This window comes from Bradyrhizobium sp. USDA 4516 (assembly GCF_054055915.1).
Genome location: NZ_JBSRXT010000001.1, coordinates 1,357,220 through 1,414,890, shown reverse-complemented (window position 1 = coordinate 1,414,890; position 57,671 = coordinate 1,357,220). Strand labels below are relative to the sequence as shown.

The following is a 57,671-nucleotide window of genomic DNA, read 5'->3' as shown; positions in this document are numbered from 1 at the left end:
TGACGGAGGTCGTCTGCGACGTGCTGGTGATCGGCGGCGGCACGGCTGGCCCGATGGCGGCCTACAAGGCCAAGCGCTGCAGTCCGGGCGCGCGTGTCGTGCTGCTGGAGAAGGCGAACGTCAAACGCTCCGGCGCGATCGCGATGGGCATGGACGGGCTGAACAACGCCGTCGTTCCGGGCTACGCCACGCCAGAGCAGTACACCAAGGAAATCACGATCGCCAATGACGGCATCTGCGATCAGGCGCCGGTGTACAAATATGCCTCGCGCTGCTTCGACGTCATTCAGGAGCTCGACCGCTTCGGCATCAAGTTCCAGAAGAACGAAAACGGCGACTTCGACGTCAAGAAGGTGCACCACCTCGGCTCTTACGTGCTGCCGATGCCGAACGGCGATACCGTCAAGAAGGCGCTTTACCGTCAGCTTCGCCGCGAGAAGGTGTTGATCTCCAACCGCTATATGGTGACGCGCCTGCTGACCGGACGTGACGGGCAGATCGCCGGCGCGATCGCGGTCAATACGCGCAGCGCCGAGTTCCTGGTGCTGCGCGCGAAGACCGTCATCCTCTGTGCCGGCGCGGCGGGCCGGCTTGGCCTGCCGCAGTCGGGCTATCTCTGGGGCACCTACGAGAACGCCACAAACTCGGGCGACGGCTATGCGATGGCCTTTCACGCCGGCGCCGCGCTCGCGAATCTCGAATGCTACCAGATCAATCCGCTGATCAAGGATTACAACGGCCCGGCCTGCGCCTATGTGGCCGGTCCGTTCGGAGCCTACACCGCCAACAGCGAAGGCAACCGCTTCATCGAATGCGACTACTGGTCCGGACAGATGATGCAGGAGTTCTACAACGAGCTGCAATCGGGCAAGGGGCCGGTGTTCCTGAAGCTCAATCATCTGCACAGCGACACGATCGGGAAGATCGAAGCGATCCTGCATCAGGTCGAGCGGCCGTCGCGGGGGCGCTTCCACGACAATCGCGGCACCAACTACCGCGAGCGCATGATCGAGATGCATATTTCCGAGATCGGATTTTGCTCGGGTCACAGTGCATCCGGCGTCTATGTCGATGAATTCGCGCGTACCACGGTACCGGGTCTCTATGCGGCAGGCGACATGGCCAGCGTGCCGCACAACTACATGCTCGGCGCCTTCACCAACGGAGCGGTGGCGGGCGAGCATGCAGCGGAAGTGGCTGACAATATCGATCTCGCACAATACGACGCAGCTGACGTCGTGCGCGAGCAGCAGCGGGTGCTGGCGCCGACGCGGCGCGACGACGGCATCCCGCCGAACCAGCTCGAATACAAGACCCGGCGCTTCGTGAATGACTATCTTCAGCCGCCGAAAGTGACAGCGAAGATGAAGCTTGGTCAGGCGCGTTTCGCGGAGATCCGCGACGATATGGAAAGCGCAATGGTCGTGCGCGACGCGCACGAGTTGATGCGTTCACTGGAAGTCGCGTCGATCGTCGACTGCGCCGAGATGGCGGCGTTCGCCTCGCTGTTCCGTACCGAAAGCCGCTGGGGCCTCTACCATCATCGGGTGGAATACCCTGACAAGAACGATGACGACTGGTTCTGTCACAGTATCCTGCGCAAGCGGGATGGTCGGATGACGGCGGAGAAGCGGCCGGTCGCGCCCTACGTCGTTCCGATCGATGAATCCGAGCGCTCGGCCTATGACCGCCAGCGCATCCGACAGCATGCCTGAACAGGTGGATGTCTCATGCCGATTGCCCACACGCCGACCGCCGTTCCAGTCATCGTGGATGACGCCAAATGCATCGCCGACAAGGGATGCACGGTCTGCATCGACGTCTGCCCGCTCGACGTGCTCCGGATCAGCGATCTCACGGGAAAAGCCTATATGAAGTATGACGAGTGCTGGTATTGCATGCCCTGCGAGACCGATTGCCCGACCGGCGCGGTGACCGTCAACATCCCCTATCTGCTGCGCTGACATGACCGTGTTCGAGCCATTCGAGGCGTTCGGAGACCTTGGCGAGATCGCTGAGCGGTTGGCGAGCGAGGATCCGTCCGTACGCCGGCTTGCCGTGCTCGATCTCGTGGAGACCTCAAGTGAGGAGGCGGTTCCGTTGTTGGTGCGGGCTGTCCAAGATGCTGCGCGGGAGGTCAGACAACAGGCGGCGCGGGCGCTCGGTGAGTTCGACGGTATCGATGTGGCCAGGGCGCTGACCGGGGCCATCCTCGATCCGGACGCAGACGTTGCCCGAGCGGCGGCTGATAGTCTGGCTGAACTCCGTGACCCGGCGGCCGGCGATGTACTTCAGCCGCTGGCAACACATTCCTCGGCCTTTGTGCGCGCCGCGATCTTTCGTGCGCTCAAGGCGCTCCAAGTCGATGCATCGCTCGGTCCTGCGATCACGGCGCTCGGCGACAATGATTCCGCCGTACGCGTGCAGGCGGTCGGCGTGATCGGCTATCTCAAGAAGACCGAGACCCTGCCGTCGCTGATCCGTGCGACCCGGGATGAATCTCGCGAAGTAAGGCTTGCGGCGGTCAATGCGCTGTCGTTTGCGCGGAGCGACGTGGCGGCCCAGGCCGCGGCCGCCGCGCTTTCCGATCGGGAATGGCAGGTCAGGGCCGCTGCGGCGGATGCGATCGGGCGGATCGGCCAAGTGTCGGCGGCAACGGCGCTGGCCGGCTCGCTCACTGACAGCTATTGGCAGGTCCGCCAGAAGGCGATTCAGAACCTCGGCAGGCTCCGTGTCCGGGACGCCGTCGGTGCCATCGTCACCTTCCTCGACGACCAGTTGCCTTCGTTGCGCAAGGATGCCGCTGCGGCGCTCGGCGATATCGCCGATCCTCGCGCCCGCGGCGCGCTCACAGCGCATGCCGGCGATGAGGATCCCGATGTCCGAAAGACCGTGGTTTGGGCGCTGGGCCAGATCGGGGAAGACTGATCATTCCCGGAACAGGATCTTCTCGAGCAGATCGACCCGTTTGATCCGGATGACCCCATCCTCAATCGCGATGATGTGCTTGGTCTGGAAGCGCTTTAGCATCATCGTGACCCACTGCCGGGTCGAACCTACCATGGCGGCGATCTGATCGTGCGTCACCTTCCGATTGACGATCACGATGTCGCCGTCGGCTACTCCGTAGAGCTCGGCGAGGTTTAACAGATACTGTGCAAGCCGCTCGATCACCGAACGGGTTCCGAGCATCTGCGCCATCGACGAATAGCACTTGCCCTTGGCGATCAGCCCGTCGATCAGCGCCAGCGCAAAGGCCGGCATCTGCACCAGCAGTCGTTGCAGGGCGGCGCTTGGTAACGCCGTAATCTCGCAATCCTCCATCGCGACTCCGGACCACATGTGCGGCCCGCCACCGGAAATCTCAGGGCCGCCGATGAAATGGCCAGGCGTCCAGTAGGCGAGGGTGATCTCCCGGCCCGACGGCGCGGTGTAATAGACCCGGACCTGTCCCCGCCTGATAACGAAGATGCCGCAGTGGTGTTCGCCCTGGCTGAATACCATGTCGCCTTGCGGAACCAGGATGGTGCGCCCGGCCGCCTGGACTTCTGCCTTCTGTTCGGCCGACAGCCGATCGAGAAAGTGCGCGCCGACGTCGAGCCCGTCGACGCTTTCGCTCATGAACAGCGCGGAATCGCTGCGGGTCGCCGGCGGGGCGGGGATGACTGCAAACGCCTGACGTGTCCGATAGCTCCTGTCCACGGCAGTACCCGCTCGTGCCAACAGGCCGCGTGAATCGGGTTCGGATGCTTCCTTCAGTATCGTCATTCCCGCCGGATTGCTTCGAGCTGTGAAGCCGATAGCTAAGGGTGACGGGAAGGCAAAGTCTACTTCTTTGATAACTCTTCGATGCACTTAGGAAAGGTGATGCGTGAACGGCATCGCATCGAAAGGATTCGTCTGTCGATTGGGTCGCCGCGAGAAAATCATTCAATGCGGCCGCCACTCATCATGATGGGATCACGACGGCAAGCGATCAGTGCGGCGCAATGCAAGTAATTGCTTCAGCCTGCGCAGCATCAGCCCGATAGTGCCCCAGAATTTGCGGGACGGCTGCGCGCCGTCGATCGATAGCCAAGGACAGGCCCGATGATCTCGCGTCATTTTCTGAAGACGACTGCCGCGGCTGCAATTGTTGCCATTGGACTGGCGAGCGTGGTGCACGCTGAAACGATCCGCGTCGCGGTCGGAACGCAGGACACGACCATCAATTGTGCGACGGGCGGCCTTCTGATCCGTGAGCTGAAGCTGCTGGAGAAATTCCTGCCGCATGATGGCAAGTACACGGATGTCACCTACGACATTCAGTGGAAGAATTTCACCAGCGGCGCGCCACTGACCAACGAGATGGTCGCGGGCAAGCTCGATTTTGGTGCGATGGCGGATTTCCCCGGCTCGCTCAACGGTGTGGCGTTCCAAAAGGCCGGTCGTCGCAGCCTCTTTATCAGCGTTTTGTCAGGCAGCACCAAGGGCAGCGGCAACGGCATCGTCGTACCTTCGAATTCCCCGGTGCAGTCGATCGACGACCTCAAGGGCAAGACGATCTCGGTCCCGTTTGCGTCGACGTCGCACGGCATGCTCCTGCGGGCGATCGAGGGCAACGGTTGGAATCCGGAAACGGACGTCAATATCATCACGCAGGCGCCCGAGGTCGCCGGTCCTGCGCTGCAGGCGGACAAGATCGAGGCTCATGCAGATTTCGTTCCATTTGCCGAGCTGTTCCCCTGGCGCGGCTTTGCCCGCAAGATCTTCGACGGCTCGCAGGCGAATACGCCGACCTTCCACGGCGCGCTGGTGAATGCCGAATACGCCGAGAGATACCCGGAGATCGTCATTGCCTATCTGCGTGCTGCGCTCGAGGCCGATCGCCTGATAGCGGCCGATCCTGAGAAGTATAGCGAGCTGATCGCCAAGGTGACGGGCATCGAGGCCGAAGTCGTCTATCTGTTCCATGGGCCACTCGGTCTGCAAACCCGGGATGTGACATGGAAGCCGGAATATCGTCAGGCGGTCGCCACCTCGATCAAGACGCTGAGGTTCCTGAAGCGCACCGACAGCGACCTCGATATCAATCAGTTCGTGACCGACAAATACATCCTAGTCGCAACAGCCCAAAGCGGGCGCGACTATGATGCGCAGTTGAGGAACTACAATCAGCTTGCCCTGAAGGCAAAGGATGCGACGACTGGGGCAGAGATCACGGATTTCAGCCGGACCGCGCAGATTTGGGTCAAAGATGAGCCGCTCGTTCGTCACTACGGCTCGCCTGAGAATGCCTTGAAGGCGCTCGCTGCACTGGAGAAGGAAGGCAGGGCGGTTCGTGTCGTCTATGCCCAGGATCGTGAAACGGGCATCAAGCTGTTCGCGAACCAGGCATGGTTCGTGCGTTCGCCGAAGGGTGATCTCAGTGCGTTCTTGCTCAAGGATGGCGCGGAAAAGTGGTCGAAGGAACACGGCGGCACCGTGGTCGACTATGCCGGTGCCCGCGAATCCCTTGTGGCGAGCCGATGAGCAAGGCAATCGGACGCACCGTCGACTGGTTGCCGGGATCGCGCTGGTTCATTCGCGCGCTGTCGATCGTCACATGTATTGCGCTGTGGCAACTGGCCTCGTCGCAGCATCTGAACCTGGGCGTTGTCACATTCCGTAACGTACCGCCGCCGACGGAGGTCCTGCAGTCCGCCATCGTACTGCTGAAGTCTCCAAAGCTGGTGGCGCATGTCGGCAGCAGTCTGTGGCGGGTGTTTGCGGGATATGGCGCTGCGGTGGTGTTCGGGATCGCATTCGGCTTTGCGATCGGCCGCTCACGTGCTGCGAGCGATCTCTTGTTGCCGCCGCTCGAGCTGCTCCGACCGATCCCGGCGGTCGCCTGGATACCCCTATCGATCCTGATCTTTTCGTCATCGGAAATGTCGATGATCTTCATCACATTCATCGGCGCGTTGTTCCCGATCCTCCTCAATACCGTGCACGGTGTCGCGAATATCGACCGGCGGCTGATCGCGTCCGCGCGCAGTCTCGGTGGCACACCCGCCGCTATCCTCCGGGAGATCGTGCTGCCGGGGGCTGCTCCCAGCATTGTCACCGGGCTTGCCATCGGGATGGGGACATCGTGGTTCTGCCTGGTCACGGCGGAGATGATCTCCGGACAGTTCGGCATTGGCTATTACACCTGGGAGGCCTACACGCTGCAGAACTATGCGGACATCATCGTCGGTATGTTGGTCATTGGCCTCCTCGGAATGGGCAGCAGCTGGCTGTTGACGACGTTGGGCCGTTACCTGATGCCGTGGCAACGTCCTGCGGTCACGCGATGAACATCCGGGTGTCGGATGTTTCGACCAAGGCTGTCGGACGGATCGAGATCGCGCGAATCGCGATTTCCCTCGGAGACGGGGGGGATGCCTTCGAGGCCGTCCGCGATCTCGACTTTGCGATCTCGCCGGGCGAACTCGTTTGTGTGCTTGGCCCATCCGGATGCGGGAAATCGACCTTGCTCGGCGCCCTGGCGGGACATCTGCCAGTGACGCGGGGGCGGTTGACGGTCGACGATCAGCCGGTCGTGGGGCCGAGCCCGGATCGGGGCATCGTGTTCCAGCAGCATACGCTGTTTCCCTGGAAGCGCGTCCGTGAAAATGTTGCGTTCGGCCCGAAAATGCGCGGCGTCGGCAGGAGTGAACGGCATCGCGCCGCAGACGACATTCTGCGGCTGGTCGGCCTCGCCGGCTTCGAGCGATTCTATCCTTCGCAGCTTTCCGGCGGCATGCAGCAGCGGGTCGAGATCGCGCGTGTCCTCATCAACCGGCCGTGTGTCCTGCTCATGGACGAACCGTTCGGTGCTCTGGACGCACAGACGCGCAGCATGATGCAGCAAGTCCTGCTCGATATCTGGACCAGGATTCCGACCACCACGCTGTTCGTGACGCACGATATCGAGGAGGCGCTGTTCCTGGCCGATCGCGTCATCGTCATGAGCGCCCGGCCGGGCTATGTCATCGACGATATCCGCCTTCCGTTCGGCCGGCCTCGTCAGGCCGAGCTGGTGACTGAGTCCGAGTTCGTGCGACTGAAGCGTCACATCCTCAGCCTCCTCAAGCAACGCGGCGGCTCGCCGCCGCTGGCGCGGTTGAGCCCTCTCGGATAACCGTCACGTCGGCCGGTTGCAGCTGCTGGAGCTTAGGTCTCAGCCTCTTCGGTTAAGCGCCCATCATTGCGCCGATCGCCTGCAATCGCGAGCGAACGGCGCCATCGTCGCAGTGGGCAGAGTGCCCTCGGCACGAAGCTGCTGCGGCGGTCCCGGTGGAAGGCGATGAAGAGCATGCCAGAGCAGGTGGTCCTCGGGAGGCGTCACTGGCGTCCAAGCTACTCCGGAGAGTTGGCCACTCGCTGCCAGCTGTTATGCGTGAGCGGAATCGATGGAACGCGAACGGACTCTTGGGAAGTACGCGGTGTCTATTTCACCACCGCGATATAGGTGCGCCTTCGGCGGATTTTGCGGGGCGGTCAGTTGCGGCCCGCTATGCCCCGACTGCCCCACGCTCTAGCGAACGCCGATAGTTCCCTTTTGATCCTGCCATGAACGAGCCCGTCGCCTCGATTTCGTGATGAGCACCAACTACAGCATCAGCAAATCGTTGCTTCCAAGCCTAGATCAAATGCAGTTTCGGAATGAACTCTTTGGTCAAGGCGTAATTGTCTGGCATGTCGCACGTTTGGATGCGAATGAGTTTGCATAGAACGGCTTTGTCGCGAACCTATCCTGCTCGACGGGCGCGCTTTCCTGGAATTTTGTCTCTTTGTTTTTCCAGTGCTTGACATGCTTCTTGCGAAATCTACACAGGCGATAAGATCAGAGCGTCCCCGTGTAGAGGATCAAGTATGGATTTCATGAATTTATCCCGCCGCGCTCTCTTGGCTTTTGGTGGTACGGTTGTGCTTTCGCGCTCTGTTGCCTTCGCGCAAGGGACGCGGACAGCAAGGATTGGATTGGTGCAATCAACGACGGGCGGATCGGCGGCGCTTTACGGCACCGAGCAGAAGCAGGCAATCGAGCTGGCATTCTCCGAGATCAACGCTGCGAAAACGCTCAAGGATATCAAGCTCGAGACGATTTACGCGGATGACGGTGCGGATCGCGGGCAAACCGTCAATGTCTTTCAGCGTCTCATTCGCCAGGACAAGGTTGTCGCAATCCTGGGGCCGACCTTGTCGAACTCGGCGTTCGCGGCCGATCCGATCGCTCAGCAGGCGGGAGTTCCAGTTATCGCAAGTTCGAACACCGCTCCCAATCTGACCAGGATCGGTGATTTCATCTTCCGCACCAGCGTCCCGGAAGATCAGGTGTTTCCGACCGTGCTGCGCTTCGCAGTCAGAAAGCACGGGATCAAGCGCGTCGCGCTGATCTACGGGCTCGACGATGCGCTCACGCGTGGTGCGCACGATGTCCAGAAGAAGGCGGTTGCCGATCTCGGACTCGAGTTGGTCGGTATCGAGAGCTATCAGCGCGGGGACGTCGATTTTTCGGCGCAGCTGACCAAGATCCGCGCGCAGAATCCCGACGCCATCATTCTCGGCACGCTAGCGGAGGAGGCCGCGGCCATTTTGCGGCAAGCGCGTCAGCTCGGCGTCGACAGCAAGGTCGCTTTTATCGGCTGCAACGCCAATATCTCGGCGAAGCTGTTCGAGCTGGCGGGGCCGGCGGCGAACGGCATCATTGTCGGCGCCGCGTGGTACGCAGGTTACGACAGCCCGCGCAGCAAGGCCTTCGTGGAGGCTTACCGGAAGCGCTACGGTACCACCCCTGATATCTACGCTGCCCAAGGCTATGACGCGGCGTATCTCCTTGCCGAGGCGATCCGTCGCGCCGACGACGTTACGAACGGTCGAGCGATCCGTGACAAGCTCGCATCGATCAACGATTTCGAAGGCGTACTTGGGCGCTTCGGCTGGTCCACCGAACGCGACGCGACGGTCCAGCCGAAGGTGCTGATCGGCGACGGCGACGCCAAGGTGTTTGTCGCCGCGGCGGCGACCTGATCGTGCCATGCTTTTGCAACAACTCGTAAACGGCCTTTCGCTGGGGACCGTCTACGCCGTATTTGCCATCGGTTTTACGCTCGTCTTCGGCGTCTTGAATGTGCTCAACCTGTCCCAGGGAGCCGTTTTCATGTGGGGCGCTTATATCGGGCTCGAGGTGGTGCGTACTCTTGCACTGCCTTTGCCGGTTGCCATCCTCGCGGCGGCGGTAACGGCTGGCCTCTTTGGCGTGCTGACTGAGCTGCTGGTCTTCCGGGTGTTGCAGCGGCGTGGAGCGCATCGTTGGATGGGGATGGTGGGGAGCCTCGCGCTCGCCCGTATTCTCATTGGTCTGGCCCAGGAGGTGTTTGGCACACAGGTCGTGCGTTACCCCGACAATGCGCTGGCGGGATCCGCGATCGAGTTTCTCGGGGCTCGGCTGCAGCTTCTGCAACTTGTCGCGATTGTCGCCGCATTTGCGATGGTGGTCGCTCTCGCGGCGCTGCTGCGTCTCACCAATCTCGGGCGGGCGATCCGGACCGTTGCCTTCAGCGAGGTCGTGGCCAGGATCGTAGGCATACCGGTGGATCGCATCCGCATGGCGACCTTTTTCGTTTCCGGCGCGCTCGCCGGCGGCGCGGGCGTGCTGTGGTCGTTGCTGTTCCAGTCGGTGTCGCCGTTCATGGGCGACGGCATTCTGTTGAAGGGGCTCACAGTGTTGATCCTCGGGGGCCTCGGGAATGTCATGGGCGCGCTGGTGGGCGGAATATTGTTGGGGCTTGTCGAGGTTTCGAGCGTCGTGGCCGTCGGTTCGGGCTACCGGGACGCGGTCGGCTTCGGCCTCGTGCTGATCATTCTTTTGACAAGGCCGACCGGCTTATTCGCAACGCGCGAGACCAAACGGGCATGATCGAGTTCTTCAGCGCCTATCATAACGTCATCGATCTTTGCCTGTTGAATTCGATGCTCGCTTTCGGCTGCTTTCTTTTGCTGGGAGTTAACCTGTTCTCGCTGGCCACGGGGGGCCTGATGGCGATCGGTGCTTACCTGTCGATCTGGCTGACGATGCAGCAGGGCTGGTCCTTTGCGCCCGCGCTGACTGCGGCCCTGGTGGCAGGGGCCGTTGCGGCACTCGGCTTGGGTGCCCTCGTGCTACGGCTGCGCGGCGACTATTTCACGATGGCCACGCTAGCGTTCACTGAAGTGGTCCGTATCATTGCCTTGAACTGGGATTCCGTCACCGGCGGCGCGCTCGGCGTGTTCGGCATTCCAAAGCTCACCGAGACCTGGCAGCTCGCACTCCTGTTGACTCTGGTGATCTACCTGGTCTGGGCCGTGCGCAATTCCAGCGTCGGCGAGCGGATGCGCGCGGTGGCTGCGGACGAACTGGCGGTGTCGACCGCGGGACACGATGTGGCGCGCTTCAAGCTCACAATCTTTACGGCGTCGGGGGCGATCGCCGGGCTCGGCGGCGGGCTGGCCGCGCACCTCAACATGTTCGTGGCGCCGGGCGATTTCGGCTTTCTGCGCAGCGTCGATACCGTGATCGCTTCGGTGCTGGGCGGAGCCTGGAGCCCGTTCGGTCCCGTGATCGGGGCGAGCATCCTCACCGTCCTGCCGGAGGCGCTGCGTTTTTCCGCTCAGATGCGGGAAATCCTGATCGGCGCTGCCATGCTTGCGGCAGTACTGTTTCTCCCGACCGGGATCGGTTCCCTGCCGACCTTGCTGCGTCGGAGGATGACATGACGGCGCTGCTGCAGCTGCAAGGTGTTTCGCGTCGCTTCGGCGGCGTAGCGGCGCTGTCCAATGTTTCACTGTCGCTCAGCGCCGGTGTCGTGATCGGGCTGATCGGGCCCAACGGATCGGGTAAGACAACGCTCATGAACATCATCAGCGGTGTCGATGCGCCAACCGACGGAGTCGTGCTGCTCGAGGGGGCGCCTGTTCACGGCTTGCCCGCGAATGTCCTGGCGCGACGCGGGATCTCCCGCACGTTTCAGCATATTCGCCTGATATCCGAGCTGACTGCAATCCAGAACGTGATGCTCGCCCTGCATGCTCCTGAAAGCCGTGCCGTCGACATCCTGTTACGCCTGCCGGGATTGAAGCGAACCGAAGGCCGTCGTCGTGCGCGTGCGACGGAATTGTTGCGGCAAGTCGGAGCAGGCCGCCTCGTGGAAACCGCTGCGGGCGATCTGTCCTATGGGGACCGTCGGCGGGTCGAAATTGCCCGGGCGCTGGCGTCCGGGCCGCGGCTCCTGCTGCTCGACGAACCTGCCGCCGGCATGACCCACAGCGAGCGCGCTGCATTGCGCGATCTGATCGCAGGGCTCCCGGCCCAGGGCGTCACCGTGCTTCTGGTTGAGCACGACATGGACCTGATGATGGGGGTCTGTCACGAAATTCACGTATTGAACCAAGGGCGTCCCATCGCCTCCGGTACGCCCGATCGGATTCGGAATGATCCGAAGGTGATTGAAGCCTATCTGGGGACCGAGGATGCTTGACATTGAGGGGCTTTCCTCGAGCTATGGTGGACCTGCCGTCCTGAAGGACGTATCGCTGCGCGTGGGCGCCGGCGAGATCGTCACTGTGGTTGGTGCGAACGGTGCCGGCAAGACCACTCTGCTCAATACGGCGGCGGGACTGCTGCGCCCGATGGGCGGGAAGGTGCTGCTGGACGGGGCGGCGATCGGCGGGCGTTCGGCGGAAAGGATCGTGCGCGCGGGGCTGTCCCTCGTGCCCGAAGGACGGCAGGTGGTGGCACCGTTGAGCGTCGAGGAAAACCTTCTGGTGGGCGCGTTTGGTCGCACCCGCGGCGGTGCCGCCGATACACTTGCAGCGATCTATCAGCGCTTTCCGCGGCTGAAGGAGCGTCGGCGGCAACCGGCGGGTCTGCTGTCGGGTGGCGAGCAGCAGATGCTGGCCATCGGGCGGGCGCTGATGGCCGGACCGCGCGTGCTGCTGCTGGATGAGCCGTCGATGGGATTGGCGCCCCTCGTCGTGTCGGAGATATTCACGCTGCTGGGCGAGCTGAACCAGCAGGGCATCGCCGTGCTTCTCGTCGAGCAAAATGCACGAAAGGCGCTGGCGCTGGCGGAGCGAGGCTATGTACTCGAAGGCGGCCGGATCGTGCTGCACGGGCCGGCCGGCGAACTCATGAAATCGCCGGCGATCGTCGATGCATATCTGGGCGCTTCGGTTGCCGCGGAGCCTGCGGCATGACGGTCGCAGAATCGGTGGGACCTGAGGGCGTCGGCGCCTCCGTGGCGGCCGCTGCTGCAGCCTCGAACTGGCCGCGATGGCGATCGATTTTCCTGTCATCTGCGCGCGGCGGCTGCGGTGGAGAAGCGATCATTTTGCCGACGCCGAACGGGTGGTCGCTCCGGCGCATCGGGAGACCGTCATGCAACTTGAGGCCGACGTTCTGGTGATCGGCGCCGGCGGCGCCGGCATGTATGCCGCGCTCGAGGCGGCGCGTGCGGGGGCATCCGTCATTCTCGCCGATCGCAGCCTGATCGGTCGCGGCGGGGCGACCGTGATGGCGCAGATGACGGTCGCAGCCGCGCTCGGCGAGCAGACGCCCGACCATTGGGAACATCACCTTGCCGATACTCTCGCGGCAGGACGCGACCTGTGCGACGAGCGGCTTGCTGCTCTCGTCTGCGAGGACGGGCCGCGGCGCATCCGCGAGATGGATGGCTGGAAAGTCGGCTGGGCACGCGAGAACGATCACATCAAGCAAGCGCAGGCGCCCGGGCATGACCGGCCGCGCTGCGTTTATGTCGACTTCCTGTCGACGGGGCCCGCCGTTTCCCGGACGCTTCGAACGCAGTTGAATTGCGCAAGCGACATCCGCCGCATTGGTGATCTCGTAGTCGTCGATATTGCCGTCCAGGACGGTGAGGCCTGCGGCGCAACGGCCTTGCACCTGTCGACCGGACGCACGGTCACGCTCGCCGCCAAGGCGATTGTGATCGCCACGGGAGGGTTGACGCGGCTCTACCGACGCAGCAGCGCGTCATCCAACATGGGCGGCGACGGCTATGCGCTAGCGTTACGGGCAGGTGCCGAATTGATCGACATGGAGTTCGTGCAGTTTTTCCCGATCGGTCATCTGGCACCGCGCCTGGTCGGTATGGATCCGATCATGTGGGATCCATTTCGATACAAGCTCGGCGGCAAGTTGCTGAACGTCGAGATGCGTGAATTCGAGGAAGACTATGCAACGCGCGACGCTCGAAATGACGGGCGCTACGTACTGACGCGGGACCTCGCCACCTACGCCATTTCGAAAGAAGTCGAAGCGGGCCGCGGCAGTTCGGCCGGCGGGGCTTATCTCAGTTTTCAGCATGTCCCCGCGGCGGAGATCCGCCGCGCGTTCGGGCCCGTGGTCGATCGGCTGGCCGCGAACGGTATTGATCTTGGCCGGCAGCCCGTGGAGGTCGCACCAATCGCGCACTACCACATGGGTGGCATTCGGGTCGACGACACGCTGCAGACCCGGGTTCCCGGGCTCTATGCCTGCGGGGAAGCCGTTGGCGGAGCCAACGGTGCGAACCGGCTTTCGGGCAATGCGATCACTGAGGCCTTCGTGTTTGGTGCGCGGGCCGGGCGCAATGCGGCGCAGCGGGCGCTGGGCTCGCCCGCGGCCGGGCTTACGGATGCGTTCCGCCCGGCGATCGATCTTCTCCGCAGTGCGACGCGGCGGGATGGACAGAATACGGCAGCCGCCGTCGCGGAGCTGCAGACGCTGATGGCAGAAAAGGTCGGGCCGTTTCGCACGCGCGATCGGCTCGAGGCGGCCGTCGATGGCCTCATGCAGTTGAAGCGGGATCTCGGCGAGGTACCCCTCTCGTCCACAGGCGGTTTCGATCCGGTTCTTATCGACTGGCTCGATCTGCGGAACATGCTGCTGGTCGCGCAAACGGTTGCGGCGGCCGCGATCGGCCGCACTGAGAGCCGCGGCGCGCATCAGCGGGAGGATTATCCGGGCCTCGATGATAGCTGGCGGGTCAATCAGGTCATCGCTCTTCACGGAGAGACGCTTGACATCGTCCGAAGTGCGCCGTTGGCGGGAAGGGTCGCAGCATGAAGGCCACGCTCGTCATCCAGCGCGGTTCTGCAGGTGACGCGCCGCGCGTCGAAACTTTCGAGCTCGCATTCGAAGCTGGTCAATCTGTGCTTGACGGATTGCGCGCGCTCCGCCGTGACGCCGATCCGTCTCTTGCGGTTCGTTTCGCCTGTATCAATGCCAATGCCTGCAAGGAGTGCATGATGCTGATCGACGGCAAGGTCGACTACGCCTGCACGGTTCGCCTCACGGAGGGCGTCACGTCTCTCGCGCCGCTTCCGAAGAAAGCCGTTATTCGCGATCTCGTCACGGAGATTGCGCCACCGGATGAGCGGCTGCTGCCGTCGCCATAGGTCTCATTCATTCACCTGCGAGGAACTGCTTTATGACACTTGTCGTCGGCGCTCACCCACAGAACCTGTCGCTATCGATCCTGGCGCGTCGGCCCGATGTCGTCGCGACGCTGCGCGAGCAGGGGCTCGCCTTCTTCGTCTACGGCGCAGGATCGCAAACCATTTCACTGCTAAAGGCAGGCGTCTTGCAGTTGGCTGGTACGGGGGCGACGCCGCCGATTCTCGCCAAGGCGGAAGGGCTCGCGACTGCGGTATTCGGCATGTCAGGACCCCGGCCGGAATGCGGCGGTCTGGTGGTGCGCGAGGCGTCCGGCATCCGCGATCTCGCCGGTCTCAGGGGAAAGGGCATCGGCCTGATGCCGATATCCTGGCACACGCAGTTTCTCGCGGCGGAACTCGACGCTGCGGGATTGCGCTGGGACGAAGTCAGGGCCGCCGAAATCATTCCGGCAACCGCCAAGGACGCTTTTGTTGAAGGGCTGCTCGATGCCATCGTCGCGACGGACCCACTTTACAGCCAGATCGTAAAGCGCATCCCGACGCGTATTCTCGCGTCGCCTGGGGCGACATTCTCCAACCGCTCCGTTTACTGGGGCTTGAGCGCTGTGCTGCGCGATCGGCCGGATCTCGTCAAGCTCCTGCTTGACGCTCTCATCGATTCAGATCGCGCGACCGCCGAGAATCCCGGGGAAGCGGCCGCGCTGCTTGCAGGGCTGAACGGCACTTCCGCGGCGGAATGGCTGTCCGCACTCACGTCACGTCCGTGGGGCGTCGAAGCACCGTCTCAGGACTTTCTGGCCGAGCAGCAGGCTCACGCGGATATCTTCGCGAAGTTCGGTCTGATTCCGCGGGCGATCGATGTGACGGACACGATTGATCCGACCCATTTCTCCGCCGCCGCCTGACACCGATTTGAACGACAAGGGGGTTTGCTATGGAAGTTCTCTGGTATCTCACGGGCCCGGATGGCCGTTATCCCTGGCGTGCCGATGGCGCGCGCAAGCTCAGCTATGCATATTTCCAGCAGCTCGCCCGGGCTGTCGATCACCTCGGCTATACCGGCGCACTGCTCGCAACCGGGTCACACGACGCCTGGATTCAGGGCGCGGCACTGATCCCCTATACCGACAATTTTCAGCACTTGGTAGCGGCTCATCCGCCGCTGTTGTCGCCGACGCTGCTGGCCAAGATGATCACGACCTTCGACCAGTTTTCGAAAGGGCGGCTTCGGGTCAATATCGTCAATGGTGACGCCAAGCTGATGGCGCAATACGGCGTTCACCTGAGCCACGACGAGCGCTACGCCTACACCGATGAATACCTGACCGTATTGACGGCGCTTCTGCGCGGCGAGACCGTCAATTTCAAAGGACGGCACATCCACGTCGTCGACGCGGGCGTTCCATTGCCACCGGTCCAGCGTCCGCATGTTCCCTTGTGGTTCGGTGGCTCGTCGCCGGCGGCGCACGAGGTGGCAGCCAAGCATATCGACACTTATCTTTCATGGGGCGAGACACCTGAACAGGCCGAAGCCAAGATCCGGGAAGTGAAGGCTCTTGCCGCCCGGCACGGCCGTGCCGGCAAGATCAAATTTGGGATCCGGCTTTATGCTATCGTTCGCGAGACTGAGCAGGCCGCATGGGCAGCGGCGCAGGATCTCTACAATCACATGGACGAAAGGGCGATCGCTGGTGCCCAGGCCTATGTTGCCGGGATCGACTCCGTCGGCCAGCAACGCATGTCGGCCCTGCATGGCGGACGAAAGCCGGAAGACATTCGTGAACTCGAGATCGCCCCAAATCTATGGGCTGGCATCGGCCTGGTCCGGCACGGGCCGGGCACGGCGCTCGTCGGCAGCCCCGCGCAGGTCCTCGCTCGTATTCAGGACTACCGGGATGTGGGCATTGAAGTTCTGATCGTCTCGGGAATGCCGCTGCTGGAGGAAGCCTACCGCTTCGCCGAGCTGGTGTTGCCGCATCTGCCGGTGGATCGCGCCGTTGAGGCTGGTGTCACCTCTGCCTTCACCAAGGATCGCGACGCGGCGTGGCAGAAAACAGCATAAGCGCTTGGAACACAGGTCGACGAGATACGGCTTCGCAATGCAGTCCGGATTGTGCATCTCACGCCGAACGTTTGCTCGCCGACTTCCGAGCGTATGGTGCTGGCTGAACAGCCCGCGTTCGCTTTAAGAACAGTAACCAAGTTAATCTTGCGACAAATGCCCGCTTTTCGGCCGTCAGCGTCGTACCAAGATACGGCCCAGCAATGCCGTGCTGTACTCGCCGGTGGCCCTCGCCAGATTTCTTGCGCTCGAACTCGGCTGCCCGGCCGGAAAGTTGAAGGGCAGGCTGAGCGTCCAAGGCGCGATGAACCGGAATCCCCAAGAGTCGTCCTTTTGCGGTGGCTTTGAGATCGGTGCGAGTTCGATCTCCTCTGCCTTATGGGCGAAAGGCGAGGATAGCGCGATCTTGCCCTTGATGGGTTGAACGACCGCACCGCCAAGACCGTATTTCAGCATCGAGTAGATGAAATTGCCATCCGGCTGGACGCCGACCAGAGGCTGATCCAGTTTGTCGCGGAGTTGCTTGATGACGAGATAGCTGTCGATGCCACCGGGCACGCCGTCGCGCTCGAACCAGGTTCTTATGGTGCCGGATGAGCTTCGCATGGAGAAGGAGTCATTATCATCCTGGATTCGTGCGACCTGTTTGTTGAAGCCGTAAAAATTCTGACCGATCAACGTGGCTGCCAGCGAGCTCACGAACAAATGCGGCATGTAGCTGAACAGGACGTTCTGCAATGAAGGTGCGTTCTTATGGACAACGTCGGGAATCAGCTGGGCGATTTCGAGGTAGTGCGCGCCGCCGAAGGGTAGTGGTCCCGGACGCACGTTGCGTTGCCGGGCAAAGATCAGGACGACATGATGCGGTGGCTCGGGAATAATCTCCGGTGTCCTTTCCGTCTTGCCCTCTGCATCGGACGACGTGCCGTGATGCGCTGTCTTGATCGTGCTGTGGGGCGCTGGAGGTTCGAGGAGTGTCAGCCCATCGGGTAGCATCTTCTCGAGTTCGCAGCGCGGCCGTTGTTGGACGACGCAAAACGCCTCGATTTCGCCGGTACCGGCGACGGCGTTAGTGGCAAGCTTGCGCAACAGGTCCAATGCCGGCAACAAGGCGGTTGGCAGCGAAACGTCGTTGAAGTCGTTGGCGTTTGGCATGGCAATATCTACTCCTGCAATTGCGGCTGCCGCGGCGCGGCCCGCCATGACCGATGCTTCAATACAACCCGCATTAATACCGGTACGAACCCAGTCGCCGGCGAGAAAGAGATTGTCGACCCCCGACTTGCCGGCCTCCATGCGTTTGAACACGCTGCCGGGAACCGATAGCACATATCGGTCCGAGGGATTGATGTTCACCCTCGGATATTGCGCGAAGAACCGCCTTCGAGTCGGGGGGGAATAAGCACGATAGTCGAAGAATCGCTCCCAACGAATGGCATGGCCGGGGCCTTCAATTCCGGGCCATAGGAAGTGAAGGTTGCTCTCGACCCAGTGCAGCATCCTTCGCCTTTGCCGCGCGAGCATCCTGGCCGGATAACTGTGTTTGCAGAACGGGGGCGGCGGATGCAGGGGATCGTCGACCAGGGAGCCAACGAAATATGCCAACCCCTTGGGAGGCGATTGAGGCCATTTTTCCAGTGGCAACATCAGGCTGAGGTCGGCCCAGGTATCGAGCGGCAATACGAATCCCGAAAGAGCCGTCCGATCCTGCTTGCAACCGAGCTCTCGCATGCCGACGCTTGTCCATGCCTGAAAGGCTACCGTCGCCGTCGTCTTGATGGCATCGACCATCTCTCGCCAGCCGGGCGTGTGGCAGATCAGGTCGCTGCATATCGTGCAAAATGCGCCGATGCCGATGCCGAGCACGACATCGTCGAAATCCCTCCCTCGCAGCAGCTTTCGGGGAGGGGCGACGCCGGGCCACTTCGTCCACGCCGATTCCAGGTCTATTCTTTGGTCCCGCAGATCCTGTCCTTGGACCAGCTGACAGTAGTCTGGATGGGAGGGCCAGCTCGGGATTGTGCCGTCTGCGCCGATCCAGATCAGCGGATCGTAAGAATTGCCGGAGTGGGTGGTCGCCTGCACGGTGGTGTCGATGAACTCGATCGAAGCTTTGTCTTGAGACAGTCCGATGTGCTCGACCTTGGTAAAGAATTCGAATTTGACATGGCGTTTCGTGAGGACCTGGTAGAGCGGAGCGAACAGCAGCTCGCCCATGGTCGCCTTGAGAAGGTAGAAGAACGACCCGCGATATGTGAAGAGCAGCTTCAACAGGATGCGGGTGCCGGTGCCTGCCGCCACGTTCCTGCAGGGAATGACATTCCCGTATTCATCCGTGTGGCGGCTACCGAAGAACCCGAACACATAATCATAGCAGCCACGGATAATGGCGGAATCCAGCGTCGAATCCGAGCAACCGTTCGACCTCATCCAATCGGTCCACTCCTGATGGTCGATGCAGTCGAAGCCCTGCCACAGCACGCCGTCGCTCAACATGCCGATCGCGATCGTCAGCGCGACCTCCGCCACGATCTCGCGCGGGTCGCGAGACATCGCAGCTGATGGCGGCTTGTCGCAGAGCTGAGTCCGCGCATGCCCTAGTATCGTCTGTAGTTCGGCGGCGTCACTCGGGCTGACCGCCCTGGGATCCTGCGGCAGGATATCGATCTTCGCCCGCGCCGTTCTGAACGGACCGTCGGTTGTTCCGGCCGCCACGGCGGAGTGCTGGGTCCCCGCCGGCCATTGGTCGGTGAAACCAGCGATCGACTGGCTCTGCTGCACCGAGCATTCGAGCAGGGAGCGCAGAAAATCGACGAGCGAGACTGCGGGACGCGGTGTGCCGGGAATACCTTCATGGGGTGGAATGTCGATAGTCCATGAAGTCCAACCGGAATTGAACGGCTCCATGAGCACGGATCGATCGAGGCCCTCGAAGGCGTTCTCGCGTGATCCGAACGGCGGGCTGAGATCGAGATCGTTCATCGCGGCATAAAGCCGGTCGACCAGTTCGAATGCGTTATCGTAGAAACCGGTCCAGACATGAAGTCCGTGTTCTTCGGCGCGATATCCTTTTTCCTTGTCGCGGCCGACCGCTCCCTTGCCGCCAAGCCGCCAGCCGATCGTGTAGACGGTGATGTCGAACAGTTGATGCTGCGGATCTTGCTCCGTCAGCTCGAACGCCGCGCTGAGCGCCGCGACACCGCCTCCCAGGATTGCAATCTTTCTGAGCGCCATGCGGCCGATCCTCATTCAGCGGGAGCGGGCGCGCAGCTGCGCATAACATCACAGAGAGACACAAATTGTCGGGTAGCGTGAAGGAAACGCTCGCCGGGAATTTCGAGCTCTGCGCCGGTGATCGCGCGCGCCGCCTGCATTCCCGAGATCACGGCTGTTTCAACGCATTCGGTGTTGAAGCCAGTGTCGATCCAGGTTCCGGCGAGGTACAGGTGCTTGAAGCCGGACTCGTCGGTCTTCAGGCGCCAGGCGCTGGTGCCGGCCGCGGTCGCGACACAGCAGTCCCAGGGACTGATATTGGCTTTGACGTGCTGCGCCCTGATCCGGCGATAGCCGTGGCGATCCTGATCGTCGTAAAGCACGGTCCAGTCAAACGCACCGTTCGTCATCACCTTCGGCCAGATGAATTTAGCCTTGTGCTCGAGCCAATCCAGCGTCTTGAGATAGGCGAGCAGATTTGCCATCTCCTGGGCATGCCGGCTTGTCTGCGGCGCTGCGTACAATTTCGAAGGGAAGACGTCACAGAGGTAGTGAAGCGAGTAGGGAGGAGGGGCGCGGCGCTCATACCGCAGGAGCTGGAACATGTCCGCCCAGATGTCGAGAGGATTGGGGCCTGACACCAGCGCGGGCTTTTGTCCGGACCAGCCGAGGTCGGCAAGCGAGCGCGTGCTCCAGAGCTGAACTGCGATGCTGGGCACCAGGCGAAGCTTTGCCGCCATATTCCAGAAGCCGGTGCTGTAGTTGTAAAGGTCGTCGAACGGCTCGTGCATTGCTTCAATAGCAGACAGGCCTGGTCCGGGCGGTCGCTCGACACTTTTGTTGCCCGTGAACCTCTTGAAAGCGCCGAGCGGTATCGCCAGGACGACATCGTCGAAATCGTCGACGCGTGTCTTTACGTCGGTGCCGACCCGCTCGTTGCACCAGAACGATTCAAAATCAACGCAGCCGTTCGGGGGCACGTCGAGGTGAAGCCAGTCGGGTTGGCTGCTCCAGCCGAACAGTCCATCGCCAATCGGCACGGTCCATTCATAGCCGGACTTCGGTATCGCCTGCACGTCAAAGTGCAGTGAATCGACAGATCGCCCATCCGACGAGACCCTGATGTCGGTCAGTTTGTGAAAGAACCGAAACTCGACGTCTCGCTGCTTGAGTATCTCGAACAGGGGAGCGACGATCACTTCGCCTGCACCGGCCTGCAGCTCCCACGCCACGGCTCCTTGATAGGTTCCGAGTGCTCGAAGCAGGACCTGGACCGCGGTTCCTGCGCCGTAGCTCGCGTTGGCGATGTCTCCGTCCGGATACTGAAACATCGTGTCGTAGAGCGCTCTCACCATTGGCGACTGCTTGACCAGTGAGGGCTCGGCGCCATGACGAACCAACCAGCGGCGAAAGTCCTCGCCGTCCATCTGCTGGATGGATCGTTGCTCAATCACGATGTCGTCGAAAATGCCGTCCACCAGCGGCCACGCTAGTCGCAAGGCCTGGTCGAACAAGTGACCGGCTGCGGTATTCGCAAAGGTCATATGACAACTGGCGCCGGCAGCGCCCTGAAGCACCCGGCGGACTAATTCCATGTCCGCGGGGCCAAACGAGATCATGTCTTCGTCGAGATGCAACAGCCATGCCGAGGCAATCTCCAGACATGTTCTTGCCGTCACCACACCGAGTAGTCTTGAGGGGGGAAACCGCGGGTCGTCGCGCATTTTTATCGTTTCGATCGAAACTTCGTCGAGCTTGACGATCGGCGAGTCTGACCCGAGCGCATAGTCGTGGAAGTTGATCAACAGCCCTATCGCGTGCGACAGACAATTGGCGATGCTGAGGTCAGCCGGTTCTCTGCCGGGTATACCGACTTTCTTCGATGTCGGGAAGTTGACGTCATACACGGTCGGCTTGGCCCCATCGGGATCGCCGATCGGCGTGTAACCCTGTGGGAGAATCAAAGTGTTCAAATCGACTTTCGCTCCCTTCCGCGGCAAGTCTCGGTAAACTTCGGCCAACATCTGGAAAGCGTTCAGGTAGTGGCCGAACCAGATATGCAGGCCATGCTCGATGTTGCGGCCCTGCGCATCGCGCCCGCTGGCGCACTTGCCTCCGAGCCGCCATCCCAGCTGATAGACCGTGACGTGATATTGCTTGCGCAATTCCGATGTAAGGCTGAGCTGATAGGCGGCGGAAAGTCCCGCCATTCCGCCGCCCACGATGATGATGCGGCGCTGGCTCAAGCCTGTCTCCATTGCGACGACGGCGATGGATGGACACGTTTCAGTTCGGCGAGCTCCTTGGCGGCGCCGAGGCGTTCAAAGATGTCGGCCGCCTGCCGCAGGCGAGACTCACGCTCAGGATCGCTCGCGCTGGTCGCAAGGCCGATTCGATAGATCGCCTGCGCCTGCTCGCGGGGGGTTTGCAGCAGCTCGGCCACTTCGGCGGCGCGCTTCCAATTCTCGAGCGCCCGCGCCGGTTGACTGGTCAGGAACCACAATCGGCCGTTCATTAACAGACTGTAGAGACGGCAGATCGGCGATGTTCGAGCCAGCCGCGAAAGCTCCCGGCACGCCAGCTTCGCCTGGCTTTGAATGTTCGAAGAGACCGCGCCGGAAGCTTGCTCCCAATGGCTCAGTAAGACATCGGCGATTCCTGCCGGCCCGAAGGCATATCCGCCCCACACAACGCCGCATTCGCGCAGGATTGGAAGTCCCCGTTCCGCAAGCTCAAGGGCGACCGCGGCCTCGCCGCGCTCGAGATAGCCGGCCGCGGCCACGCCCGTGCAAAGCAATTGTTCGGTGCGGATCAACCGCTGGCCCGCCAGCGCTTTCAGTTTGTCGAGGCATCCGGTATCGGCCCCGCCCCGGGTGATGTCGATCAATGCCCGTAAGGAAAGACTCCAAGCGCGGATCTGCGGCGGGGAATCGTCGGAGAGTTCCGCGAACAGCTTGGCAAGCCGCTCGTCGGCGAGCGAAATATATCCCCGCAACAGCGCGATGAAGATCAACATCGTCTCGCTGTTCTGCGCACGCTTTCGGTCTCCCAGGCGCTCGTAACAACGTCTTGCATGCTCGCCATGCGCCTCGGCATTATCCCATTCGGCGAGGCCATAAGAGAGAACGCCGAGCACGAGTCGGACCCGCGCGATCTCGGGCAGCGAGCCGTAACCTTCCGCAAGTTGGATCGCGCGCGCCGCGTAGCTGCGGCCGATCCCCACCATGCCGGACATCCCCATTCCGAGCGCCAGCGCGCTGTATCCTCGAATCGTCTCCGGGGTCGCGCCGCATTTTTCGGCCAGGTTCAACGACGCCAGCGTTCCGTTGAGCACGGCCAGCGAGTCATTCTGGTAGAAATACTGCTCCGACAGAAATTCGTGCATATGAGCGACGCGCTGCATGTCGGACCTGTCCTGCTCAGCCAGGGCCACTTGTTTCGACGAAGTATACCGTAACCTCAACTGGGTTGCGGCGTTGCGAACAAGCGCGCCGATTCGTTCGGTCTTGCTCGCCGGAAGACGATGACCAAGCAACTCCATCGCGCGGTGGTAGTGGTTGGCGGAGCTCTCGTAGTCCGACAATTCGTGACAAGCGTCACCGAGGATGACCTCCCAAGCCGCCTTGCGGCTGCGTCCGATCTGGATTGCTTCGCGCTGCGTGAGATCGAATAGCTTCTCCACGTAACGGATCGCCTCGCGATTTGCCGAGTTGTTGCGCGACTGTTGCGCCGCAAGCTCGAGGTAAGTGATCGCCCGCAACGGCTCGCCGCCAAGCTCGAGATGCCTTGCCAGGCGCGCATAATTCGGTTGCAGCTCCTCGGCGTGATGCTGCTCGATGAAGCCGGCAATCCGCCGATGGAGGGTTTTTCGCTGCGCAAAAGACAAGACATGATAGGCAACCTCCATCGTTATGGAATGCCTGAACACAAAGGAAAGTGGCCGCGTCTCGCGATCGAGTTGCAGGAAGTCGAAGTCGATCAATCGGCGGATGCATTCCGCCTTGGTGGCAGCGGACAACTCCGGGACGATTTGATCCAGCAACTCGGAGGAGAAGGCGTCGCCGACTGCGCTGGCGGCCTTGAGCACCAGCTGGTCGTCGAGCGATAGCAGGTCGATCCGGCTGACGATTGCGCGTTCAACGCTGGTCGAGAGCGAGATACTGGAATCGGCGAGGCTCTGTTCATCGAACGAACATATCCCCCGCGTAACCTGAATCTTTCCGGTGTCCCTGAGCGCGAGCGCGAGTTCCTCGCTGAAGAACGGATTTCCACTGGCATGACCGTAGACATATCGCACCAGTTCCGGCGGAACCTCGGACGATCTCAGGCGCCGCTTCACCAGCAGCCGCACGTCGTCGCGCGACAGCCGGTCGAGCCGCAGCTGCAGCGATGAGGCGAGTTCGACGGCAAGACGCTGCTCTGCGATCGCTGTCGTCTGGGTCCGCTGAGTAACCACGATCAGGAAGTCCGAAAGCCGGCGCGCGACGGCGCCTAGCAGTTCGATCGAGGGGCCGTCGAACCAGTGGACGTCCTCCATCAGGAGGATGCGAACGCTCGATCGGCGTAGGATGAAGATCACGAGTTCTTCGATCGCGCTCGCGCGAGCCGAGCCGACGATCTGTTCGGTGAAGGCGAATTCGGAAAATCCCAGTGGAATGACTTCTTCGAGCAGCGGAAGCCAATTCAGCAGCGACTCGTTTTCGAGCAGCGCTTCCGACAATTCGCGTCGAACCCGCGGTCCGTCGCCCGGTCCTTCAAACTGCAAGATCTGCCGCAATACGGCGCGCCACACGAAATAGGGCGTCGATCTTTCGATCGCCGTGGCATTTGCAACCAGGACGGCGTGATTGTCGGCCTGCGCCGATCCGATGAAGTCTTCGAGTAGGCGCGATTTTCCGATGCCGGCTTCGCCTGCAATGAGGACGAGCTTACCGGTTCCTGTCTTCAGACCGTCGAGACAGCTCCTGAGCATCGCGGTTTCGCTGACGCGGTCGATGATGGTGCGCCGGGGTGGAGCATGGAAATCGTCGGTCACTGCCGCCGGACTGAACGCCAACATCGATGCGCCCGTCCCCTTGACCTGGAGATGTGGCAGCAGATTGAACACGATCCTGCGCCCGACGGCCTGGGCCGTCGTGGCGTCGCAGACGATGTCGCCCTGTGCGGCCTCGGCGAAATGCGCGGCCACATTGATCGCCTGCCCAAAAATCCCGAACGTCCTTTGATGGAGGCCGCCATAATTGCTGCAGAACAGGCGGCCGGTCGCCAGGCCGACAGAAATCGGAATGGCCTTCGCTTCCAGTTGGCGACGGAGGCGCAGACACGCCTCGACTGCCCTGAAGGGATCGTCTTCGTGGGCAAGCGGAGCCAATCCGAAGACGAGCGTAAGAGTCAGGCCCTTGTCGTCCATCAGGACCTGATGAACGGTTCCCTCGAGCCGTTCGGCGATTTGCTGGACGTCAACGACGAAGGCCTGCAGTCTCGTCAGGAAATCATCATCGAAATTGAAATCGGGGAGGCCGACCCGCGCCACTGTGAGCGTGCGAAACTCGCCGACCCAGTCGCTGGCATCGGCCTTGCCCGTGTGGCTTCCGAAGATGGTGCGGTCTATCGGTGCGACGGCATCAGGCGAGTTCATTCCAAGGAGCCGTGCTCCATAGGGCATGGGCTCGAGTTCGCACGAGCCCGTCAACAGCCGCGCGGCGTTTGCACACAACGCGATGTCGCCGATCGCGGCCTTCTGATAGGCGAGGCCGATGCTGTAAAAGGGTTCTCCGGCTGCAACATAGTGCCATTTGTCCTGCCAGCCGCCGAGCCTGCAGAAGAACACTTCGCCGGTTTCCACCGCCGTACGCGCACTGATCGCTTCTCGGCCCGGCTCGGCGGTCATGGCTTGTCGCAGCGCAAGGCCGCAGCGCACGGCCTGCGCGGTAGCGACGGCAGCGTCCGGATCGACCCAAATCGCGAGAATGGCGTCACCGGCGAAAGCGACGATGTCGCCTCCCTCGGAATCAATCACGTCGGCCAGTATCGCAAAGCAATCGTTGATGAAGTAGGTAAGGCTTTCAGCGCCGTCGCCGGCAGCGCGGTCGGTCTTCGCTGTGAAGCCGGCAATGTCGATAAGCAGCACCGCCGCGGTCCGAGCGTCCGCGCGGGGGTTGTTTGACCACTCTTGAGACCGGAGGCGTGCATTCACCCATTTTGGCGTGTGGGCGGCTTGCTCCCTCGCGACAGCTCCGGCAGGCATTGCAGGACCTCGGCTCAATGGAGCCGGAATGGAACCCTGTCTTGGAGAGAAAATCAACAAACCTGCGGTTCTCGGACCGCCGGAGACCGTCAGCGGTCTTGTCCAATGTCTAAAATGCCTTTTATCACCTCGGCGGCATGCGGGCTGTGGGGTGGTTCACAATGATCGTCAAACTTCGGGTCCGTTCGTGATCCGGAAAGAACGCGACCACAGGCGATGACCTTGTCACTCACACGCATGTCGACGTGCACATGACGGGCCGGCCGAGCCGTGCGCATGAGGCGGCGCGAACGCGCGCCAAAGGACCGTCACTGGCTCTCTTGGCTTTCGACACCTTCCTTTCGTTCCAGTCTTCATGAGGCTGCGCCTTCTGAACAAGCTCGACTTCCAAATTGAGGCTCAACCTATTGAAAACACTGGGCCGGGAAATGACGGGGCGATCCCGGCAGGAGGGATATCCCAAGCAAATTCAATGGCATGGAATTGATAACCCCGCCAATGCCGCCATTGCCTAGCGTTTTCGTTGCGGTGGCTACCGTGTTCGTCGCTGAAAGGGGGTATCAGCGCGAACAAAACGGACTAGCCGTTCTGCCCGTCGCGGGGGGCTGCCCGACTGCAGGGATTGGGTGGTTTTCAGTGCTGTGGGTTGACCAGGATCGGCTTACTGGTCGGGACGGCTAGCCCGTGTCCGTGGGCCGTTCGAACGTCTCGATACTTGCCGAGATTTGCGGAAATCTCCCCTGCGACGGGCGACCGTGAAGGTCACCGACGCTCCCCGACCTCTCCCGACTGGCGGGTCGCAGGCGATACATTCTCGAACCGGTGCGCTTGCCAGCCTATGCTCAAGCCGAGCTGTGCTGCCGCCATCACCGCAGCCCGGGCCAAGATCCCACCGTAGGTGGGGTAGGCTCAACCGCGACGTTCAGCCGCTTCGTGTCTGCGACCCAACCCACTGCCAAAACCGCAAGCGAGGCTTCAGCATCCAACCGGGCTCCATTCTTCGTAAAGACCATGCGCACGCCATCAGGTGTCTTCGCGAACGCCTCGATGGTGCCGAAACTCTCGCATCCTGAGCGTTATGGTGTCATTTGTCGCTGCCTCGCAGCTCATGCCGATGCTTGCGATTTTGTTGAATCGAGAGAAGCGATGCCGTCACTCGCAACGTCGACAATCGAGCGTCTGCGTTGTGGAATTCAACCTGAGGTTAGTTGGCCCTCCGGACATGGCCGAAGACTCCTTCGCCATTGTTTTGACGGACAGGCGTGTGACGAATGCTGCCAAGAGAGTAGCGAAGCTCCGGCCGGCAATCCCGGTATGCATCGAGGTGAGCAATGAGTTCATTCGAGGCTTTCCCGTCAGCTCTGCACGACCGCCACTTGGGGGAGGTGTCGTGTGAGATGGCTGCCCACAGCGCCAGGCGGGGAGATCCAATCTTGCAACGCAAGCGGACGTCGATTCGACCGGTCTGGTTGTGCATCCTGGCGCTGGCGGTGGCCGCGTTCGGCTGCGGCGCCCTTCACGCCCAAGCTGCCGCGGCCCCTGACAGGGAATTAGTCGTGGCGACTAAGCAGGCCCCTCCATTTGCCATCAAGCAGCCGGATGGGAGTTGGAGCGGTATGAGCATCGCGCTCTGGAAAAGGATCGCCGATCAGGCACACCTACGTTTTCGCCTGGTCGAAACCCAGAGCGTGCCGGATTTGCTGGACGGCGTCGCAAACGGCAGATTCGATGTTGGCGTCGCGGCGGTTACAGTGACTGCCGAGCGTGCGCGCAAAGTCGATTTTACGCAGCCGTTCTACAACACCGGGCTCGGCGTTGCGGTGCCGGTCAACGAAAACCCCTGGGTCGCGATCGGGCGGGCGCTTCTCTCTTTCGGATTCTTCCAGGCCGTCGCGGTGCTGCTTGGTTTCGCAATGGCGGTCGGATTCCTGATCTGGATGCTGGAACGGCGCAAAACGGAGCACTTCGGTGGCGGCGCCAAGGGACTCGGCTCCAGCTTCTGGTGGTCGACCATCGCCATGACGCAAGCCGGGGCCGCTCAGAATGCGCCGACAACACTCCCCGGCAGGATCGTGGCAATGGGATGGATGATCGCTTCCGTGATCGCGATTGCGGTGTTCACCGCCGGTATCACCTCCACCCTTACGCGCAGAGGGCTCGAGGGCGCCGTTCACGGCTTCAACGACCTGCGTTCCGTGCGCGTCGGCGCTGTCGCGAACTCCGCGACGACCGACTACCTCGCTCGTCAGCGGCTTTCGTTTCGAACGTTTCCGGACATCCAAGGCGGCCTCTCCGCGCTGGGGCGTGGGACAATCGATGCCTTTGTTCATGACAAGCCGTTGCTAACCTGGATGGTTCGCAGCGACTTCTCGGCCTCGGCTCGCGTCGTCGATACCAGCTTTAGCAGCGAGAGCTATGCGATCGTACTGCCCAAAGACAGCGCCTTGCGGCCGATGCTCGATCTCGCCGTACTCGATCAAATCGAAGGTGATTGGTGGCAGCAGACGGTGTTCGAGACGCTTGGAAACGCTCAATCTCGCTGACGATACTGTGCGAGGAGCCCGGTCCGTTCAGTGCTGTCAGGGCCTCATCGTTGCAGCGGAACCGACAAAGTTCCGAACATCGGCCTCGCGAGCGATGCAAACCGTCAATAGCCCTGTGCGTATGCGCGAGTTGCTGTTCCACCAAATCAGCTTCAAGCTTGGTTCATCCTCGGCGTGGCGGCTTGGCGCATTTTCTAACATGGCCCCCAAACCACGTGCGTGAGTTGCCGTTGCCGAGGAACTGCTCCAGCGCGCCTTGTCCGTAGACCGAGTTCGATCCATCGGCCAACTACGCGGGCCAATCGTTCCCATCTGAGCGGCCTTCCTATTGGCACGGTCTCAACCTGTTGTCGGCAACTGTGCTGGCGCGAGTGCGTTCCATGCTTCTGCGAGATGTTCTTCGGTGCCGCGACTGGCGCCACCGGGCACGCAACGTGAGCGTGATTTCCCAACCGTCGCGTCCGTGCCTGACCAGCATTGTCGACTATCGGGGCCGGCTGCCCGCACGCTTTGATTCGTGCAGCACCAGAGTTGATCCTTTTCTCTGCCGGAGCGATTGGCATTTTCGACATCATCCTGACCGCACATCAAGCCGCCCCAACAGGCGATGGTCTCGAAAAGGAGGCCGCGTTACACGCGCGCGCACATCAGTGCGCAGCGCAGTTCCACGAAGCGAGGTTGAAAAAAAGCGCAATGGGTTTGTGCGTCGATCAATCTCTGCAATAGGGCATCAAGCACTTGAACGCAGCAGCCGTCGAGTGGCTTGCAAGTTGAAATAGGAGACCGGGTTGCAAACACATTTTTCGCGCATCAATCAGTCCAAGGCCGTCTTCGATGATATTTATGCCCTGGATGATCCCAGGGCATATTTCTCTGTCCTCGGAGATCTGGATTACATGATCCCGGACGTGGCCGAGCCGGTTGTGCGCCAAATTCTGGCAGCGAAGGTTTCGGAAGCCGGCGCTAAGCCGACCGTGCTTGATGTTGGCTGTTCATACGGAATCAACGCAGCGGTGCATCGGTTTCCACTGACTTTCGGGGGCTTGCGCCATCGCTACGCCCGGCGCGAGATGAGGGCGATCGGTTCTGAGACATTGGTGCGTCTCGATCGCAATTTTTATGCGGCTTGGCCGGATGTCGGTCTCGCGCGATTTATCGGTCTCGATGTATCGGCGCCGGCGATAAGGTATGCGACGGGTGTAGGTCTGCTTGAGCAGGGTATTGTCGCAGATCTTGAAACGGAGGCGCTCTCGGCGGGCAGCGCGCATCTTGTCCGATCCGCGGATGTCATCATGTCGACTGGGTGCATCGGCTATGTCACCGAGAAGACGTTCAGCAAGATTCTCGATGCGACGGAGAAGCGTCCATGGATCATTTCGTTCGTGCTACGAATGTTCCCGTTCGATTCTCTAGCCGCGACGTTCGCGAAGCGTGGCCTTGTGACGGAGCGTCTTGCCGGCGCGACTTTTATCCAGCGTCGTTTTCGCGATGCTGAAGAGTTTGAAAGTTGCTTGGCCAGCCTGGCGGCTCTTGGCATCGATGCTACCGGTCTTGAGTCGGAAGGGCTGTTTCACGCCGATCTGATGTTGTCCCGGCCTGAGGCGGATGCGCGCGCCGCTCCCCTGGAAGACATTGTCACTGTTGCCAGCGGCAGGGGGCGTCCGATCGGACCCCGTTATGTCCATGTTGAGGGCGACGACGGCCTGCAGGTCGCGTTGGAGCCGTGACGGTTCGCCTTCCGAAGATGGGCGTGGTGTGACCCAGGGACCTGTGCATCCAAGTGGATCATGCCCTGACGCCTGCTTGCTCATTTTCTGGCAGTTCTGTAGTCCACAGGGAGGCCCTGTTCATGACAGCTTCGCCGATTTCGAATCCGTCTAATTCCGTGCCGTATATCGAGATCGATGCTGTATCGAAATCCTACGATGGGGGGCGGAGTGTTGCTGTTTCCAACGTATCGCTCGACGTACAGCAGGGGTCACTGGTCGCGCTCGTGGGCGGCTCGGGATCCGGCAAGACCACGCTGCTGAAGACCATCAATCGACTGGTCGATCCTGACGTTGGAGAAGTCAGGATCGACGGAGTGCCTGTAAGCAAAGCCGAACCACCGATGCTGCGGCGGAGCATCGGCTATGTCTTTCAGGGGATCGGTTTGTTTCCACACATGCGAGTTGCCGACAACATTGCCGTGACACTCAAATTGCGTGGCTGGCAGGCGAACGAGATCGAATCGCGGGTGGCCGAGATGCTGGATATGGTGGACTTGCCGCAGGATTACGCCAGCCGCTTTCCGCACATGCTGTCCGGAGGTCAGCGCCAACGGGTTGGCGTCGCGCGTGCAATCGCCGCCCGACCGCGCATTGTTCTGATGGACGAGCCGCTGGGTGCGCTCGATCCTGTCACCCGCGACAGCCTGGGTTCTTCCTACCGCGAGTTGCACGACCGGTTCGGCATGACGACCCTGATGGTGACCCATGACATCCAGGAAGCTGCGCTGATGGCTGATCGAATCGTCGTCATGAAGAACGGCCGCGTACTCGCCGACGATACGCCGCATACTCTGATGATGGGCTCTGGTTCTGACGATCCGGACGTGACCGCCTTGATGGAAGTGCCGCGACGTCAAGCGGAGCGCATCGCCGCGCTTGCGACCAAGAACGGACCTGCTCGTGCCTGATGCCGGCGCAGAGCTGCTTTCCAGTGCCCGATTAGACGCGTTGTTCGACGCCTGGCGCCTGCTTCCCACCTATCTCACACCACATATTGTACTTTGCGCCACGGCGCTGGCGCTTGGACTGCTCGTCAGCCTGCCGCTGGCTGCCCTCGCAGCGGAACGACCATGGCTACGCAGGCTGGTGCTTGCCATCGCCAGCTTGATCCAGACCATACCGGGACTTGCGTTGCTCGCACTGTTCTATCCATTGCTCCTTGCGCTCTCGACATTGACGGCACGGCTCTTCGGCTTCGGCATCCCCGCACTGGGATTCCTGCCGACGCTGATCGCATTGACGCTCTATGCGATGCTTCCGATCTTGCGCAACAGTGTGGTTGGTTTGAATGGCGTCAGTCCAGCTATCGTCGAAGCGGCAGAAGGCGTTGGTATGACGCCTCAGCAGATTCTGACGCGCGTCAAGGCGCCGCTCGCCACGCCCGTCATCATGGCCGGGGTGCGGACTGCAGCCGTATGGACGATTGGAGCAGCCACGCTTTCCACGCCCGTCGGCCAAACCAGCCTTGGCAATTACATTTTTACGGGGTTGCAAACCGAGAACTGGGTTTCCGTGCTGTTCGGCTGCATCGCCGCGGCCGGGCTTGCTCTGATCACTGACTTCTGTCTCGGTCTTGTGGAGACAGGGGCGTCTGAACGCAGCAGGAAGCGTGTGTTGTTCGGCATCGCCGGGCTTGCTCTCGGCACGCTCGCCGGTTTCGCGCCGCTGCTCTCGAACGAAGCAGAAACCTATGTCATCGGCGCGAAGAGCTTCTCCGAACAGTTCATTCTGGCGGACCTGATGGGTGACCGGCTGAAGGCTGAAGGAGTCGGCGTAACGCGCAAGGATGGGCTCGGTTCGGCTATCGCCTTTCGCGCGCTGGCTCACAATGACATTGATGCTTACGTCGATTACTCCGGCACGCTCTGGCGCAACGTTATCGGTCGCACTGACATGCCACCGCGCGAGGAGATGCAGGCGGAGATCGTCCGCTGGATGAAAGCGGAGCAGGGCGTCACGGTACTCGGTGCGCTTGGTTTCGAAAATGCTTACGTTCTCGTGATGAAACGGGAGAGAGCGCAGGCGCTAAACGTCAGGTCGATTGCCGATCTTGCTCGTGTTGCACCTCAACTCACCATCGGCGATGACCTTGAGTTCTTGGGCCGACCGGAATGGCGCTCGCTTAAGGATGCCTATGGTCTGTCGTTCAGAACGCGACGCTCGTTCAATCCAACGATCATGTATCACGCTCTCGAGGCCGGCGAGGCCGACGTCGTCTCCGCGTTCTCCAGCGACGGGCGTATCGCGGCGCTTGATCTGCTCGTACTGGCTGACCCGAAGCATGCGATACCTTCCTATGATGCGCTGATCCTCATCTCGCCAAAGCGTGCCGCCGATGCGCGGCTGAAGCGAGCACTTGTTCCGCTTGTCGGCTCGGTGCCCGTTGAGGCGATGCGCGCCGCTAACCTCATGGTCGACGGTGATACGGACAAGGCTTCTCCGGCAGAGGCGGCGCGAGCCCTGGCAAAGGCCGTGCATTTGCAGTCGCGATAAATGCGAGAACACGATCAGGGGCGTTCTCGTTCGACGTTCGACCATCGCCGATGAGTCGTGCTCGAGATGCCGAACGAAATTGCGCGCCTTGCAATGAACGATCAGTTCGGAGCGTGGTCGGGCGCCGTTGGCAACGCTTTTGCGGTGACGCGAGGCCCCAGTCCAAGCTGGGGGCATTCGGATTCATAATGACGCCACGAATCGTTGTCACGAACGTACAACCGTATTTGGGGATGACAATGCGGGCAAAAAAAATGGAAAGGGCGGTTGGTTCCAACCAATCGCTGCTTGAACTGCTGCAGGCAGAACTTGCAGCCCTCAACTCGCAAATCGAAGCGGTTGAAAAGACGCGGGCAGAAACGCAATCGATCGATGAGTTGAGACAGTGTGCGATCCGCGCGTGTCGACGGATCGACGAGATTCGTTCCATCGTTGCTGCCGAGCAGTCGAACGACGCGCCCAACAGCGCAACTCGTGAATCTCCGTCTACGGTTGCTCGTTGAAGCATGTTCGAGACGCTGTTTTAAGTATCGCCGGCCGCGTGGTCCGTCTCTCGGATTCCTGAGCGGTAGACGCGATCAAGGCGCTCGCCAAACGGGGGCGGCGATGCTCCGCTCGCTTGTCTGCGGCGGTCGTCCTGAAGGCGAGGACGAATCTCGACTTGCGTCATGCGCTTGGGCATCGGCCCTAACCAAAATCGTCCCTTAGATCCCGACAGCGGTGCGTGTCGCAATCAGCCAACTTCCGGGTGTAGCGCGATCAGCAAGATCGCCACCGCGACCACTGCGAGCCAGCATTCAGCGGCGATGATGGCCCATTCGGTGCCTGTTCGATTTTTCATTGGCGCCACCTTTTTCGACGGCTCCGACGTGAGTCTGAGGGGCTTCAACGTCGAAGCTGTCTTCGCCAGTGCTTCGGACTATCCGAGTTTGATGCGCTGTGGGGCTCGGCTGATCTGAATGACGATCAGATCACACTCGGCCTTGGATGGAAGTGTACTTTGTGCCAACGCAACTGGTTCCGCTGTCCTGCTTGTATCATGGTTCATGCACAACGCAGGTCGTCCTTCGTGCGGCACCCAATTGTGTTGCCGCCAGTGCATTCCAAGCCAGGCCGAAGCTCAGTCCGATGGACGACACTTGATCCGCGTTGAGCGCAAGCCTGATTTCCCATCCGCGTCCATGCTGGCGTGAAATCAAAACTTCGGCCGACCCAAATCCGCGCACGTCGCGTTTCCATTCGCGCAGCATTAGAATCAATTCCTTCTCTTCCGCGCTCACTTCTATTCTGGACATCGCCATCACCGCATCAAGCCACCCCAACCGGCAAAGCTATTGAGCGCCTCAACGCCGCGTCAACACGCGCGCGTGCATATCCGACATTGGCACTCGATGGCTGTCACCCATCTCGCAAGCTCCGCTGACGCAAGCGACGGCCCCGACGTGCTGTCTGAGGGCCGCGCCGGAGCCGTCTTTGCCAGTATTTCGGATTGGCCGAGCCGATGCGCGTGCTCGGTCGATCCGATGTACGCAATGAGATCACAACCGCCTCGTGATGGGATGTGCAGTCCGTGCCAACAGCACCGGTTCCATGGTCACGATTGCATCATAATCAATCAACAACCAAAACGCCCACGCGTGTTGCTGTTCCATCGAATGCGTTTCACTTTGCATTTTCCTCGGCGGTGGTGGGCGACTCATGATCCAGCACTGGACTCGCAAAGTGTGTCGGCTAGCACTCGCCGGGGAACGGAGGCCATGATGAAACGCTGCGACCGCAAGCGCTCCGACATGACGCCGTGCGTGATTACCGACGGCGCGGATGCCTATAGCTTCGAGAGCGATCAGGACACCCACCCGATCTGCGTTGGCTGCGGTCGCAGCCCGCAAGTTACAGGCGTGGCGCCACCCGCCGATTGGGCTGAGCAGGTTGCCGACTATCTGAAGGCCGTGCAGATCAGGCAGCGGCGCTGAAGCCTCGCAGCGCGCGGCGCCCATGCAGCAGATCCGACCGGCCTGCCCAATCCACCAGCCCGGCCGAACCGCTCGCAACGGGCCTCGTGTTCGCGCTCGATCAGCCCGATGAGCGCTAGCTGCCATCGTCCCTTGGAGGTCAGTTCCATGACGCATTGATCGTCGTGCGTCATGTCGTCACGGATCAGCCCGTCAACGTGCGTCAATCGACCGCGCTAGAGGCTTCCAATCCGGGAGAAACCACCGTTTCAACGAAAAAGCTCCGGGCCTTTGTTTGGCCCGGAGCTCTCATGTCGCTTGGAGTTAAGCGAGCGATCAGTACCTGGCGACGGCCGGGCCGCCCAGGTTGAACCTGTAGTTCAAGCCCGCCTTGATGGTGTGCTGGTCGTTGCGGAAGCTGCCGATAAAGCCGAGAGAATCGGACACGTTGACGGTGCCGAAGTCATAGTACTGATATTCGAGCTTGCCCGACCAGTTCTGGGTAAACATGTATTCGAGACCGGCACCGACGGTGTAGCCGTCACGGCCGCCGTCGCCGCCGAAGCCGTTCGAGAAGCGCGTGTCAGCCCAGGCATAGCCGCCCTTGACGTAAAGGAGCGCCGGACCCCAAGTGTAGCCGAGGCGGCCGGTTACCGAACCGAGGCCACGATTGGCGAAGCTCGAACTGGTATCCAGAAAACTATAGTTGGCTTCAAGACCCAGCACCCAGCTCGGCGCGAACTGATAATCATAGCCAGCCTGCACGCCGCCCATGAACACACCGTCGTTGCCACCGCCGAAGCCGGGGGCGAGGACGTTGTCGTTGCCACCGAACGCACCACCGACGTGACCACCGATGTAGAACCCGGTCCAGTTGTAGATCGGGGTCGGAGCAACATAGGGCGGAGCCTTGGTGTAGGGCTGCGGCGCGAGATCAGCCGCGGAAGCGGGCGCGACCGCGCCGAGCGCGATCATGCTGGCGGTGACAAGCAGAATTTTCTTCATCTTTTTCATTCCAACTTTCTTGTACTAGCCCAGCCCCAAGTTCATCGCCTATCAGACACGTGCGGAATTGCTGTAACTTGGCTGCAACAGGCGGCGCCAAACGGGGGCTGCTAACGACAAAGGCGAGGGACGCTTGGCGTTAGGCGAGCTTGGAACTTTCGTGACGCGGATTATGCATTGCCGATCACGTCCCGGCGCAACGCGTCGGTGGATAGATGACTATCTTCGCATGGAACTGGGGCGAGCTCGAAGACGACCGAGAGCGAAGCGCGGGCCTGCAGCGCTTGTCGAGCCAAAAGGAAGAGTCACTATCGGGCTTCTGTCCCGTAGCGGAACGAAGTGGGAGGCCCCGACGCATACCAGCCCCGCGCCGCGGTCCGTTTGCGTGCGCGCAACACCCCGCCCGATATCTCTGACAGATTGATCCAGCGATAATGCAGGGCAGCGTCCCGATGATGGGAGTCCTGAACCAGGCTGTGTCAATCACCGGAGAGGATGTCGCAGCAGACTCGTCCGATGAGCCACGAAATAAGGCCAAGGGCGGCGATCACGACTCCAACTATTGGGGCAAACGCCACGTAATGGCGACAGGTCGTCGATTGGGGCGCTACGTAAGCCTTCTCGTTCGCTGGACGGTGCCGTTCTCGTGAAAACGGCGTGCTGTGCGTTCGACCGGAGTAAAGAAATGCGGCCACATTCTCTGCGCTTGCAACGCGAACTCGGCTTCGTCGCTCGCGCTGAACTAGGAGCGCTTTTCGAGCCGCGGCCGCGGCCCTTCGGTGATGCGGAACCGGGACAGCACGTCGGTGCGAATGGCGCCGCGGAGGATCTTGCCGATTCCGTTGCGCGGCAATTCGTCGAGGGCAATCAGCAGGCGCGGACGCTTGTAGTCGGTCATGTTCGGCACCACGCGATTGATGCGCTCCTCCCAGCCTGGTGCGGGATTTTCCACCGCTGCCAGAATGACCTCGCCCCAATAGTCCGAGGGAATGCCGACCACCGCGACTTCCGATGGCTGCAGCGCCGGCGCAAGCAACCGTTCGACCTCTTCCGGCGCTACTTTGTAGCCGCCCGACTTGATGACGTCGGCGCTACGGCCGGTGAGGTGCAGCCGGCCGCGTGCATCGAGATAGCCGAGATCGCCGGTTTCGTGGAATTCATTCGGTGCCAATCGGACGAAACCCTCGGCGGTGCGGTATCCGGCCATCAGATGTTGCGCGCGCATCAGGACTTCGCCGCCATCGCCCATGGCGGCCGGCCGGCCGTCCTCGCCGCGGATGACGATTTCAACACCGGGAGCGGGCCAGCCGACGCAGGCGTCCTCGCCTCCGGATGCATACCAGGACTCGGTCTCCTCGGCTTCAAGCACTGTGATCGGATTGAATACCTCGCTCTTGCCATAGGTCACCCGCACCACGGGGCCGAACATCTCCTTGACGCGCGCGTAGAGCGTGGGCTTCAGCACGGCCGTGCCGCAGAAGATCGTGCGCAGCGACGAGAACTGGCGCGTGCCCGCGGCAGCCACGATCTTTGCCAGCACGGTCGGCGGCGCAAACATCGCATCGCATGCGCCGCGTGCAAGGATATCAAGTACGCGCGGCGGGTCGACGCCGTCGAGCAGTGTCACGGCCGCACCCGACGACAGATAGGCATGCGTCATCAACGAGGAGCCGTGCGAGAATGGCGTCATCAGCAGGACGTTGCTGCCGGCACCCGGGCGGAACGGCAGGTTCGCCCGCAGCAATATGTTGGCCGTCCAGCGGCCGATCTGGCTGTGAACCGCGCCTTTCGGACGTCCGGTGGTACCAGAGGTGAAGACGATACGCGCCGGCGCGTCGCCGTCGACCTGCGGAAAGGCGGCCGGATCCAACGCGGTCCGTTCGATGCTTTCGACCTCGATGATGATCGGACCGCCGGCGGCCTTTTCGGTCGCGAGGGCCGCGCCGGTGATCAACAGACGAACGTTGGAGACCGCGAGGCAGTAAGCGCGTTCGTCGCTGCTCAGCGCAGGGTTGATCGGGACTTCGACGGCGCCCGCCAGCATGACGCCGAAAGTGGCCGCAACGGCGTCGGCGCTGTTGCGGAACAATGTAGCCACGGCATCTGCCGGGCCGATCCCGGCCTGCATCAGGGCATCCGCAACGCCGGCGGCTTTGGCGAACAACTCCGCATAGGACGTCGTGCCGGCGGCGTCGACGACAGCCGGCCTGTTGCCGTAGCGGAGCGCGAGCGTGGAGAATTCGCCGGCCCAATGGATTGATTTCGATAACATGCTCGAGTTCTCCGTCGAGACGATCCGCGCTGCTAGCCCGCGCCATAGACCAGATTGGGCAGCCAGAGCGAAAGCTGTGGGACATAGGTGATGATTGCAAGGCACAGCAGCAGCAGGCCGAGGAACGGCAGAACGCCGCGCACCACTTCGGTGACCGGCGCCGTCGAAATCGTGGCCAGCACGTAGAGGTTCAGTCCGACCGGGGGATGAACCAGCGCGATCTCCATGTTGTGGGTAAAGACGATCGCGAAATGGACGGGATCGATTCCGAGCGGTTTCAGCGCAGGCGCAAGGATCGGCATTACCACCAGCAGCGTGGCGGCGACCTCGAGAAAGCATCCGAGCACGAGCAGCAGCACGTTGATCGCGAGCAGGAATTGCCAGGGATGAAGCTGGTTGTCGAGCGTGAACTTCACCAGCGAGGCCGGGATGCCCGAGTCCGTCATCCAGTGGCCGAATGCCAAAGCGGTCGCGACGATGATCATGATCGTCGCGGCGCTCTTGATTGCCTCGGCGATCACCTCGAGCGTCTGGCTGACCTTAAAGCCGCGATAGAAGAACAGGCTGACGAGAAGAGCCACCGTGGCCGAGACCGCGGCTGCTTCGGTGACGGTCATCAGGCCGCCGTAGATTCCGACCATCACGATGAAAGGTACGCACAGCGCGGGCATGGCATTGAGACTCATCCGCACCAGTTCGGCGCGAGGCACGGACGGTTCGCGCGGCAGCTCGTATTTGTGCGAGTAGTAGAACACCCAGCCGAAGAACATCGCTGCCTGCAGCAGCCCGGGCATGATGCCGGCCAGGAACAGGCGCGGTACCGATTGCTCCGCGATCAGTCCGTAAAGAATCAGCGACAGGCTGGGAGGAATCACGATGCCGATCGTGCCGGAAGCGCCGACCACGCCAAGCGCAAAATGACGCGGATAGCCGCGCTCGATCATCGCCGGCACCAGAATGGTGCCCATGGCGAGCGCGGTCGCAACCGAGGAGCCGCAGATCGCGGCAAACAGGGTGCATGACACCACCGTCACGAGACCGAGTGCGCCCCGCAATCGTCCGAACCAGGCGATCGCGACATCGACCAGCGCTTTGGCGACGCCGCCGCGCCGCATGAATGCGGCGGCCATCACGAACAGGGGCAAGGCCATCAGTGTGCTGGAATTCATTTCATCGGCGATCTTCTGCGCGATCGCCACCAGAGGCTGGTCGCTGAAGCCGAACAGGACCGCCGCGCAGAGACCCAACACCAGAAAGATCGGCATTCCCGCGCAGAGCAGCCCGAAGAACATCAGCAGGAAAAGCATCGTCCACATCGTGTCGGTCTCGTTGTTGCTGGACCTGAAGCGTCCCGATGCGGGACCACGACGGTCAGTTTGCCGATGGCAGATCGGTCATCAAGACGGCTGACGTCGTCGATCGCTCAGTGATCGTGAACGGCGATGACCATGGTGGCGGGATCGAAGCGGAATACGAGCAAATAAAGCTTGATGACGCAGCGCAACAGCATCAGCACGGCGCCGGTCAGGATGGCCGAGTAGTAAATCCACATCGGGAATTCGAGGCCCGTGATGCTGCGCTCGTCGAGGCTGCGGGCGACATCCGCAACCTGGAAGCCGCAATAGGCCAGGCCGCCACAAAACAAGATCGCGACACAGCAGTTGAATGCCTCGACCCATCTTTGCCCTTGCGGCGGCAACAGTCGCAGCACGACGTCGGGCCTGACATGCCCATCGGTCCGGACCAACTGGCTCGACGCCAGAAACACCGCCCAGACCGTCAGATAGACCACTACCTCCTCGCCATTGATGAAGGCGAAGTTCTTGTTCACGTAGCGACCGATGACCTGAGCGGTCCCGACCGTCAGCGCGGCGGCACCAAGAACTCCTATCAACAGGAGTTCAAGCCTGTTCCAGATCTTCATCATGGGTGGCAATCAATGGCCGACGGTCGTTACATCCGCCTGCACCTGCAGCAGCAAGGCGGGCGAAATCCGCAACTCCTTCGCGATGCCGTCCTGCAAAGGCAGCATCTTGGCGCGGACCGCAGCGAGCGCGCTCTCGGACGGCGAAACGAACACGATGCCGTTCTTTTCCAGCGTGTGGCGCGCCTCGGTCTGAGCTTCTTCCATACTCTTGCGGTAGGCCTGGATGTTCTCCTGCCAGAGGTCGACGACCAGCTTCTGGAGATCCGGCGGCAGCTTCTTGTAGAAGCTCTCGCTGATCATCGGCACGTAGAACCCGACGAATTCGCGATCCGCAAATCCATATTTCACGCCGGATTCCCAGAGCTTTGCGCTGGCAAGGCTTTCATCGGTCGAGCTCAGCCCGTCGAACGTGCCTTGCGAGAGCGCCAGCGGAACGTCCGGCCAGGCTGTGACGTTCGGTATTGCATTGAAGAACTTGGCTCGCGCCGATTGTCCGGCACCGCCGGAGTTGCGGATCTTCATGCCGGCCTGATCGGCGAAGTCGCGGATCGCCTTGTTGGTGCTGTAGGTGTTTTGATATCCGAGCTGCAGCCAGGGGCCGAGCAATTTGACATCAAGCTTGCTCTCGAATTGCTTGTTGATGATCTCGCCGATCTTGCCGTCGGCAGCAGCATAGACCACCGGGTAGGGCTGCCCGAAAAATGCCGGCAGCTGGAAGACGTCTGCATCGGGGACGAAGCCGGTCAGCACCCAGGTGCCGGGGATCGCCATCTCGACGGCGCCCTGACGCAGCGCCTTCACCACGTCGCGGTCGCGAAACAACTGGCCGCTGTGGAACAGCTCGGTCGTGATCCGCCCGCCGGATTTTTCCTGCAGCTTCTTCAGGTAGTCGGCGGCAGACAATGTCCGTCCGTGTGTCGCCGACGTGTCCACCGAAGCCCGCAGCTTGAACTGAGGTTCGGCTGCTAGCGCTCCCTGGCTGCACTGAATCGCAAGCACGGCAAGCACGGCCGTCACGGCGCCCCGCATCATCGAGTTTCTCCCCTTGGCCGTCGTGTTCTGTCCGCGACGGGTCACGGAAGCTAACGGGCAGGCTAGGTTGATTCAAGTGGAACGTTTCATTGCATAGGTGTGTCAGTAGCGGCGCGTCGTTTGGAGCTCTGATGGATCGTTCGATCGACAGAGTAAATTACTGTTATTATTCATATTTATTGCATGTCGAGAACGGTGGCTCATCTCAAGCATAGCTGATCTGCCCTATTTTGCATGAAACGTTTCATTGACAAGGCGACCTCCGCGCGCCTAGCGTCCCGGCGCCGAGCGATACGCGCGGCCCCGGAGCGGAACGCTTCGGGTTTCCACGCAACAAGTGGACGGCGCATGAGCCGCAACAAATTACGGGGGGAGTGATGAGCACTACGCGGAGAAATCTGCTGTTGTCCGGCATCGCCATCGGCGCTGCTCTGGCCAGTTCGAATGTTTCGGTGATGGCGGCGGGACAGGAATTGACGCTCGGCGTCGTCGGCGTTCTGTCGGGTCCCGCTGCGCAATGGGGTCTCGCGCTGCGCGGCGCGGTCGAGCTCGTCGCTGCCGAGGCCAACCGGGACGGCCTGATCAAGGTCGACGGGACGCCATGCAAGGTCAATGTCGTTGCCATCGACAGCAAGTACACGGCCGAAGGCGCCGCCGCTGCAGCCAACACGCTGGCAGGGCAGGGCGTTAAATTCATCATCGGCCCGATCGGCTCGCCCGAGCTCACCGGCGTGAAGCCGATCGCCAAACGCAATTCGATGCTGGTGATGGGCAACGGCTACGCCAAGGATGCGCTATCGCCGCAGTTGCCACTGGTGTTCCACATGGGGCCGGGTCCTTCGGGCTGGGCCGAGCCGATCATCAAGATCGCCAAGCAGAAGTTCGGCATGAAGAGCGTGGTGCTGGTCGCGCCGAACGACCAGGGTGGCACGGATATCGCGAGCGTCGACGCCGACGCATACAAGAGAACCGGCATCACCGCTTCCGAAGAATATTATCAGCGTGGCACCACCAATTTCGCGCCGATCGTGACCCGGATCATGAACGCGAAGCCCGACGCCGTCGATCTCGCTTCATCGCCCCCTGGCGACGCCGGCATCATCGTGAAGCAATTGCGTCAGGCTGGCTTTGAGGGACCGATCGGACGTCTCGGCGGTCCGGGATACACCGAAATCTCCCGCGTCGCCGGTGGCGACGAGGTGCTGAAGGACTTCTATTGGTACGAGCCGGTTCTCATCGACGAGAAAGTGCAAATGATCGCCGACGAGTACAAGAAGCTGCTCGGTGCCGAGCGGCCGGAAAACAATCTGTTCTTTCAGTGGGTCTCCGCCGCCCGCATGGTAACCAAAGCCATCGCCAAGGCCGGTACCATCTCGGACACGGCCAAGGTTGCCGAGGCCCTGCGATCGTTGCCGGTTGAGGATCCCAATATCGGTCCCGGTCACTGGATCGGGCAGGATTTCTTCGGCATCAACCAGGAACTGTCGTTCCCGTTCGGTGTCGGACTCGTGGAAAAAGGCAAGCTGCAACCGACCATCAGGGTCGAAGCGGCCGGCGGCAAGTAGCGGGTACTCCGTGCAAGGTTTTGTCGCCACCTGCCTCATCGGCATCAGCCTGGGTGCGCAGTACGCGCTGCTCGCCCTCGGCTTCACCCTGATCTTCGGCATTCTGGGAGTCGTCAATTTCGCGCATGGCGGCTTCTACGTTCTCGGAGGATATCTCGCCTATTCCGCGGTGACCTATCTTGGCATGCCCTACGCGCTGGCGGTGATCTGCGCGGCGCTGGGCACCACGCTGCTCGGATTCCTGTTCGAACGCTTCGTGCTGGATCGCGTGATCGACGATCATCTGGCGACGCTGATGCTGACGCTCGGCCTCTATTTGATGATGTCGAGCGGCATATTGGTGGTGTTCGGACCGCAATCTCCGGCCTTCGCCTTTCCATTGACCGGTGTCATTCACGGCCATGGCTTCTTTGTGCCGATCGAGAATCTCGTGGTGCTGGGCGTCTGCATCGTCGGGATCCTGTCGATCTACGGCCTGATCTATTACACCGATTTCGGCCGCGCGCTGCGAGCGCTGGCCGATGACCGCGCGGTGGCGACAGCGCAGGGACTGCGTCCCGCGATTCTGTTCCCGGCTGCCTTCGCCCTGGCGACGGGGCTCGCCGGCCTCACCGGCGCGCTGGTCACACCGATCCTGTCGCTCGCGCCGCATATCGGCGATCCTGTGCTGGCGACGTCCTTCCTGATCGTCATTCTCGGCGGTCTCGGTAGCGTCGGTGGTGCGACAGTCGCGGCTTTCATCGTCGGCATGGCGGAGGCGTTCTCTGCGGTCTATCTCGGTGGCTCGAAGGGCGCACTCGCGCTGTTCGTGCTCGTCCTGGTCATGCTGGTCGTCAAGCCATCGGGTCTTTTCGGTCACCGGGTTCGGGGAGCTTGAGCACATGACAGCCCGCACCCTTTCCAAGCGCGGCGACCTGGCCGAGGCAGCAAGCGTCGTGGTCATCGCGGCCGCTTTCGTAGTTCCCTGGCTCAGCCAGAACCCGATGGTCTATTCGCTGGCCAACCAGATGCTGATCGCGATTACGGCCGCGTTCAGCGTCTACATCATGCTGCGCATGAATCTGATGACCTTCGCGGTGCCGACCTTCATGGCGATCGGCGGTTACACCGTCGCGATCCTGGGGCTTCGTCACGGCGTGACCGATGTGCTGCTGCTGGGGCTTGCGAGCTTCGTGGTGCCGGCGCTGTTTGCGCTGCCGCTCGGCGCGCTGGTGCTCCGTCTGACCGGCGTCTATTTCGTGCTGGTCACGTTCGTCCTCACCGAGATCACGCAACTGTTGCTGTTTGAAACGCCGGGGTGGACCGGCGGGTCCAATGGACTGGTCGGCATGCCGGCCGTGACGCTGTTCGGGCTGGAGCTCGCCGACAACCGCGCGGTGCTGCAGGTCACGATCGGGCTGGCGCTCGCCGGCGCTATCGTCACCGCTGCGGTGACCCGCACGCTGCGCCAGCATTTCGCGGCGATCGAGGAGAACGAACTGCTCGCCCAGAGTCTTGGTCTCGTCGTCTGGCACTACAAGGCGTTCGGCTTCGCCTTCGCCGCGGGCGTATCCGGGCTCGCCGGCTTCGCCCTCGTCAACATGCTGCTCACGGCCCATCCGACCTCGTTCAGCGCGCTGTCATCGGTCAACTACATTGCCTATGCGATCATCGGTGGGAAGAGCAGCATGCTTGGCCCGGTTGTCGGTGGCGCCCTGCTGATCTGGGCGGGAGACGTCTTCGCATTGCGCGGGGAGTATTCCCAGTTCCTGTTCGGCTTCCTGATCGTGGTGGTGGTGCTGGTCGCGCGCGAGGGCGTCGTCGGGACGATCCATCGCCTCGGCGTCCGCGTGTTTTCGCCACCGTCGCCGTCGCGGTCTTCCGCCGTCGCCTCGTCGCCGACGCTGAGTGTGCCCAATGCGATGGAGCCCCTGCAATGACGGCTGAACGCACCGGACGGACCGACGGCGGCGCGCTGCTCGAGGTCGCAGCCATCTCCAAGCGTTTCGGCGGGCTGCATGTCTTCGACAATGTCAGCTTCGCCATCCCGCCAGGCGACGTCCTTGGCGTCATAGGGCCGAACGGCGCCGGCAAGACAACGCTCATCAACGTCATTTGCGGCATGCTGCCGCCGACCATCGGCCGGGTGCGGCTCGACGGCAAGGATATGACCGGCAAGCCGCTGCATGCCGTCAGTCGCATGGGAATTATCCGCAGCTTCCAACAGACCAACACCTTCCGTACGGCATCGGTCCGCGAGAACATTTCGAGGGCCCTTCGCTTCAGCGGCAGTGGGCCCGGATGGGACAGCGTCGCGCCGCTGATCGACGAGTTCGAGCTCGAACCGCAGCTCGACGAGCAGAGCGACAAGCTGCCGTACGGGCTCCAGAAGATGCTGGGCCTTATTCTGGCTTGCGCCGCCCGGCCGAAAGTCCTCCTGCTCGACGAGCCGGCGGCCGGTCTCGAGCGGCGGGAGCGCCTGCGGGTCGATGCTTTCGTGCGCCACGTGAGGACGGAGCTCGGTTGCGGGGTCCTGATCGTCGAGCATGACATGGATCTCGTGCGCCGCCTCTGTCCAAGAATACTGGTGCTCGATTCCGGTCGTGTCCTGGCCGAGGGCGCTCCGGCCGACGTCCTGGCACGCAAGGATGTCATTGACGCCTATCTCGGGACAGTGGACGAGGAGGCGGCCTGATGCTGGCGGTGAAAGACCTCGAAGTCCGCTACGGCGGCATCACGGCAATCAGCGGCGTCTCGATCGACGTCGCCGAGGGCGAGACGGTGCTGCTGATCGGCGCCAATGGTGCCGGCAAGTCGAGCCTGATCAACGCCATCATCGGTCTGGTCCAGGCCTCGCATGGCAGCGTGCGCTTCGCGGGCCGTGATCTCAGTGCCGTATCCTGCGATGGGCGCGCGCGGGCCGGAATTGGGTATTCGCCCGAAGGGCGCCGCGTGTTCCCGACCATGTCGGTCGCTGACAACGTCCTGAGCGGCGCCTGCTGGCACGGCGGAGCGAGCCAGCGCCAAGCCTGGGCCTGGCTTTGTGGCATCTTTCCGATCCTGAAGGAGCGCGCCAGCCAGCCGGCCGGACAATTGTCGGGGGGACAACAGCAGATCGTCGCCTTGGCGCGCGCCATGAGTTCGTTTCCCAAGCTGCTGCTGCTGGATGAACCCTTCCTCGGGCTCGCGCCGGTGTGGATCGCGCAGATCAGCGAGGCGATCCGTCATATGCAACAGCGCGGCACGACCATTCTCATGACCGAGCAGATGGCGCGTCCGGCGCTCAAGCTTGCCACACGCGGCTACGTGATGCGCGGTGGCGAGGTCAGGCGGAGCGGCACCGTCGCCGAAATTCGCGACGTTGCGCTTGCCGAGGAGTATTTGTGATGTCCGCTACTTTGAACGCCACTGCGCTGCTCGGGACCTTCGCCGCAACGACGTCGGCGAGCGAACTGTCCCCGGATGTCGCCACGAAGGCAGCCATTTGCCTGCTGGACTCGCTGGGGCTCGCGCTCGCGGCGCGACACGAGCCGACGGCCGCGGCCGCGCGCGCGATGTCCGCGGAGGTGCTGCCTGGACCGCGCACCGCGCGCATCTGGGCGAGCGGCAAACATGCCGCGCTGTCCGAGGCGGTTCTCGCCAACGGCATTGCCGTTCACGCCCATTTTCAGGACGACACCGACCACGATTCATGGACGCACCCGGGATCCCTGATTGCGCCGGTCGCGGTGTCGCTTGGTGAAACGCTGGATGCGCCGCTGCGCACCGTATTGACCGCTCTCACGGTCGGCTATTCCACGCTCAAATGGCTTGGTGCGGGTGAAGTCGTTGCCCGCGGCCTGATCGGCAGGGGCGTGCGGACCAGCCCGACCTTCGGCACGATCGGTGCTGCGGCGGCGGCCGCAGCCGCACTTGGGCTCGATCCACCGAGGTCCACCAGCGCGGTTGCAATCGCGGCCTGCACGACCGGCGGCACGCTGGAGCCGGTGCGCTGCGGCTCCGATGAATGGCGCGTACAGAACGGGCGCGCCGCCCAGGGCGGGCTGGTGGCCGCGGAGCTTGCGGCGCGCGGCGTCCAGGGGGCGCCCGATGCGCTGGAAGGACCGAAGGGATTGTTGCGCTCGCTTGCCGGCCTCGATCGCACGCCAGAACAATGGCAGCGAGGCCCCGATGTCGCGACGATGATCGGCATCATGGCAAAGCCGTTCGCAACCCTGGGCGACAACATGTCGGCGGTGCTGGCGGCGCATATGCTTCACCGCGACGGCATCGATCTGTCGCAGGTGAAGCGGATCACCGTGACGATCTGGGAGCCCTATACGCAATATCCGGGAACGTCATTCAAGGGACCGTTCACGCGGACGGTGCAGACCCAGGCCAGCACCGCCTTTGCGGTCGCCGCCATGCTGCGCTACGGCCGCCTCGACTACGAGATGGGCGTCGAGCACCGCCAGGACCGGGAGATCATGGCACTCGTCGGAAAGACGATCGTCGAGCCGGACGCTGTCGGCACCCATCTCGACGCGACCGTCGAGTTGGAGATGGAAAATGGTGCGCGTCTTCGCCGGACCGCGCGCGAGGCGCCCAAGGTTCTGGTGTTCCAGGACGAAGCCCGCGCCACCGAGGTTTTCGATAGCCGCCTGGCCGGCACCGGAATTCCGGCCGGCGAAGGCGCCAGCCTTGCGGCCGAGGTTTTCGCCTCGGCACGTAGTGGCGGATCGATGCCTGTGCGCAGGCTGCTCGACCGCCTGACCCGATCTCAAAGGGATGCGATCAAATGAAACTTGGACTTGAAGGCAAGACTGCGATCGTCACCGGCGGCAGCAAGGGCATTGGTCTCGAGACCGTACGCTTGCTGGCGGAGGAGGGTGTCAAGGTTCTGGTCTGCGCGCGCCGCGAGGACGCGCTGGCCGAATGTCGTTCTGACGTCGAGCGGAGCACCGGCGTCAAGGTCGAAACGCTGTCGCTTGATGTGACGGATCTGAAGCAGATCGAGCGGCTGCCGGCGGTCGCCCGCGACCGTCTCGGCCGCGTCGACATTCTGGTCAACAATGCCGGCACGGGCACCTACAAGCCGTTCCTCGAAGTCACCGACGAGGAACTGCAATACGGCATGGCGATCAATTTCTTCGCTCAGTTCCGTATCTGTCAGCGCATCATCCCGATCATGATCGAGCAGAACGGCGGCGGCATCGTCAACGTGTCGGGCGAAACCGGGATCATGGTGACGATGCCGCCGTTCCTGTCGTCATGCACCGGTCCGGCCAAGTCGGCCGAAATCCGCTTCTCCAAGATTCTCGCCAACGAATTCGGGCCGCACAACATTCGCGTCAACTGCGTCGTTCCCGGTTTCGTCAATACTCCGGAACGTTTTGCAAAATGGGAGCGTGAGCTCGCCAAGCGCAATCTGGGCGAAGAGGAGGCGGAAGCCGAACGCAAGCGCTGGTCGAAAAATAACTCGATGCGCAACACGCGCTGGGGCACGCCGGAGGAACTCGCCAATTTGATCGTCTTCGCGCTGTCCGACCGCGCGAGCTTCGTCAACGGCGCGGTGCTGGTTGCCGACAATGCGCAGGACAAGTCGTGAAAGCGACGCCGCTCGACATGATGAATCGATTGATGACAACAGGGACGTCGGCGGCCCTTGCGGCAGCCGGGAGGATTTGATGGACGTTGACAAGCCGCTCGCTGGTATCACCGTGATTGAACTCGGACACAGCGTGGCCGCCCCCTATGCCGGATTGATTCTGGCCGATCTCGGCGCCCGTGTGATCAAGGTCGAAAATCCCAAGAGCGGCGATTATGCGCGTGGCTGGGGGCCGCCGTTCTGGAACGGAACGGCAAGTGTGTTCCATAGTCTCAATCGCGGCAAGGAAGGCATCACCGTCGATTTCGGCGCGGCGGAGGATTGCGAGAGGCTGAAGTCGCTGATCCTGAACGAGGCCGATGCCGTCATCCAGAATCTGCGGCCCGGCATTCTGGACAAGTTTGGTCTCACCGCGGATGCGCTCAGCGCCGCGAAGCCATCGCTGATCTGGTGCGACATCGGCGCGTTCGGCGCCAAGGGGCCGCTCGCCAGCAAGCCCGGCTACGATCCGCTCGCCCAGGCCAGCACCGGCATCATGAGCGTTACCGGCGAGGGCGGCCGGCCGCCGGTGCGTGTCGGCGTCTCGCTGGTCGACATGGGCTCCGGCATGTGGGCAGTGATCGGCATGCTCGCTGCGTTGGTGGCGCGCAACAAGGGCGGTCAGGGTCGCAGCGTTGCGACCTCGCTTTACGAGACCGGGCTCGCGTGGATGACCGTTCCGCTGGCCGGCTATGCGGCGTCAGGTGAGGTGCGCAAGCCCTATGGATCGGGCACCGCGGAAATCGCGCCCTATCAGGCATTCGAGGCGTCCGACGGATGGCTGATGATTGCCGCCGGCAACGACAATCTGTTCCGCAAGCTGTGCGTGGCGTTGAGCCTCGAGGCGCTTGCGCATGATCCCGACTTCGCGACCAACGCGGCAAGGGTCGTCAACCGCGAACGACTGATCCCCCAAATCGCGGCCGCGGTGCGTAAGTATACGGCCGATGCGCTTGGCTTCATTCTCGACGGCGCCGGGGTTCCCAATGCACCGCTGCTGACCACCGATCAGGTTGCGGAGCATCCGCAAACCCGCGCCCTCGACATGATGGTGCGATGTGCTGGCGACGATATCGATCTTGTCGGCGTTCCGCTTGCCTTCGACGGTATGCGACCGCGCGCACGCACCGCTGCGCCGGCGCTCGGCCAGCACAATGCCATTCTTCGAAAGCCTGCGAGCAAGGGAGCCATCAATGCGAACTGATTTCCAGACCATCAAGGTCGAACGGCGTGATGGCGATATCCTGCTGGTGACCTTGCACCGGCCGGAAGCGTCGAATGCGATGAACACCCAGATGGGCCTCGATCTGGTGGAGCTGTTCGAGGGCTTCTCGACCGACATCGAGGGGTTGCGCGCGGTGATCCTGACCGGACACGGCGACAAGGCGTTCTGCGCCGGGGGCGATCTGAAGCAGCGCAACGGCATGACGGACGAGGCCTGGCAGGCGCAGCATCTGGTCTTCGAGCGCATGCTGCGCGCTCTGCTGGGCTGTCCGATTCCCGTGATCGGCGCGATCAATGGTGCGGCCTATGGCGGCGGCTGCGAGATCGCCGCGGCGCTCGACTTCGTCTACGCCTCGACCAATGCGCGCTTCGCGCTGACCGAAGTGACGCTCGGCATCATGCCGGGTGGCGGCGGCACGCAGAATCTGCCGCGCGCCGTCGGCGAGCGCCGCGCCAAGGAATTGATCCTGTCCGGGCAGCCGTTCTCGGCTGCCGAGGCCGAGCAGTGGGGGCTGGTCAATCGGGTGCTGCCGCCAGGGGAGTTGCTGGAGGCGACCTTCGCCATCGCCCATCGCATCGCTGCCAATGGCCCGATCTCGGTGCGCCAGGCCAAGCAGGCGATCCATCGCGGTTTGCAGATGTCGCTCGCCGATGGCCTCGCCTTCGAGATCGAGGCCTACAACCGTCTGGTCCCGACCGCGGACCGGCGCGAAGGGGTGCTGGCGTTCAATGAGCGCCGCAAACCCAACTTTCAAGGCAAGTAGGAGGAGGCGCGAAATGCGTGAGAAAGCTCATGTTCGCGAGGTCGGACCCCGCGACGGCATTCAGATGGTCAAAACCATCCTGCCGAGCGCGCGCAAGCTGGCCTGGTGTCGTGGCGCGGTGGAGGCCGGAATCCGCGGGATCGAGGTGACCTCATTCGTGCCGGCCAAGGTGATCCCGCAATTTGCCGACGCGGAGGAGGTGGCCGGCGGCGCGCTGACAATGCCGGGCTTGCGGCCCTCGGTTCTGGTTCCGAATCTGAAGGGGGCCGAGCGTGCCTTCGCGCTCGGTGTGCCAATCGTCAACTACGTGCTGTCGGCGAGCGAGGAGCACAACCAGGCCAATGTTCGCCGCAGCACAGAAGAGTCGCTGCAGGACTTCGCGCGCATCGCCGCGGCGCGCGATCAGCGCCCCGGGGCACGAATCGAACTTGGTGCGGGCATCGCGACCGCATTCGGCTGCACCATCTCGGGGACGGTATCGGAGGCACGAGTGGTCGAGATCGCGGTGCGACTCGCCGGGATGGGCGCCGACGAGATCATCGTCGCCGATACGGTCGGCTATGGCGATCCGGGTCAGGTCCGCCGCCTGATGGGCGCGGTGATCGCAGCGGTGCGTCCACTGCCGGTCGCCTGCCACTTCCACGACACGCGCGGTCTCGGTCTCGCCAATGTGACGGCGGCACTGGATGCGGGTGTACGCGCCTTCGACGCATCCCTCGCCGGACTCGGCGGCTGTCCGTTCGCACCCGGCGCCACCGGCAACATCGACACCGAGGATACCGTCTTCCTGCTCGAGCAACTCGGTTTCGATACCGGCGCCGATGTCGAGCGGCTGGTTGCCTTGCGACGCGAGGTCGAGAGCTGGCTGCCCGGCGAACGGTTCTCCGGCGCGATCGCCCGCGCCGGCCTGCCCAAAACGTTCCGCGTGTCGGCCAGCGCCGCCGCCTGAAAGGATATGACATGAACTATCACGACGCCGCCCAAACCGCCGACATGGAGGTCACCGTCACGTTGGGCGAGGATTTCTCCGACCTGCGCAACACGGTGCGGCAGATCTGCAAGGGCTTTCCGGGCGAATACTGGCGCAAACTCGACGATCAAAGCGCCTATCCGACCGAATTCGTCGCGGCGTTGACGGAGGCGGGATTCCTCGGCGCGCTGATCCCGGAGGAATATGGCGGTTCGGGCCTGCCGCTGCGTGCGGCGGCAGTGATCCTCGAAGAGATCAATGCGAACGGCTGCAGCGCCAGTCCCGCGCATGCCCAGATGTACATCATGGGTACGTTGCTTCGTCACGGCAACGAGACCCAGAAGCGGACCTACCTGCCGGAAATCGCGGCGGGACGGCTGCGGCTGCAGGCCTTTGGCGTAACCGAGCCCAATACCGGCTCCGATACCACCCAGCTCAAGACCCGCGCCGAGCGTCAGGGGGACGTCTATGTCGTCAACGGCCAGAAGGTCTGGACGTCGCGGGCGCTGCACTCCGACCTGATGCTGCTGCTGGCGCGCACCAGTCCGGTCGATCAGGTGAAGCGGCGCACCGACGGACTTTCGGTGTTCCTCGTCGACTTGCGTGAGGCCAAGGGCAACGGCGTCGAAATCCGCCCGATCAAGGCGATGGTCAATCACAATACGACAGAGGTGTTCATCGAGAACCTGAAAGTGCCGGTCGCCAATCTCATCGGGGAGGAAGGCAAGGGCTTTCGCTACATCCTCGACGGCATGAACGCCGAACGAATCCTGGTCGCCTCCGAATGTGTGGGCGACGGACGCTGGCTTCTCGGCAAGGGCGTCGCCTATGCCAATGAGCGGCGCGTCTTCGGACGATCGATCGGCCAGAATCAAGGCATCCAGTTTCCGCTGGCGCGCGCCTACGCCGAACTCGAAGCCGCCGACATGATGTGCCGCCGCGCCGCCGCGCTGTTCCAGGCCGGGCAGCCCTGCGGAGCAGACGCCAACATCGCCAAGCTGCTGGCGTCGGAGGCCACCTGGAAGGCTGCCGATACGACATTCCAGACCCATGGCGGCTTCGCCTTTGCGCAGGAATACGACGTCGAGCGCAAGTGGCGTGAGGTCCGTCTTTACCAGACAGCCCCGATCTCGACCAACATGGTGCTGGCCTTTGTGGCGCAGCACGTGCTCGGTCTTCCGCGTTCCTACTGAGGAGACGACCCATGCTGGATATCACGCGTCAGACGGCCAATTTTGTAGCCGGCCTCAAGCTGTCCGATCTGTCCGGCCGCTGCCGCGAGGCGGCGCGGACCGGCATCATCGACTGCGTCGGCGTCATGATCGCTGGCGCCGCCGAGCAGCCGGTGCGGATCGTGTCGGCGATGGTGGCCGCGTCCACGCAGAACGACGGCGCGCCCGAGGTTCCGTCGGGCCGCAATCTCGCGGCGCCGGATGCTGCGCTCGTCAACGGCGTCGCGGCGCATGTGCTCGACTATGACGACGTGGCGCTGGCCGGACATCCGAGCACGGTGCTGGTGCCGGCCATCCTGGCCGAAGGCTGGTCGCTCGACTCCAGCGGTGCCGACGCGCTCGCCGCCTATGCCGCGGGCTACGAAGTCTGGGCGCAGGTCATTGCGCTGGAGCCCGGTCACCTCCATGAGCGCGGCTTTCACCCGACGGCCGTGATGGGCGCGCTCGCCACCGCGGCCGCCTGTGCGCGGCTGCGCAATCTCGACTCCACGAAGACCGCGCATGCCATCGCGATCGCCGCCTCGCTCGCCTCCGGACTGGTCGCCAATTTCGGCACCATGACCAAATCGCTGCATGCCGGCCGCACCGCTCAATCCGGCGTGCTTGCCGCGCGCCTCGCCGATCAGGGATTTACCGCATCGCTGGACGTGCTCGAGCACCAAACCGGCTTCCTGCGCGCCCATTCGCCATCGGGCACGCCGGATATCGAAAACGGGACGATCGATATAGGCCGCAACTGGCGGCTGGCCGATCTCGGCATCAATGTGAAGCGCTATCCGACCTGCTATGCGACCCATCGTTCGATCGACGCGATGATTGGCCTGGTGAATGCGCACAAGCTCAAACCCGACGACGTGAAGGAAATTCGGGTCCACACCGGCGTCACCCAAAGGCTGATGTTGCGCAACACCAATCCGCAGACCGGTCTCGAGGCCAAGTTCAGCATGGAATTCGCGATGACCGCCGCGCTGATCGCCGGCCGTGTCGGGCTGTCCGAGCTCACCGATGAGTTCGTCTCGCGGCCCGACGTCGGCGCTACCTTCGCCAAGGTCCGCTGCACGACGACGGACGAGATCATGCCGGGCGACCAGCCGTTCGCGCCGGCCGACCGCGTCAGCGTCGTGTTGACGTCGGGCGAAGTGCTTGAGCACGCGCCGGTGGTTCATGCCAAGGGCAGCTGGCAGCGCCCGCTTTTGCGCGACGAACTGCAGGATAAGTTCATGGACTGCGCGACCCGGGTGTTCAAGCAAGGCCAGGCCGCAGCACTGTTCGAGCAGCTCTGGAATATCGAGGACCTCGGGTCGATCCGTTCGCTGCGCCTGACCAACGATCGGGGCGACGCATGAGCGCGGCAATGCCTGGGAAGAGATCGACGCCGCGGATCTGGCACCAGTCGGTCAACGAGCTCGATCATCTCGAAGTCTACAAGCGCGCGCTCGAGGCCCATGCGGCGGAAATCCTTGGCGACGACGCCGAGGTCGTCGTCCACGGGCTTCCGTCCGGATCATACGCCGGCGCTTCGGCCACTGCGGTGCTCGGCAATGCATTCGCCTATCACCGCATTCTCAGCCGGGTGATCGACAATGCGATCGCGGCCGAGCGGCAGGGTTATGATGCCTTCGTGATCGGCTCGTTCAGCGAGCCGTTTCTGCGCGAGATCCGCTCCGCGGTGGATATTCCCGTCGCCTCGCTGACCGAGAGTGGTCTTCTGGTCGGCTGCTCGCTCGGCAGCTATGTGGCGTTGATCTCCAATGCGCCGGCGGTGCAGTGGATGACGAAGGTGGCGGTCGACAAGCACAAGCTCGCCGCGCGTGTGCTGGAGGTCGCGGCGATGGATCCGCCGCTCGACGAGCCGCAGCTGGCGCGTGCTTACGCCGACCCGGCTCCGGTCATCGCAAATTTCACCGCCGCGGCCGAGCGCCTGGTGGCGCGCGGCGCTGACGTCATCATTCCGGCGGAAGGCGTGCTGGCGGAACTCTTGGTTCGTCACGGCGTCCACCGCATCGCCGGTGCTCCTGTGATGGACGTGTTTGCCGTCACCTGGGCCTACGCGCTGATGCAGATCAGGCTCTGGTCGAAGGCGCAACTTGGCGTGGGCCGGAGCTGGCACCACAGGCGCGACGATGCAGCGATCGTTGCAAGATTTTGGCAAGGGGACGCACAATGAGCACTTCACCCTCAACGCAAGTCGCGGGAGTCTATCACCGCAGGCTTGGCGACGCGCTGGTCACCGGCCTCAGCGACGGTTACGTCGACATGGGATACACGATCTTTCGCAATATCCCCGAGGAGGAAACCAAGGCCATTCTGGCGCGCGATCATCGCACCTCGCCGCCGCGCATCTCGGTCAACGCCTTTGCCGTGCGCATGGACAACCGGACCTACCTGATCGACTGCGGATCAGCGGATCTGATGGGGCCGACCTGCGGTCGCCTGCCGGCAAATCTCGCTGCCGCCGGCATCGATCCGGCCTCGGTCGACGCGGTGCTGCTGACCCATGTCCATCCCGACCATTCCAACGGGCTGACAGATGCCGCAACCGGAACGCGGCTGTTTCCCAATGCGGAAGTCATCGTCCATGAGAACGAGATCAATCACTGGTTCAACGACGAGGCGATGGCCAAGGCGGCCGAGCGGCCCCGGCGCCGCTATTTCGAGGCCGGCCGCACCCAGCTGAAGCCCTATATGGCTGCCGATCGCGTCAAGACATTCCGGAAGGGCGAGGTGCTCCCGGGCGTCACGGCGATCCCGATCCACGGTCATACCCCCGGCCACGCCGCCTATGTCGTATCGCGCGGCCGCGAATCAATGGTGGTTTGGGGAGACACGGTCCATGTGCCGGAGATCCAGGTTGCACGTCCGGAAGTGACAATGGAATTCGACACCGACCCCGAGGCGGCCGCGGCCGCTCGTCAGATGATGTTCGACATGGTGGTCACTGACGACATGCTGGTCGGCGGCATGCATCTGCATTTCCCCGGGTTCGGACATATGCGGCGCGAGGCAGGCCGATACAGCCTGGTGGCGGAGCAGTGGGCGTTCGAAGTATGAGCCGCAATATCGTCGAAGCCGACGCCATCTGATCGTTCCGGAACAAGGACGGGAGGCCAGGCCGTTTGGATCACGGTGGAGAAATGCACAAATCATTTGCCTTCGGCCGGCGGATAGCACCTGCGGCCGAATTGGCTTCCGCGTATTGTGCAGGGGATTGAGGTCTCAGCCCCGGTGATGGTGATGGCAGAACAGCAAACGGCAGGTCGCGGAAGCAAATTGACGATCCGCGACGTGGCGACCGCAGCGGGCGTTTCGACCGGCACGGTGTCGCGGGTGCTCAATGCCAATGCCACCGTCCATCCCGACATCCGCCGGAAGGTCCAGCGCGCAATCGATGATCTGGGCTATACGCCGAACGCGGTGGCGCAGAGCATGCGCATCCGGTCGACCCACACGATCGGCTGCATCTTGCGTGAGATCAACATTCCGCAACTGGCGGGCTTCGTCAAAGCCGCGCACGACGTGCTGGACGAGGTCGGCTTCTCGCTGCTCATATCCAACTCGGAAGGCCGCAAGGAGCGTGAGCGAGAGCTGCTCAGCCGGCTGTCGCGGCGGCAGGCCGACGGCGTGATGATGGGGCCGTACACGCCGATCGCCGGTGAGTTCGAGGCCTTCCTGCGCGATCTCGATATTCCGATCGTGCTGATCGATCGTGATCAGCCGGATTGGACTGATGCCGTTATGGCCGATCACGCCGAAGGGATGCGCGTCGCGGTCAGTCATTTGCTCGATCTTGGTCATCGGCGCGTGGCGCTGATCACCGGCGACGCCGGGCTCTATCCGGCGCGCGAACGCGTTCGCGGCTATCAGGAGGCTTTTGCCGCGCGAAATCTCGAGCCCGATCCCTCGCTCGTTCACGCCGGGAGCTTCCTGCCCGGCGCTGGATTTCGTATCACCTCGGCATTGCTCGGCCAGCGCAACCCTCCGACCGCGATCATTTCCGGCGGCATCGACATGCTGTCTGGCGTGCTGCGCGCGGTGCGCGGGCGAGGCCTGCGGATACCTGAGGACGTGTCGCTGATCGCGTCAGGCCATTCCGAGCTCGCCGAGCTCGTCTCGCCGGCCGTCGCCATCATCGGCTGGGATCAGGCGGAGGTCGGCCGAATTGCGGCTGGCATGCTGCTCGATCGCATCCGAAACGACGGTCCGCACGAGCCGCGGCGCGTGCTCGTGCCCAACGAGTTCATCCCGCGCGCGTCGCTGGGGCCCCCAAGACGTACCTGAAGACTTGCCGTCCATGGCACGAACGGACGGCCATAGCATGCAAGGAGACAGTTCCATGAGTGGTGAAATGATCAACGGCAAAGAAGACGAGCGGCCGATGCTGTTCAAGCCACTCACGATTCGAGGCCTTACGCTGAAGAACCGCCTCGTCGTGCCGCCGATGGTCCATTACAGCTGCGAACCGGGAAATACCTGCGGAGCGTTTCATCTCGTACACCTTGGTCGCTATGCGCTCGGTGGATTTGGGCTCGTCTTCGTCGAAGTGACGGCGGTGGAGGAAGTCGGACTCACCAACGAAAACGATCTCGGCATCTGGAATGACGAGCAGGCCGAGAGCTTCAAGCCGCTGGTCGCCTTCATGAAGCGTCAGGGGACGGCGATCGGCATTCAGATCGGCCATGGCGGCCGCAAGTCGTCGGCACAGTCCGCCATGCAAGGCATGGGGCCGCTGACCGAAGAGAATCTGAAAGCCGGCGCCAGGATCTGGCAACCGGTAGGCCCGACCGCCGAACCGGTCGCCAAGGGCTGGCTGACACCACGGCAATTGACCACCGCCGAGTGCAAGGCCATGGTCGGCACCTGGGCAGCCGCTGCAAGGCGGGCGGTTGCCGCCGGCTTCGACACCATCGAGATCCACACCGCGCACGGCTATCTGCTGGCCTCGTTCCTGTCGCCGGTCTCCAACACACGTAATGACGAGTATGGCGGCGACCGCGCCGGGCGCATGCGTCTGCCGCTCGAGATCGTCGAGGCGGTGCGCCGCGAAATGCCGGCGGACATGCCGCTGTTCGTGCGCGTCTCGTCCGTCGACGGCACTGTCGAGGGCTGGAACATGGATGATACGGTCGCCTTCGCGCGCGAGCTGAAGGCGCGCGGCGTCGACGTCGTCGACTGTTCCTCCGGCGGAATCTCCGGCGCGGCTACGGCAGCGCAAGTGCCGCGCAGCCTCGGCTTCCAGGTTCCTTTCGCCGAGCGCGTGCGCAAGGAGGCGGATGTCACCACCATGGCCGTCGGCATCATTCTCGAGGCGCAGCAGGCCGAGGCCATCCTTCAGAAAGGCCAAGCCGACCTCATTG

47 protein-coding genes (2 of these 47 running past the window's edge) are annotated in these 57,671 nt (G+C 62.5%); 37 read left to right on the top strand and 10 right to left on the bottom strand.

Annotated elements, in window-relative coordinates:
- The 3 genes in view from ACVI1L_RS06575 to ACVI1L_RS06565 are tightly spaced (at most 15 nt apart) and all read left to right on the top strand, a layout consistent with a single transcriptional unit that may run on beyond the window.
- Window positions 1-1,715, top strand: partial view of a fumarate reductase/succinate dehydrogenase flavoprotein subunit gene (locus tag ACVI1L_RS06575; protein ID WP_456782552.1) — the 3' portion only. 22 nt of this gene lie to the left of the window's left edge; only the last 1,715 of its 1,737 coding nucleotides appear in the window; its start codon lies off the left edge, out of view; its stop codon occupies window positions 1,713-1,715.
- A gap of 15 nt (window positions 1,716-1,730) precedes the next feature.
- Window positions 1,731-1,964, top strand: a complete 234-nt coding sequence (locus ACVI1L_RS06570) for a 4Fe-4S dicluster domain-containing protein (protein ID WP_057017349.1) — start codon at window positions 1,731-1,733, stop codon at window positions 1,962-1,964.
- 1 nt (window position 1,965) lies between these two features.
- Window positions 1,966-2,928, top strand: coding sequence for a HEAT repeat domain-containing protein (locus ACVI1L_RS06565; protein ID WP_456782551.1), 963 nt, complete (start codon window positions 1,966-1,968; stop codon window positions 2,926-2,928).
- On the opposite strand, the gene ACVI1L_RS06560 is transcribed toward ACVI1L_RS06565, so the two are convergent.
- Window positions 2,929-3,621 carry a Crp/Fnr family transcriptional regulator gene (locus ACVI1L_RS06560; RefSeq protein ID WP_245311483.1) on the bottom strand — a complete coding sequence of 231 codons (693 nt, stop codon included), beginning with the start codon at window positions 3,619-3,621 and terminating at the stop codon, window positions 2,929-2,931.
- A gap of 468 nt (window positions 3,622-4,089) precedes the next feature.
- Here ACVI1L_RS06560 and ACVI1L_RS06555 point away from each other — a divergent pair, with 468 nt between their 5' ends.
- The 12 genes from ACVI1L_RS06555 to ACVI1L_RS06500 all read left to right on the top strand — a co-directional run bounded on the left by ACVI1L_RS06555 (window position 4,090) and on the right by ACVI1L_RS06500 (window position 16,504).
- Window positions 4,090-5,511: an ABC transporter substrate-binding protein gene (locus ACVI1L_RS06555; protein WP_456782550.1), complete on the top strand. Its 1,422-nt coding sequence runs from the start codon at window positions 4,090-4,092 to the stop codon at window positions 5,509-5,511.
- On the top strand, window positions 5,508-6,317 hold the full coding sequence (locus tag ACVI1L_RS06550) for an ABC transporter permease (protein ID WP_456782549.1): 810 nt from the start codon (window positions 5,508-5,510) through the stop codon (window positions 6,315-6,317). The genes ACVI1L_RS06555 and ACVI1L_RS06550 overlap by 4 nt, the downstream gene beginning before the upstream one ends.
- Entirely contained in the window at window positions 6,314-7,144 is an 831-nt protein-coding gene (locus tag ACVI1L_RS06545; protein ID WP_057017353.1) for an ABC transporter ATP-binding protein, read from the top strand. The genes ACVI1L_RS06550 and ACVI1L_RS06545 overlap by 4 nt, the downstream gene beginning before the upstream one ends.
- A gap of 734 nt (window positions 7,145-7,878) precedes the next feature.
- Window positions 7,879-9,036: an ABC transporter substrate-binding protein gene (locus ACVI1L_RS06540; protein WP_456782548.1), complete on the top strand. Its 1,158-nt coding sequence runs from the start codon at window positions 7,879-7,881 to the stop codon at window positions 9,034-9,036.
- Window positions 9,037-9,043: 7 nt separating this feature from the next.
- On the top strand, window positions 9,044-9,925 hold the full coding sequence (locus ACVI1L_RS06535; RefSeq protein WP_057017355.1) for a branched-chain amino acid ABC transporter permease: 882 nt from the start codon (window positions 9,044-9,046) through the stop codon (window positions 9,923-9,925).
- Entirely contained in the window at window positions 9,922-10,761 is an 840-nt protein-coding gene (locus ACVI1L_RS06530) for a branched-chain amino acid ABC transporter permease (RefSeq protein ID WP_456782547.1), read from the top strand. Before ACVI1L_RS06535 ends, ACVI1L_RS06530 begins: the two co-directional genes overlap by 4 nt.
- On the top strand, window positions 10,758-11,522 hold the full coding sequence (locus ACVI1L_RS06525) for an ABC transporter ATP-binding protein (protein ID WP_456782546.1): 765 nt from the start codon (window positions 10,758-10,760) through the stop codon (window positions 11,520-11,522). The genes ACVI1L_RS06530 and ACVI1L_RS06525 overlap by 4 nt, the downstream gene beginning before the upstream one ends.
- Window positions 11,515-12,240, top strand: coding sequence for an ABC transporter ATP-binding protein (locus ACVI1L_RS06520; protein ID WP_057017358.1), 726 nt, complete (start codon window positions 11,515-11,517; stop codon window positions 12,238-12,240). Before ACVI1L_RS06525 ends, ACVI1L_RS06520 begins: the two co-directional genes overlap by 8 nt.
- A 76-nt stretch (window positions 12,241-12,316) precedes the next feature.
- Window positions 12,317-14,110: an FAD-binding protein gene (locus ACVI1L_RS06515; RefSeq protein WP_456782545.1), complete on the top strand. Its 1,794-nt coding sequence runs from the start codon at window positions 12,317-12,319 to the stop codon at window positions 14,108-14,110.
- On the top strand, window positions 14,107-14,442 hold the full coding sequence (locus tag ACVI1L_RS06510) for a 2Fe-2S iron-sulfur cluster-binding protein (RefSeq protein WP_057017359.1): 336 nt from the start codon (window positions 14,107-14,109) through the stop codon (window positions 14,440-14,442). Before ACVI1L_RS06515 ends, ACVI1L_RS06510 begins: the two co-directional genes overlap by 4 nt.
- A 32-nt stretch (window positions 14,443-14,474) precedes the next feature.
- Window positions 14,475-15,347, top strand: a complete 873-nt coding sequence (locus ACVI1L_RS06505) for an ABC transporter substrate-binding protein (RefSeq protein WP_456782544.1) — start codon at window positions 14,475-14,477, stop codon at window positions 15,345-15,347.
- Window positions 15,348-15,376: 29 nt separating this feature from the next.
- A complete protein-coding gene (locus tag ACVI1L_RS06500) occupies window positions 15,377-16,504 on the top strand; it encodes an LLM class flavin-dependent oxidoreductase (RefSeq protein ID WP_057017361.1) in 1,128 nt (375 codons plus the stop codon).
- Between the two features lie 174 nt (window positions 16,505-16,678).
- Here the strand turns inward: ACVI1L_RS06500 and ACVI1L_RS06495 are convergent, their stop codons facing one another.
- From ACVI1L_RS06495 to ACVI1L_RS06485, 3 genes are read right to left on the bottom strand one after another with little or no spacing between them, the layout of a single operon-like run.
- Complete coding sequence (locus tag ACVI1L_RS06495; RefSeq protein WP_456782543.1) at window positions 16,679-19,738, bottom strand: NAD(P)-binding protein; 3,060 nt, start codon at window positions 19,736-19,738, stop codon at window positions 16,679-16,681.
- An 11-nt stretch (window positions 19,739-19,749) separates the two neighbouring features.
- Window positions 19,750-21,963 (bottom strand): NAD(P)-binding protein, encoded by a 2,214-nt coding sequence (locus ACVI1L_RS06490; protein ID WP_456782542.1) that lies wholly within the window; start codon window positions 21,961-21,963, stop codon window positions 19,750-19,752.
- Window positions 21,960-25,847 (bottom strand): AAA family ATPase, encoded by a 3,888-nt coding sequence (locus ACVI1L_RS06485; RefSeq protein WP_456782541.1) that lies wholly within the window; start codon window positions 25,845-25,847, stop codon window positions 21,960-21,962. The genes ACVI1L_RS06490 and ACVI1L_RS06485 overlap by 4 nt, the downstream gene beginning before the upstream one ends.
- Window positions 25,848-27,397: 1,550 nt before the next feature.
- Between ACVI1L_RS06485 and ACVI1L_RS06480 the strand changes: the two genes are divergently transcribed.
- From ACVI1L_RS06480 to ACVI1L_RS06460, 5 genes are all read left to right on the top strand, one after another.
- Window positions 27,398-28,507: a transporter substrate-binding domain-containing protein gene (locus ACVI1L_RS06480; RefSeq protein ID WP_253625485.1), complete on the top strand. Its 1,110-nt coding sequence runs from the start codon at window positions 27,398-27,400 to the stop codon at window positions 28,505-28,507.
- A gap of 788 nt (window positions 28,508-29,295) precedes the next feature.
- Window positions 29,296-30,234 carry a class I SAM-dependent methyltransferase gene (locus ACVI1L_RS06475; RefSeq protein WP_456782540.1) on the top strand — a complete coding sequence of 313 codons (939 nt, stop codon included), beginning with the start codon at window positions 29,296-29,298 and terminating at the stop codon, window positions 30,232-30,234.
- A gap of 122 nt (window positions 30,235-30,356) precedes the next feature.
- Window positions 30,357-31,184 (top strand): ATP-binding cassette domain-containing protein, encoded by an 828-nt coding sequence (locus ACVI1L_RS06470; RefSeq protein WP_168855306.1) that lies wholly within the window; start codon window positions 30,357-30,359, stop codon window positions 31,182-31,184.
- Between the two features lie 40 nt (window positions 31,185-31,224).
- Complete coding sequence (locus ACVI1L_RS06465; protein ID WP_456785519.1) at window positions 31,225-32,769, top strand: ABC transporter permease/substrate-binding protein; 1,545 nt, start codon at window positions 31,225-31,227, stop codon at window positions 32,767-32,769.
- Between the two features lie 188 nt (window positions 32,770-32,957).
- A complete protein-coding gene (locus tag ACVI1L_RS06460; RefSeq protein ID WP_253638751.1) occupies window positions 32,958-33,272 on the top strand; it encodes a hypothetical protein in 315 nt (104 codons plus the stop codon).
- A gap of 534 nt (window positions 33,273-33,806) precedes the next feature.
- On the opposite strand, the gene ACVI1L_RS06455 is transcribed toward ACVI1L_RS06460, so the two are convergent.
- Complete coding sequence (locus ACVI1L_RS06455) at window positions 33,807-34,070, bottom strand: hypothetical protein (RefSeq protein WP_456782539.1); 264 nt, start codon at window positions 34,068-34,070, stop codon at window positions 33,807-33,809.
- Window positions 34,071-34,526: 456 nt separating this feature from the next.
- Here ACVI1L_RS06455 and ACVI1L_RS06450 point away from each other — a divergent pair, with 456 nt between their 5' ends.
- The gene (locus tag ACVI1L_RS06450; RefSeq protein ID WP_253606941.1) at window positions 34,527-34,742 is read left to right on the top strand and encodes a hypothetical protein; all 216 of its coding nucleotides are present in this window, start codon (window positions 34,527-34,529) and stop codon (window positions 34,740-34,742) included.
- Between the two features lie 315 nt (window positions 34,743-35,057).
- Here the strand turns inward: ACVI1L_RS06450 and ACVI1L_RS06445 are convergent, their stop codons facing one another.
- The 5 genes from ACVI1L_RS06445 to dctP form a co-directional block, all read right to left on the bottom strand.
- A complete protein-coding gene (locus ACVI1L_RS06445) occupies window positions 35,058-35,726 on the bottom strand; it encodes an outer membrane protein (RefSeq protein WP_057017476.1) in 669 nt (222 codons plus the stop codon).
- Window positions 35,727-36,468: 742 nt separating this feature from the next.
- Window positions 36,469-37,998 carry a class I adenylate-forming enzyme family protein gene (locus ACVI1L_RS06440; protein ID WP_229188888.1) on the bottom strand — a complete coding sequence of 510 codons (1,530 nt, stop codon included), beginning with the start codon at window positions 37,996-37,998 and terminating at the stop codon, window positions 36,469-36,471.
- 32 nt (window positions 37,999-38,030) lie between these two features.
- Window positions 38,031-39,314, bottom strand: coding sequence for a TRAP transporter large permease (locus ACVI1L_RS06435; protein WP_083714973.1), 1,284 nt, complete (start codon window positions 39,312-39,314; stop codon window positions 38,031-38,033).
- 107 nt (window positions 39,315-39,421) lie between these two features.
- Window positions 39,422-39,925, bottom strand: a complete 504-nt coding sequence (locus ACVI1L_RS06430) for a TRAP transporter small permease (protein WP_456782538.1) — start codon at window positions 39,923-39,925, stop codon at window positions 39,422-39,424.
- Between the two features lie 9 nt (window positions 39,926-39,934).
- Window positions 39,935-40,957, bottom strand: a complete 1,023-nt coding sequence (gene dctP, locus ACVI1L_RS06425; protein ID WP_456782537.1) for a TRAP transporter substrate-binding protein DctP — start codon at window positions 40,955-40,957, stop codon at window positions 39,935-39,937.
- A 377-nt stretch (window positions 40,958-41,334) separates the two neighbouring features.
- Here dctP and ACVI1L_RS06420 point away from each other — a divergent pair, with 377 nt between their 5' ends.
- The 16 genes from ACVI1L_RS06420 to ACVI1L_RS06345 form a co-directional block, all read left to right on the top strand.
- Window positions 41,335-42,522, top strand: coding sequence for an ABC transporter substrate-binding protein (locus tag ACVI1L_RS06420; protein WP_141340816.1), 1,188 nt, complete (start codon window positions 41,335-41,337; stop codon window positions 42,520-42,522).
- A 10-nt stretch (window positions 42,523-42,532) separates the two neighbouring features.
- A complete protein-coding gene (locus ACVI1L_RS06415; protein ID WP_028333424.1) occupies window positions 42,533-43,399 on the top strand; it encodes a branched-chain amino acid ABC transporter permease in 867 nt (288 codons plus the stop codon).
- Window positions 43,400-43,403: 4 nt separating this feature from the next.
- Window positions 43,404-44,441: a branched-chain amino acid ABC transporter permease gene (locus tag ACVI1L_RS06410; RefSeq protein WP_456782536.1), complete on the top strand. Its 1,038-nt coding sequence runs from the start codon at window positions 43,404-43,406 to the stop codon at window positions 44,439-44,441.
- Window positions 44,438-45,196, top strand: a complete 759-nt coding sequence (locus ACVI1L_RS06405) for an ABC transporter ATP-binding protein (RefSeq protein ID WP_076826880.1) — start codon at window positions 44,438-44,440, stop codon at window positions 45,194-45,196. The genes ACVI1L_RS06410 and ACVI1L_RS06405 overlap by 4 nt, the downstream gene beginning before the upstream one ends.
- Entirely contained in the window at window positions 45,196-45,888 is a 693-nt protein-coding gene (locus ACVI1L_RS06400; protein ID WP_050387518.1) for an ABC transporter ATP-binding protein, read from the top strand. The genes ACVI1L_RS06405 and ACVI1L_RS06400 overlap by 1 nt, the downstream gene beginning before the upstream one ends.
- Window positions 45,888-47,282, top strand: a complete 1,395-nt coding sequence (locus tag ACVI1L_RS06395; RefSeq protein ID WP_076826882.1) for an MmgE/PrpD family protein — start codon at window positions 45,888-45,890, stop codon at window positions 47,280-47,282. The genes ACVI1L_RS06400 and ACVI1L_RS06395 overlap by 1 nt, the downstream gene beginning before the upstream one ends.
- Complete coding sequence (locus ACVI1L_RS06390) at window positions 47,279-48,088, top strand: SDR family NAD(P)-dependent oxidoreductase (RefSeq protein ID WP_456782535.1); 810 nt, start codon at window positions 47,279-47,281, stop codon at window positions 48,086-48,088. The genes ACVI1L_RS06395 and ACVI1L_RS06390 overlap by 4 nt, the downstream gene beginning before the upstream one ends.
- Before the next feature lie 79 nt (window positions 48,089-48,167).
- Window positions 48,168-49,331, top strand: coding sequence for a CaiB/BaiF CoA transferase family protein (locus ACVI1L_RS06385; RefSeq protein ID WP_316393890.1), 1,164 nt, complete (start codon window positions 48,168-48,170; stop codon window positions 49,329-49,331).
- Window positions 49,321-50,115, top strand: coding sequence for an enoyl-CoA hydratase/isomerase family protein (locus tag ACVI1L_RS06380; RefSeq protein WP_057017381.1), 795 nt, complete (start codon window positions 49,321-49,323; stop codon window positions 50,113-50,115). Before ACVI1L_RS06385 ends, ACVI1L_RS06380 begins: the two co-directional genes overlap by 11 nt.
- A 13-nt stretch (window positions 50,116-50,128) precedes the next feature.
- Window positions 50,129-51,064 (top strand): hydroxymethylglutaryl-CoA lyase, encoded by a 936-nt coding sequence (locus ACVI1L_RS06375; protein ID WP_456782534.1) that lies wholly within the window; start codon window positions 50,129-50,131, stop codon window positions 51,062-51,064.
- Window positions 51,065-51,075: 11 nt separating this feature from the next.
- On the top strand, window positions 51,076-52,278 hold the full coding sequence (locus ACVI1L_RS06370) for an acyl-CoA dehydrogenase family protein (protein WP_057017383.1): 1,203 nt from the start codon (window positions 51,076-51,078) through the stop codon (window positions 52,276-52,278).
- An 11-nt stretch (window positions 52,279-52,289) separates the two neighbouring features.
- Window positions 52,290-53,663, top strand: coding sequence for an MmgE/PrpD family protein (locus tag ACVI1L_RS06365; RefSeq protein ID WP_229188879.1), 1,374 nt, complete (start codon window positions 52,290-52,292; stop codon window positions 53,661-53,663).
- Window positions 53,664-53,671: 8 nt separating this feature from the next.
- Window positions 53,672-54,484 carry an aspartate/glutamate racemase family protein gene (locus tag ACVI1L_RS06360; protein WP_253638761.1) on the top strand — a complete coding sequence of 271 codons (813 nt, stop codon included), beginning with the start codon at window positions 53,672-53,674 and terminating at the stop codon, window positions 54,482-54,484.
- The gene (locus ACVI1L_RS06355; RefSeq protein WP_057017385.1) at window positions 54,481-55,368 is read left to right on the top strand and encodes an MBL fold metallo-hydrolase; all 888 of its coding nucleotides are present in this window, start codon (window positions 54,481-54,483) and stop codon (window positions 55,366-55,368) included. The genes ACVI1L_RS06360 and ACVI1L_RS06355 overlap by 4 nt, the downstream gene beginning before the upstream one ends.
- A 219-nt stretch (window positions 55,369-55,587) precedes the next feature.
- Window positions 55,588-56,595 carry a LacI family DNA-binding transcriptional regulator gene (locus ACVI1L_RS06350; RefSeq protein WP_233475241.1) on the top strand — a complete coding sequence of 336 codons (1,008 nt, stop codon included), beginning with the start codon at window positions 55,588-55,590 and terminating at the stop codon, window positions 56,593-56,595.
- Window positions 56,477-57,671, top strand: partial view of an NADH:flavin oxidoreductase/NADH oxidase gene (locus tag ACVI1L_RS06345; RefSeq protein ID WP_244558771.1) — the 5' portion only. It continues 176 nt past the right edge of the window; only the first 1,195 of its 1,371 coding nucleotides appear in the window; its start codon is at window positions 56,477-56,479; the stop codon falls past the right edge of the window. Before ACVI1L_RS06350 ends, ACVI1L_RS06345 begins: the two co-directional genes overlap by 119 nt.

Bases quoted from the DNA above. Each gene is read 5' to 3' on its own strand.
- ACVI1L_RS06570 (WP_057017349.1), top strand. From the start codon at position 1,731: ATGCCGATTGCCCACACGCCGACCGCCGTTCCAGTCATCGTGGATGAC.
- ACVI1L_RS06565 (WP_456782551.1), top strand. From the start codon at position 1,966: ATGACCGTGTTCGAGCCATTCGAGGCGTTCGGAGACCTTGGCGAGATC.
- ACVI1L_RS06560 (WP_245311483.1), bottom strand. From the start codon at position 3,621: ATGAGCGAAAGCGTCGACGGGCTCGACGTCGGCGCGCACTTTCTCGAT.
- ACVI1L_RS06555 (WP_456782550.1), top strand. From the start codon at position 4,090: ATGATCTCGCGTCATTTTCTGAAGACGACTGCCGCGGCTGCAATTGTT.
- ACVI1L_RS06550 (WP_456782549.1), top strand. From the start codon at position 5,508: ATGAGCAAGGCAATCGGACGCACCGTCGACTGGTTGCCGGGATCGCGC.
- ACVI1L_RS06545 (WP_057017353.1), top strand. From the start codon at position 6,314: ATGAACATCCGGGTGTCGGATGTTTCGACCAAGGCTGTCGGACGGATC.
- ACVI1L_RS06540 (WP_456782548.1), top strand. From the start codon at position 7,879: ATGGATTTCATGAATTTATCCCGCCGCGCTCTCTTGGCTTTTGGTGGT.
- ACVI1L_RS06535 (WP_057017355.1), top strand. From the start codon at position 9,044: ATGCTTTTGCAACAACTCGTAAACGGCCTTTCGCTGGGGACCGTCTAC.
- ACVI1L_RS06530 (WP_456782547.1), top strand. From the start codon at position 9,922: ATGATCGAGTTCTTCAGCGCCTATCATAACGTCATCGATCTTTGCCTG.
- ACVI1L_RS06525 (WP_456782546.1), top strand. From the start codon at position 10,758: ATGACGGCGCTGCTGCAGCTGCAAGGTGTTTCGCGTCGCTTCGGCGGC.
- ACVI1L_RS06520 (WP_057017358.1), top strand. From the start codon at position 11,515: ATGCTTGACATTGAGGGGCTTTCCTCGAGCTATGGTGGACCTGCCGTC.
- ACVI1L_RS06515 (WP_456782545.1), top strand. From the start codon at position 12,317: ATGGCGATCGATTTTCCTGTCATCTGCGCGCGGCGGCTGCGGTGGAGA.
- ACVI1L_RS06510 (WP_057017359.1), top strand. From the start codon at position 14,107: ATGAAGGCCACGCTCGTCATCCAGCGCGGTTCTGCAGGTGACGCGCCG.
- ACVI1L_RS06505 (WP_456782544.1), top strand. From the start codon at position 14,475: ATGACACTTGTCGTCGGCGCTCACCCACAGAACCTGTCGCTATCGATC.
- ACVI1L_RS06500 (WP_057017361.1), top strand. From the start codon at position 15,377: ATGGAAGTTCTCTGGTATCTCACGGGCCCGGATGGCCGTTATCCCTGG.
- ACVI1L_RS06495 (WP_456782543.1), bottom strand. From the start codon at position 19,738: ATGGCGCTCAGAAAGATTGCAATCCTGGGAGGCGGTGTCGCGGCGCTC.
- ACVI1L_RS06470 (WP_168855306.1), top strand. From the start codon at position 30,357: ATGACAGCTTCGCCGATTTCGAATCCGTCTAATTCCGTGCCGTATATC.
- ACVI1L_RS06460 (WP_253638751.1), top strand. From the start codon at position 32,958: ATGACGCCACGAATCGTTGTCACGAACGTACAACCGTATTTGGGGATG.
- ACVI1L_RS06455 (WP_456782539.1), bottom strand. From the start codon at position 34,070: ATGGCGATGTCCAGAATAGAAGTGAGCGCGGAAGAGAAGGAATTGATT.
- ACVI1L_RS06450 (WP_253606941.1), top strand. From the start codon at position 34,527: ATGATGAAACGCTGCGACCGCAAGCGCTCCGACATGACGCCGTGCGTG.
- ACVI1L_RS06445 (WP_057017476.1), bottom strand. From the start codon at position 35,726: ATGAAGAAAATTCTGCTTGTCACCGCCAGCATGATCGCGCTCGGCGCG.
- ACVI1L_RS06440 (WP_229188888.1), bottom strand. From the start codon at position 37,998: ATGTTATCGAAATCAATCCATTGGGCCGGCGAATTCTCCACGCTCGCG.
- ACVI1L_RS06435 (WP_083714973.1), bottom strand. From the start codon at position 39,314: ATGTGGACGATGCTTTTCCTGCTGATGTTCTTCGGGCTGCTCTGCGCG.
- ACVI1L_RS06430 (WP_456782538.1), bottom strand. From the start codon at position 39,925: ATGATGAAGATCTGGAACAGGCTTGAACTCCTGTTGATAGGAGTTCTT.
- dctP (WP_456782537.1), bottom strand. From the start codon at position 40,957: ATGATGCGGGGCGCCGTGACGGCCGTGCTTGCCGTGCTTGCGATTCAG.
- ACVI1L_RS06420 (WP_141340816.1), top strand. From the start codon at position 41,335: ATGAGCACTACGCGGAGAAATCTGCTGTTGTCCGGCATCGCCATCGGC.
- ACVI1L_RS06410 (WP_456782536.1), top strand. From the start codon at position 43,404: ATGACAGCCCGCACCCTTTCCAAGCGCGGCGACCTGGCCGAGGCAGCA.
- ACVI1L_RS06405 (WP_076826880.1), top strand. From the start codon at position 44,438: ATGACGGCTGAACGCACCGGACGGACCGACGGCGGCGCGCTGCTCGAG.
- ACVI1L_RS06400 (WP_050387518.1), top strand. From the start codon at position 45,196: ATGCTGGCGGTGAAAGACCTCGAAGTCCGCTACGGCGGCATCACGGCA.
- ACVI1L_RS06395 (WP_076826882.1), top strand. From the start codon at position 45,888: ATGTCCGCTACTTTGAACGCCACTGCGCTGCTCGGGACCTTCGCCGCA.
- ACVI1L_RS06390 (WP_456782535.1), top strand. From the start codon at position 47,279: ATGAAACTTGGACTTGAAGGCAAGACTGCGATCGTCACCGGCGGCAGC.
- ACVI1L_RS06385 (WP_316393890.1), top strand. From the start codon at position 48,168: ATGGACGTTGACAAGCCGCTCGCTGGTATCACCGTGATTGAACTCGGA.
- ACVI1L_RS06380 (WP_057017381.1), top strand. From the start codon at position 49,321: ATGCGAACTGATTTCCAGACCATCAAGGTCGAACGGCGTGATGGCGAT.
- ACVI1L_RS06375 (WP_456782534.1), top strand. From the start codon at position 50,129: ATGCGTGAGAAAGCTCATGTTCGCGAGGTCGGACCCCGCGACGGCATT.
- ACVI1L_RS06370 (WP_057017383.1), top strand. From the start codon at position 51,076: ATGAACTATCACGACGCCGCCCAAACCGCCGACATGGAGGTCACCGTC.
- ACVI1L_RS06365 (WP_229188879.1), top strand. From the start codon at position 52,290: ATGCTGGATATCACGCGTCAGACGGCCAATTTTGTAGCCGGCCTCAAG.
- ACVI1L_RS06360 (WP_253638761.1), top strand. From the start codon at position 53,672: ATGCCTGGGAAGAGATCGACGCCGCGGATCTGGCACCAGTCGGTCAAC.
- ACVI1L_RS06355 (WP_057017385.1), top strand. From the start codon at position 54,481: ATGAGCACTTCACCCTCAACGCAAGTCGCGGGAGTCTATCACCGCAGG.